Annotated in this window: 54 protein-coding genes and 3 pseudogenes (2 of these 57 only partly in view); 14 read left to right on the top strand and 43 right to left on the bottom strand. The window is 46.8% G+C overall.

Annotated features, from left to right (window positions below; genetic code table 11):
- Positions 1-194, bottom strand: the 5' portion of a protein-coding gene (locus B9T62_RS41635) for an ATP-binding protein (RefSeq protein ID WP_087913825.1). 49 nt of this gene lie to the left of the window's left edge; 194 of the gene's 243 nt are visible here — the first part of the coding sequence; it begins with the start codon at positions 192-194; the stop codon falls past the left edge of the window.
- On the bottom strand, positions 137-289 hold the full coding sequence (locus B9T62_RS41630) for an ATP-binding protein (RefSeq protein WP_087913824.1): 153 nt from the start codon (positions 287-289) through the stop codon (positions 137-139). Before B9T62_RS41630 ends, B9T62_RS41635 begins: the two co-directional genes overlap by 58 nt.
- Positions 290-420: 131 nt before the next feature.
- Here B9T62_RS41630 and B9T62_RS41625 point away from each other — a divergent pair, with 131 nt between their 5' ends.
- A complete protein-coding gene (locus B9T62_RS41625) occupies positions 421-540 on the top strand; it encodes a helix-turn-helix domain-containing protein (protein WP_087913823.1) in 120 nt (39 codons plus the stop codon).
- Between the two features lie 68 nt (positions 541-608).
- Here B9T62_RS41625 and B9T62_RS02515 read toward each other — a convergent pair whose 3' ends face one another.
- From B9T62_RS02515 to azlC, 13 genes and pseudogenes are all read right to left on the bottom strand, one after another.
- Positions 609-962, bottom strand: coding sequence for an MFS transporter (locus tag B9T62_RS02515; protein WP_087913822.1), 354 nt, complete (start codon positions 960-962; stop codon positions 609-611).
- Between the two features lie 186 nt (positions 963-1,148).
- Complete coding sequence (locus B9T62_RS02510) at positions 1,149-1,649, bottom strand: helix-turn-helix domain-containing protein (RefSeq protein ID WP_157685412.1); 501 nt, start codon at positions 1,647-1,649, stop codon at positions 1,149-1,151.
- A 348-nt stretch (positions 1,650-1,997) separates the two neighbouring features.
- A complete protein-coding gene (locus tag B9T62_RS02505; protein WP_087913821.1) occupies positions 1,998-2,498 on the bottom strand; it encodes a PTS sugar transporter subunit IIA in 501 nt (166 codons plus the stop codon).
- A gap of 43 nt (positions 2,499-2,541) precedes the next feature.
- Entirely contained in the window at positions 2,542-3,912 is a 1,371-nt protein-coding gene (locus B9T62_RS02500) for a PTS transporter subunit EIIC (protein WP_157685411.1), read from the bottom strand.
- A gap of 26 nt (positions 3,913-3,938) precedes the next feature.
- On the bottom strand, positions 3,939-5,348 hold the full coding sequence (locus B9T62_RS02495) for a glycoside hydrolase family 1 protein (protein WP_087913819.1): 1,410 nt from the start codon (positions 5,346-5,348) through the stop codon (positions 3,939-3,941).
- Complete coding sequence (locus B9T62_RS02490; protein ID WP_087913818.1) at positions 5,338-6,198, bottom strand: MBL fold metallo-hydrolase; 861 nt, start codon at positions 6,196-6,198, stop codon at positions 5,338-5,340. The genes B9T62_RS02495 and B9T62_RS02490 overlap by 11 nt, the downstream gene beginning before the upstream one ends.
- Positions 6,199-6,539: 341 nt before the next feature.
- The gene (locus B9T62_RS02485) at positions 6,540-8,519 is read right to left on the bottom strand and encodes a BglG family transcription antiterminator (RefSeq protein ID WP_087913817.1); all 1,980 of its coding nucleotides are present in this window, start codon (positions 8,517-8,519) and stop codon (positions 6,540-6,542) included.
- A gap of 794 nt (positions 8,520-9,313) precedes the next feature.
- Positions 9,314-9,553 (bottom strand): zinc ribbon domain-containing protein, encoded by a 240-nt coding sequence (locus B9T62_RS41620; protein ID WP_087913815.1) that lies wholly within the window; start codon positions 9,551-9,553, stop codon positions 9,314-9,316.
- A pseudogene (locus B9T62_RS41425) lies at positions 9,553-10,074 on the bottom strand (transposase); the annotation flags it as partial. The gene B9T62_RS41620 and the pseudogene B9T62_RS41425, both read right to left, overlap by 1 nt.
- A gap of 133 nt (positions 10,075-10,207) precedes the next feature.
- Entirely contained in the window at positions 10,208-11,299 is a 1,092-nt protein-coding gene (locus B9T62_RS02465; protein WP_087913814.1) for a pyrroline-5-carboxylate reductase dimerization domain-containing protein, read from the bottom strand.
- The gene (locus B9T62_RS02460) at positions 11,289-11,552 is read right to left on the bottom strand and encodes an NAD(P)-binding domain-containing protein (RefSeq protein WP_087913813.1); all 264 of its coding nucleotides are present in this window, start codon (positions 11,550-11,552) and stop codon (positions 11,289-11,291) included. Before B9T62_RS02460 ends, B9T62_RS02465 begins: the two co-directional genes overlap by 11 nt.
- An 18-nt stretch (positions 11,553-11,570) precedes the next feature.
- Complete coding sequence (locus B9T62_RS02455) at positions 11,571-11,903, bottom strand: branched-chain amino acid transporter permease (RefSeq protein WP_087913812.1); 333 nt, start codon at positions 11,901-11,903, stop codon at positions 11,571-11,573.
- A complete protein-coding gene (gene azlC / locus B9T62_RS02450; protein WP_087913811.1) occupies positions 11,894-12,613 on the bottom strand; it encodes an azaleucine resistance protein AzlC in 720 nt (239 codons plus the stop codon). Before azlC ends, B9T62_RS02455 begins: the two co-directional genes overlap by 10 nt.
- A gap of 109 nt (positions 12,614-12,722) precedes the next feature.
- On the opposite strand from azlC, the gene B9T62_RS02445 reads away from it, so the two are divergent.
- On the top strand, positions 12,723-14,123 hold the full coding sequence (locus B9T62_RS02445; RefSeq protein WP_087913810.1) for an aminotransferase-like domain-containing protein: 1,401 nt from the start codon (positions 12,723-12,725) through the stop codon (positions 14,121-14,123).
- A gap of 359 nt (positions 14,124-14,482) precedes the next feature.
- Here B9T62_RS02445 and B9T62_RS02440 read toward each other — a convergent pair whose 3' ends face one another.
- The 9 genes and pseudogenes from B9T62_RS02440 to B9T62_RS02400 form a co-directional block, all read right to left on the bottom strand.
- Positions 14,483-14,896 carry an ester cyclase gene (locus B9T62_RS02440; protein WP_087913809.1) on the bottom strand — a complete coding sequence of 138 codons (414 nt, stop codon included), beginning with the start codon at positions 14,894-14,896 and terminating at the stop codon, positions 14,483-14,485.
- A gap of 273 nt (positions 14,897-15,169) precedes the next feature.
- Positions 15,170-15,421 carry an ATP-binding cassette domain-containing protein gene (locus B9T62_RS41160; RefSeq protein ID WP_087913808.1) on the bottom strand — a complete coding sequence of 84 codons (252 nt, stop codon included), beginning with the start codon at positions 15,419-15,421 and terminating at the stop codon, positions 15,170-15,172.
- 571 nt (positions 15,422-15,992) lie between these two features.
- Positions 15,993-16,976 carry an aldo/keto reductase gene (locus B9T62_RS02425; protein WP_087913806.1) on the bottom strand — a complete coding sequence of 328 codons (984 nt, stop codon included), beginning with the start codon at positions 16,974-16,976 and terminating at the stop codon, positions 15,993-15,995.
- Positions 16,977-16,979: 3 nt separating this feature from the next.
- Positions 16,980-17,126, bottom strand: coding sequence for a hypothetical protein (locus B9T62_RS41615; RefSeq protein WP_425436675.1), 147 nt, complete (start codon positions 17,124-17,126; stop codon positions 16,980-16,982).
- 169 nt (positions 17,127-17,295) lie between these two features.
- Positions 17,296-17,481 (bottom strand): annotated as a pseudogene (locus B9T62_RS02415) (SDR family oxidoreductase); the annotation flags it as partial.
- A 95-nt stretch (positions 17,482-17,576) separates the two neighbouring features.
- Positions 17,577-17,867: a hypothetical protein gene (locus B9T62_RS40145; RefSeq protein WP_211296403.1), complete on the bottom strand. Its 291-nt coding sequence runs from the start codon at positions 17,865-17,867 to the stop codon at positions 17,577-17,579.
- Positions 17,868-17,899: 32 nt separating this feature from the next.
- Complete coding sequence (locus B9T62_RS40140) at positions 17,900-18,247, bottom strand: alpha/beta hydrolase family protein (RefSeq protein ID WP_211296402.1); 348 nt, start codon at positions 18,245-18,247, stop codon at positions 17,900-17,902.
- Between the two features lie 54 nt (positions 18,248-18,301).
- Positions 18,302-19,045, bottom strand: coding sequence for a dihydrofolate reductase family protein (locus tag B9T62_RS02405; RefSeq protein WP_211296401.1), 744 nt, complete (start codon positions 19,043-19,045; stop codon positions 18,302-18,304).
- 48 nt (positions 19,046-19,093) lie between these two features.
- Positions 19,094-19,840 (bottom strand): SDR family oxidoreductase, encoded by a 747-nt coding sequence (locus B9T62_RS02400; protein WP_087913802.1) that lies wholly within the window; start codon positions 19,838-19,840, stop codon positions 19,094-19,096.
- A 214-nt stretch (positions 19,841-20,054) separates the two neighbouring features.
- On the opposite strand from B9T62_RS02400, the gene B9T62_RS02395 reads away from it, so the two are divergent.
- Positions 20,055-20,600 (top strand): TetR/AcrR family transcriptional regulator, encoded by a 546-nt coding sequence (locus tag B9T62_RS02395; protein WP_087913801.1) that lies wholly within the window; start codon positions 20,055-20,057, stop codon positions 20,598-20,600.
- Positions 20,601-20,680: 80 nt separating this feature from the next.
- Here the strand turns inward: B9T62_RS02395 and B9T62_RS02390 are convergent, their stop codons facing one another.
- The 4 genes from B9T62_RS02390 to B9T62_RS02375 all read right to left on the bottom strand — a co-directional run bounded on the left by B9T62_RS02390 (position 20,681) and on the right by B9T62_RS02375 (position 27,378).
- Positions 20,681-21,571 carry a MurR/RpiR family transcriptional regulator gene (locus B9T62_RS02390; protein WP_087913800.1) on the bottom strand — a complete coding sequence of 297 codons (891 nt, stop codon included), beginning with the start codon at positions 21,569-21,571 and terminating at the stop codon, positions 20,681-20,683.
- 61 nt (positions 21,572-21,632) lie between these two features.
- Positions 21,633-23,060 carry a 6-phospho-beta-glucosidase gene (locus B9T62_RS02385; RefSeq protein WP_087913799.1) on the bottom strand — a complete coding sequence of 476 codons (1,428 nt, stop codon included), beginning with the start codon at positions 23,058-23,060 and terminating at the stop codon, positions 21,633-21,635.
- 27 nt (positions 23,061-23,087) lie between these two features.
- The gene (locus B9T62_RS02380) at positions 23,088-24,968 is read right to left on the bottom strand and encodes a beta-glucoside-specific PTS transporter subunit IIABC (RefSeq protein ID WP_087913798.1); all 1,881 of its coding nucleotides are present in this window, start codon (positions 24,966-24,968) and stop codon (positions 23,088-23,090) included.
- A gap of 1,429 nt (positions 24,969-26,397) precedes the next feature.
- The gene (locus B9T62_RS02375; protein WP_087913797.1) at positions 26,398-27,378 is read right to left on the bottom strand and encodes an aldo/keto reductase; all 981 of its coding nucleotides are present in this window, start codon (positions 27,376-27,378) and stop codon (positions 26,398-26,400) included.
- A gap of 933 nt (positions 27,379-28,311) precedes the next feature.
- Here B9T62_RS02375 and B9T62_RS40430 point away from each other — a divergent pair.
- A complete protein-coding gene (locus B9T62_RS40430; RefSeq protein ID WP_087913796.1) occupies positions 28,312-28,581 on the top strand; it encodes a helix-turn-helix domain-containing protein in 270 nt (89 codons plus the stop codon).
- Between the two features lie 213 nt (positions 28,582-28,794).
- Positions 28,795-29,868, top strand: coding sequence for a tyrosine-type recombinase/integrase (locus B9T62_RS02360; RefSeq protein ID WP_211296400.1), 1,074 nt, complete (start codon positions 28,795-28,797; stop codon positions 29,866-29,868).
- Between the two features lie 775 nt (positions 29,869-30,643).
- Here B9T62_RS02360 and B9T62_RS02355 read toward each other — a convergent pair.
- From B9T62_RS02355 to B9T62_RS02345, 3 genes and pseudogenes are all read right to left on the bottom strand, one after another.
- Complete coding sequence (locus B9T62_RS02355; RefSeq protein WP_157685410.1) at positions 30,644-30,943, bottom strand: hypothetical protein; 300 nt, start codon at positions 30,941-30,943, stop codon at positions 30,644-30,646.
- Positions 30,940-31,146 (bottom strand): helix-turn-helix transcriptional regulator, encoded by a 207-nt coding sequence (locus B9T62_RS02350; protein ID WP_245864315.1) that lies wholly within the window; start codon positions 31,144-31,146, stop codon positions 30,940-30,942. The genes B9T62_RS02355 and B9T62_RS02350 overlap by 4 nt, the downstream gene beginning before the upstream one ends.
- A gap of 254 nt (positions 31,147-31,400) precedes the next feature.
- Positions 31,401-31,898, bottom strand: a pseudogene (locus B9T62_RS02345) (apiosidase-like domain-containing protein); the annotation flags it as partial.
- A gap of 293 nt (positions 31,899-32,191) precedes the next feature.
- On the opposite strand from B9T62_RS02345, the gene B9T62_RS02340 reads away from it, so the two are divergent.
- Positions 32,192-33,241 carry a LacI family DNA-binding transcriptional regulator gene (locus B9T62_RS02340; RefSeq protein WP_087913794.1) on the top strand — a complete coding sequence of 350 codons (1,050 nt, stop codon included), beginning with the start codon at positions 32,192-32,194 and terminating at the stop codon, positions 33,239-33,241.
- Between the two features lie 12 nt (positions 33,242-33,253).
- On the opposite strand, the gene B9T62_RS02335 is transcribed toward B9T62_RS02340, so the two are convergent.
- From B9T62_RS02335 to B9T62_RS02295, 9 genes are all read right to left on the bottom strand, one after another.
- Positions 33,254-33,667 (bottom strand): substrate-binding domain-containing protein, encoded by a 414-nt coding sequence (locus tag B9T62_RS02335; protein ID WP_281257749.1) that lies wholly within the window; start codon positions 33,665-33,667, stop codon positions 33,254-33,256.
- 868 nt (positions 33,668-34,535) lie between these two features.
- Positions 34,536-36,242 carry a glycoside hydrolase family 3 protein gene (locus B9T62_RS02330; RefSeq protein ID WP_087913792.1) on the bottom strand — a complete coding sequence of 569 codons (1,707 nt, stop codon included), beginning with the start codon at positions 36,240-36,242 and terminating at the stop codon, positions 34,536-34,538.
- Positions 36,235-37,452: an MFS transporter gene (locus tag B9T62_RS02325; protein WP_087913791.1), complete on the bottom strand. Its 1,218-nt coding sequence runs from the start codon at positions 37,450-37,452 to the stop codon at positions 36,235-36,237. Before B9T62_RS02325 ends, B9T62_RS02330 begins: the two co-directional genes overlap by 8 nt.
- Complete coding sequence (locus B9T62_RS02320) at positions 37,449-39,191, bottom strand: DUF5605 domain-containing protein (protein WP_087913790.1); 1,743 nt, start codon at positions 39,189-39,191, stop codon at positions 37,449-37,451. Before B9T62_RS02320 ends, B9T62_RS02325 begins: the two co-directional genes overlap by 4 nt.
- A gap of 22 nt (positions 39,192-39,213) precedes the next feature.
- A complete protein-coding gene (pgmB, locus tag B9T62_RS02315) occupies positions 39,214-39,858 on the bottom strand; it encodes a beta-phosphoglucomutase (protein WP_087913789.1) in 645 nt (214 codons plus the stop codon).
- 5 nt (positions 39,859-39,863) lie between these two features.
- Entirely contained in the window at positions 39,864-40,727 is an 864-nt protein-coding gene (locus tag B9T62_RS02310; RefSeq protein ID WP_087913788.1) for an alpha/beta hydrolase, read from the bottom strand.
- Positions 40,728-40,788: 61 nt separating this feature from the next.
- Positions 40,789-41,682 (bottom strand): carbohydrate ABC transporter permease, encoded by an 894-nt coding sequence (locus B9T62_RS02305; RefSeq protein ID WP_087913787.1) that lies wholly within the window; start codon positions 41,680-41,682, stop codon positions 40,789-40,791.
- 14 nt (positions 41,683-41,696) lie between these two features.
- The gene (locus tag B9T62_RS02300; protein ID WP_245864314.1) at positions 41,697-42,632 is read right to left on the bottom strand and encodes an ABC transporter permease; all 936 of its coding nucleotides are present in this window, start codon (positions 42,630-42,632) and stop codon (positions 41,697-41,699) included.
- A gap of 74 nt (positions 42,633-42,706) precedes the next feature.
- Positions 42,707-44,200, bottom strand: a complete 1,494-nt coding sequence (locus B9T62_RS02295; RefSeq protein ID WP_087913786.1) for an ABC transporter substrate-binding protein — start codon at positions 44,198-44,200, stop codon at positions 42,707-42,709.
- 219 nt (positions 44,201-44,419) lie between these two features.
- Here B9T62_RS02295 and B9T62_RS02290 point away from each other — a divergent pair, with 219 nt between their 5' ends.
- The 6 genes from B9T62_RS02290 (at position 44,420) to glpK (ending at position 53,145) form a co-directional block, all read left to right on the top strand.
- Complete coding sequence (locus B9T62_RS02290) at positions 44,420-46,180, top strand: sensor histidine kinase (protein WP_169834314.1); 1,761 nt, start codon at positions 44,420-44,422, stop codon at positions 46,178-46,180.
- On the top strand, positions 46,177-47,769 hold the full coding sequence (locus B9T62_RS02285; protein WP_087913784.1) for a response regulator transcription factor: 1,593 nt from the start codon (positions 46,177-46,179) through the stop codon (positions 47,767-47,769). The genes B9T62_RS02290 and B9T62_RS02285 overlap by 4 nt, the downstream gene beginning before the upstream one ends.
- A gap of 530 nt (positions 47,770-48,299) precedes the next feature.
- Complete coding sequence (locus B9T62_RS02280; RefSeq protein WP_087913783.1) at positions 48,300-49,763, top strand: L-fucose/L-arabinose isomerase family protein; 1,464 nt, start codon at positions 48,300-48,302, stop codon at positions 49,761-49,763.
- A gap of 86 nt (positions 49,764-49,849) precedes the next feature.
- Positions 49,850-50,695, top strand: coding sequence for a transketolase (locus tag B9T62_RS02275; RefSeq protein ID WP_087913782.1), 846 nt, complete (start codon positions 49,850-49,852; stop codon positions 50,693-50,695).
- Positions 50,696-50,697: 2 nt separating this feature from the next.
- Positions 50,698-51,633, top strand: coding sequence for a transketolase family protein (locus B9T62_RS02270; protein ID WP_087913781.1), 936 nt, complete (start codon positions 50,698-50,700; stop codon positions 51,631-51,633).
- A gap of 12 nt (positions 51,634-51,645) precedes the next feature.
- The gene (gene glpK / locus B9T62_RS02265; RefSeq protein WP_087913780.1) at positions 51,646-53,145 is read left to right on the top strand and encodes a glycerol kinase GlpK; all 1,500 of its coding nucleotides are present in this window, start codon (positions 51,646-51,648) and stop codon (positions 53,143-53,145) included.
- A gap of 568 nt (positions 53,146-53,713) precedes the next feature.
- Here the strand turns inward: glpK and B9T62_RS02260 are convergent.
- Together B9T62_RS02260 and B9T62_RS02255 are read right to left on the bottom strand one after the other, a co-directional pair.
- The gene (locus B9T62_RS02260) at positions 53,714-54,817 is read right to left on the bottom strand and encodes a Gfo/Idh/MocA family protein (protein ID WP_211296398.1); all 1,104 of its coding nucleotides are present in this window, start codon (positions 54,815-54,817) and stop codon (positions 53,714-53,716) included.
- A gap of 24 nt (positions 54,818-54,841) precedes the next feature.
- A complete protein-coding gene (locus tag B9T62_RS02255; protein WP_087913778.1) occupies positions 54,842-55,501 on the bottom strand; it encodes a ThuA domain-containing protein in 660 nt (219 codons plus the stop codon).
- Positions 55,502-55,659: 158 nt separating this feature from the next.
- On the opposite strand from B9T62_RS02255, the gene B9T62_RS02250 reads away from it, so the two are divergent.
- Both B9T62_RS02250 and B9T62_RS02245 read left to right on the top strand, forming a co-directional pair.
- Positions 55,660-56,493, top strand: coding sequence for an AraC family transcriptional regulator (locus tag B9T62_RS02250; RefSeq protein ID WP_087913777.1), 834 nt, complete (start codon positions 55,660-55,662; stop codon positions 56,491-56,493).
- Positions 56,494-56,626: 133 nt separating this feature from the next.
- The gene (locus B9T62_RS02245; protein WP_087913776.1) at positions 56,627-57,193 is read left to right on the top strand and encodes a hypothetical protein; all 567 of its coding nucleotides are present in this window, start codon (positions 56,627-56,629) and stop codon (positions 57,191-57,193) included.
- Between the two features lie 56 nt (positions 57,194-57,249).
- Here the strand turns inward: B9T62_RS02245 and B9T62_RS02240 are convergent, their stop codons facing one another.
- Positions 57,250-57,671: the 3' portion of a LysR family transcriptional regulator gene (locus B9T62_RS02240; protein WP_087913775.1), read on the bottom strand. 466 nt of this gene lie beyond the right edge of the window; only the last 422 of its 888 coding nucleotides appear in the window; its start codon lies beyond the right edge, outside the window — the gene reads right to left on this strand; it ends in the stop codon at positions 57,250-57,252.

The following is a 57,671-nucleotide window of genomic DNA, read 5'->3' as shown; positions in this document are numbered from 1 at the left end:
AGTTGCTGAAGCAGCAAGCGACCGCCGTGCAACTCAGCTATCTGACTGGCAATCACAAGTCCCAGTCCTGCTCCCTCTTTCTGTCTGGCTTGAACATTACGAGCAAAGGGCTCGAATATTCTGCTGCTCGACTCCTCTAAATACCTATTCCATGATTGGTTACCGCCATCTGTAACCGGTCGCCATTTCTTGATAAACTGACTGTAACCGCCGTACCAGGCGGATTATGCTTGATGGCATTGGAGAGTAAATTGGAAACTGCTCTGTGGATCAATTGTAGATCACACATTGCAACAAAGTACGCTGAACGATGAATTTACTCAAACTCTTGAACTTCACCATCTATTGCTAAGTACGTTTTAAAGATGCTTAGCATCGGAGCCACAAGAATGCAACTTCTGTTTCATATTTATCAATGTCATGAAATCAGCCAAACGGCTGCATTTTAATAACCAGAGCTATTTCACCAAGTCATTCAAAAAATTCACCGGCCAAACACCTCGGAAATTCCGGCAGCTATGGGAAATTCGTTATAACTGAGTAAGGAGCAGCTTCCTTATGGACACTGCTCCTTACTTATTTTCCGTTCGCTCTAGTGCAGCTCTTTATTAGTTATTGTTTAATCTCCTTGCTTCCAGCTCCGCTACAATTTCTGCATGTGGCTTTTCCCATCTGTAAACGAAAGCCATTACAAGAATGGCTACCACACCCAGAATAACCGGCAGCCAGATATAGCTTAAAGCAATCATCTGCAGTGCCTTCGCAGATTGTTCCTGTTTGGCCACGTAACCCCCGGCAGCAAGCAGCCACACCGGAATTGCGCTTCCAAGTCCCGAACCTAATTTATTGGCAACGCCTGAAGCAGACATCAGAATTCCCGGAGCACGGACACCGGACTTCCATTCACCATAGTCAACCGTGTCCGCTTTTATAACAAACAGTAATCCTGTAGGCAGCCCCATACCGAGATGTGCACGTGACGTTTGGCTTCCAGCGGCGCAAACATCATGAACAGATTGACGACGCCATTACGTTTTTATTCATAGTCGATCCGTTCCGGCTGATTCGGCTTGGCGGCAATGGAGGGCCGCGTTTCCAACGTCAGTTGCCGATTCGTTTCGTCGAGACACACCAGCGGGCGCTTGGGATCATGAGGACGCTGGCAGACATCGAGCACGTCTTCCATGTGTGCAACAAACTCGCCAGAAGCTTCCGGAATACACCATTGTTTCTTCAGCCATGGTTTGAGTTTGTTTTTTCATCACCCGCTGCACGGTCATGTGCGAAACGGCATCGACGATTTCCAGTTCGACCAAGCGATCCGCGAGCAACCGAACCGACCATCTGCTGTAGCCTTCCGGCGGCTGACTGCATGCGATTGCAATCAGTTTTGCTTCGGCTTCGCCATCCAGCTTGGTCCTGTAGTTGGTTTGCTTTTCTCGCTCAAGCGCGGCCTCAAATCGTTTCCGCAAATTCCGAACGGTTCTTTCACTCACATTGTAGACTTCTGCAATCCGAGTATCTGGCCACGAGGGGCCGTGCTCGCCTTCTTCGGATTTCAGCAGCATTTCCGCATGTTTAATCTTGTAACCGGCCACTTTTCCTTTATTAATCAGTTGTTCTAAATGTTCGCGTTCTTCTTGGCTCAATTCGACTACCCTTGTTCAAGCACCCGTCCGAAGAATAAAAACTGATTCTTAATCTCCAGCCTCTCTTGTCTGGCTGCAGCATCATAACGCCTAAACCTTTCCCCCTTATTTACAGCACACAAAAATCCCCTCCCGGTCTACAGTGGTCCATTCATGATTTCATGAATGTATTTTCACTGTCTATTGGAAGGGGATGTACGACTACGTGACGTTCCACTCTCTGCTTTTGTTCACAGCCTTTAGGCGGAAAGGCTCAACCATTAAGCTGGATGGTTTGGTTGTTAGCCCGACGCATAATCAAATCCTTATATTTCACCAAACTCCATCTTTTCTGCACTTATAACGAAGTTACTGAAGCTTCACGGACAACACATTCTCCTGTCCGGCGGTCACTTCGCCCGGATATTCCGTCACCTCGCCTACTGCGTCGAGACCATGCGGGATGATGATTGAGGTGATGTCGGGCAGTCCCCGTCCGTGAATCAGCGCGGAATCGAATTCCAGTAGTAATTGGCCGATGGCTACAAGGTCTCCCTCCTGGACGTGGGCGGTGAAGCCTTCCCCTTTTAGGGACACCGTATCCACCCCGACATGAATCAGTACCTGCACGCCCGAAGCATGCTCGATAATTAAGGCATGCTTGCTCTTCATCAAATTGGCGACCCGTCCGTCGAATGGAGCTAGTACCTTGCCTGCTGAGGGGACGATGGCGATGCCTTCGCCCATCATTTTTTCCGCAAAAGCGGGGTCCGGGACCCGGTCCAATCCTACGGCCTGTCCCGTAATCGGCGCCTGCACCCAGACCGTACCGGAAGCAGAACGTTCCTTGTTGCGTTTGAAAAAAGCCATTTTCTTACCAACTCCCCTTGATTGTAAGTCCAGAAGGTTCGCTTTATTGCCGGTTATCCTCGGGAAAGCCGGCTAAGTAAGCAGTGACTGCACTGACAGCAAACGCCACGCCGATGCCGATCAGATAGTAGACAAAGGTATCTCCGAAAAAGACCGGCAAGCCGCCCAGCGGATTAAGGCCAAAACCCGTATTTCTGACACGGAACAAGCCCATGATAACCCCGCCCGCCGCTCCGCCTGCGAACACTGCGGCCAATGTCTTCTTGGATTTGATGACGATGCCGTACAGTCCCGGCTCGATGATGCCGATGATTCCGCTGACGGTTGAGGAGGCCGCAATCGCTTTCGTCGACCGGTTCCGAACCTTCAGGTAGACGCCGAAGACCACGCCGGCCACGGCCGTGTTGCCTGCCGCGCACAAGGCCAGAATAACATCATAACCGTTGGTCGACAAATTTTGCAGCATGATCGGCAGCAGTCCGTAGTGCATCCCGGTCATCACCAGCAGTGGATAAAGCGCACCGAGCAGCGCTCCGGCCACAAACGTAAATTTATCGTACAGGAAGCTGAAACCGGCCGACAGCGCGTTGCCGCACCAGATGCCCAGCGGGCCGATCACGATCAGGATGACGGGCACGATGACGATCAGTGTCAGCAGCGGCGTAAACACCAGGTCGAGCGATTTGGGCATCCAGGACTTTATGAATTTTTCGAGATAGGACATCAGCCAGATACCAAGTAAAATCGGCAGGACAGAAGCGGAATAGTTCATCAACGTAAACGGAATGCCCGCAAAGTCAATACGCACGTTCCCATCTGCCACCATCCCGGTGAAGTTGGGATGCAACAGCACGGCACCGATCGCAGCGGCAATCATGGGATTGCAGCCGAATTTACGCGCGGCGCTGAAGGCCAGCAGAACCGGCAGGAAGTAGAAGACCGTGTCCGAAATCGTATTGAGCACAATAAACGTATTGGCTTGATCCGAGGTCCACTTGAACAAAACCAGCAGGGCGAGCAACCCCTTAAGCATCCCTGCTCCGGCAATGGCCGGAATAATCGGGACGAAGATCGCGGATAGTGCGTCAAAGAAACGGTCCAGCCCTTTTTTCTTTCCTCCGGAAGCCGCTGCTTCTTCGGTCTTGTTGTCAGTCAGGCGGCTCACCTCGTTGTATACGTTTTCAACCCCGTTTCCGATCACCACCTGAAATTGTCCGCCGCTGTTGACCACGCCCATGACGCCGTCAGTCGCTTTCAGTTTGTCTGTCTCCGCCTTGCCGTCGTCCTTCAGGACAAAGCGCAGCCGGGTCATGCAATGCGTCAGCATATCGATATTGCCGTTTCCGCCGACCAATTCCACAATTTGCGCCGCAAGCCGTTTGTTGTCCTTCATGTCACTTCTCCCCCTTGTCAAAATAAATTATTGTTGCGGCGCAGCCGTCAAAGCTCCGCGCCGTTCGTAGCAATCACCCGGGCATACCAGTGAAAACTGTCCTTGCGGAAGCGGCCCAGGTCCAGAAGCTCCTTATCGTTCCGGTTGAGATACACTAACCCGTAACGCTTGTTCATACCGTCATGTCCGCTGACGACGTCCATGAACGACCACAGGCAATAGCCGATCACGGGATAGCCCGTCACCACGCAATCCCTCAACTCTTTCAAATGCGCGGACAAATACCCGATGCGATAGTCGTCGCGCACCGTGCCGTCCGGCAGCAGCTCGTCCCTGTCGCCCAGCCCGTTCTCCGTGATCAGCGCCGGCAGGCCGTAGCGGCTGAATAGCTCCATGATGGCCATCTTGAGTCCGGCCGGGCAAATTCCCCAGCCCCATTCCGATTCCGGAACATGCGGATTGCTGGTCAGCGCATAAATTCCCGCCTCCTCCCGCTTGATGACCCCCGTCCCGCGCGGAGCGATAGCATCAGCGGGACTTTGCTGCACGGTCTGGTTCATATAATAATTAACGCCGATGAAATCGGGCGGATTCCGCCGCATCTCCTCCAGATCCGCCACTTCAATCTCCGGAAAGCAGCCGCGGTCGGCAAGATACTTAGCGTAAAGCGGAGAGAACATCCCCTTGCAATGCAAATCGAGCAAGTAATAGCTAGCCAACTCGTTGTATTCGGCGGCCGCCAGCATATCCGCCGGCTTCCCGGATGCCGGAATGCCGATCATCGGATTCATCGCCGGCCCGATTTGGCCCCCGGGAACGAGCTCATGACAGAGCCGGATGACTCGGGCCGTCGCCACGCACATATGATAGGAGCATTGCTGGGAGATGCGGTCGAATTCCGCTTCGTCAAGCAGCGCCCGAATACCGAGTCGTTCCGGCAGATGAATCACGTGATCCTGCTCATTGATCGTCAGCCAATATTTCACACGGTCCCCGAAATGCTTGAACAGAATGGAAGCATACTCCGCATAATCGCCGATGCTTTGCCGGGAACGCCAACCGCCGTATTGCTCCACAAGACGCTGCGGATAATCGAAATGATAAATCGTTACTATCGGCTCAATTCCATATTTCAGCAGCATCTCGATGACTTTATCGTAGAACTTCAAGCCTTCGGGATTCACCTGCCCGTTGCCCTCCGGCAAAATCCGCGTCCAGGAAAAAGAAAAGCGGTACGCCTTTAATCCCAGCTCCCCCATCAGCCGAATATCTTCCTCAAAACGGTGATAGTGGTCGGCCGCCACCTTGTAATCAGCCATTCCGTCCTCCCTTTGCAGCAGATCCATCACCGACGGTCCGCGTCCGTCCTCGTCATAGGCGCCTTCGATCTGATAAGCCGACGATGAAGCGCCGAACAGGAATCCCGGCGGAAATTCCCCATTTCCCTTAATCTTCATGTGCACTGTCCTCCATAAATTCCTCCAGGCGGGCTTTGGAATAAATAATCAAGGTGTCCTTGTAATAATGCTGGTACCCACTGCCCGCAAACGATTCGAAATAAAGATCGGAAGCATGGTTTTGCTTCATGTCCTCCAGCGAATCCAGCAACTGGTCGATGATGCCCACACCGATCGGAAAAGAGCCATGCGCCGGATAAATTCGGGCGATCTCCGCTTTCCGGCGCTGCAGCTTGCGGTAGGAGCTGACAGCTTGGCGAAACGGCGCCTGCTCATCCGCAGGGAGAAAATACCAAATATTATGCTTTGTCACCATGTCGCCGCTGAACAGGTCCTTGTTTTTCGCATCCAACAGAGCAATGCATCCGTAGGAATGGCCCGGCAGGTGAATCGTCTCCAATACCTTGCCGCCGAGATCGAACACCTCCCCCTCGCGTACGAACCGATAGTTGACCCCTTTAACGCTCGTCTTCAGGTACATATCCCGGTCGATGTGCGGCTTCAGGGCCGGCAGCTTGTTCAGCCGGTAATCGAGCGCCTTTTGCTTCATCTCCGGCGTGTCGTTGCGAAACAGCTTGCCCAAATCCAGCTCATGAATGTATGCCTCAGCGAACCAACAACTGCCGAGCGCATGATCGGGATCGCCGTGGCTGTTAACCACGATCAAGGGGAGGTCCGTTAATTCCGCGATCAACGGTTTAATATCCTCATAACCATAGCCGACATCAAATATAAGCGCTTTCTTCTCGCCGATCAGCAAATAGCAGTTCGTAGATTCCGCTTCCCTGATGCAGTAGTTGCCATTGCCCAACTCAATCACCTGATTTACGGCGGTAGAACGTGTCTTCATCTCGCTTCCCTCCTGCTGTATAAGTATTTCCTCACTTTTTATGATAATTCAGGCCATGCCAAAAAACCATTCAGTTTTTTGCGGGAAAACGCTTCAAAAAACTGAATGATCGGATTAGGGGTTATATCATAAATTTTAAATTTGAACAAACGTCGCTCTTTACCCTACAGTCCGTACTTTATTCTAAGTAGAGTGGTAGATGATACTTTCAATCATAAATATGATTATTATCGATAAACCAAACAGAGGCATTAGTACGTCTAGTTAAAATTAAATAAATTATATGGCTCGAACGGGCTAGTTTTGTTTCAAATTCAAGAATTTTTTTGGAATTTTCGAGCTTATTCGAAGAATGCCCCTACAAAATCAGTATAGTTTTTGATTTTGCCCCATCTGTCCCCGTGACGGGGATCCAGTAGGTAACAGACACAGCGGTAAAAGGAGGCGGCCTCCGCACGGTCGGCGGAATCGAACACGGAGACGATGAGCGTATGAAGCGTTTTCGCTTTGTGAACGACAGGTTTCGACAGTTTGCCGATATGGATTGATGAGCCGCCTCCTTGCGTCAACACGGATATATAAGCGATGCGCACATCGGTTGGAATCATATGGGATTGCAGCAGCGTCTCCGGCTCCAAGCCGCAGCAGCCGTCACCTCCCAGCAACTCGGCTATCCCCCGCTCCAAGCCTCCCGCCTCCACCAGCAGCCGAAAGCGGGAAGGGCCGATTAACCTGCGTTCGATCGCTTTCAGCCGGTTCTTCTCGTGCCGACGCAAGTAATGATCCAGTTGAACGCGCAGCAGCCTGGTCTCCGTCTCTCCCAGCAAGGAATAGACAAATATCGTCTCCATGTCGGCGTCAGCGGCGATCGGCTCCGTAGTCAATGCCAGGTCGAAGCGCCCTGCCGCTTCTCTCTTGTTCTCCTCGTACAAATATCTCGGCATAGAGGTGACTTCCAACATAGTGTCGCCAAGTGTCCGGTGCAGCTCCGCCTCGATCCAGCCGACCAGCGCTGTATGCTCGTCCGAAATGAGCAGCACGCGCAATTCCGGATGCTCCACCTCGAACCGGTTCCCCAACACCAGGACGATATAAGCCAATTCGGCCTCCGAATAACGAAATCCCCGGTCATGCAAGAGCGCTCCACAATGCGCCACCACGCTCGCCGTTAGCGGAAACAGCCGGTTGGTCTGCCGCTTGAAGAAGTTGGTGTAATCATGCCCGTTGTCCACTCGCTGATTGAGCTGATTGAGATAAAAAAGGAAGCGGGAGTTAAACTCCCCGTAAGCCCCCAAATCAAGCCCCGCCCATGTCCGCAGCGCATCGTAAAAAACATCGGCCGCTTCCCGGTCGCGCGGCCCGGCCTCGCCCCCGGCGTAGAACAGATTTTGCTCCATGACAGTACGCTGAAGATAGGCGATATCCTCACTTGTGAACACGATGCCAAGCTCCCCGGCCAGACGCGCCGCAAGCTCCGCAACCAGTGGATGCGGTGGTTTACGGGCCGTCATGCTCTCTTCGGTGCGCACGGACTCTTTCCCGCTCGACGTTCCCGTTTCATTCACGTTCTCCGGCAATCCGGCTCCAGCCTGGGCTTCGTCTGCTGAAATCCGGAAGCCCAGGTAGTTGCGCACCGCGCTAACCAGAATATCGGCGCAGACCAGCCCGAACGCTTTGCCGGTAATCAGGTGTCCGCGCTTAACCAACAGCGATCGAACAAGCGCCTGGATCGTGTCATAATCGGCAATCTCGCCAAGCTGAACATCCGGAAAAACATGCCGCACGGCGACATCAAGCTCAAGACCCTGATGAATCATTTTGGACAGCAGATAGCGAATTTCGGTTTCTTTTCCCTGAATTTTCAGTCCACTCGTTTTGGAAATATGCAGGCTTACCCCAGCCGTGCGCCCGATAATTCGCTTAACCTCCGAGATATCCAGATTCATCGTAGACTTGGAGACGTATAGCCGCTCCGCCAGTTCCTCCATGCTGACGTAATCCCGCTCGAACACGAGCATTCCGATACTCGCGATAATCCGCTCCCAGACCGCGTGGTTTTCGATATTGCTCTTGTCCACCGTCGCCGTGCTTTGCAGCAGATGGAAGATCGGCTCTCGATCCTCCTCTGCGATCAGGCAGCCTCCCCGTGCGGTCATGACAATATGCGCTCCGATTTGCGGCAAAATGTCATTGATTTTCTCCAACTCAGAACGCGCCGTCTGCACGGAGACATGGATAATTTCGGCCAAAATATCTATCCTCAGTTCTTCCTTGGCGCAATAAATATACGAAAGCATAATCTTTTGCCGTTTGGTGAACATCGTTTACCGCTCCCTGTCGTAGGCTTGGAACTTATTATGCCATAATTAATCAGCTCACATCTATATTTACCTCACCAGCCCCATAGCCAACGCTAACCGCCTGCTTCATTTACAATCGGGGGAGTCACGGCGGAGAAGCCGGGCTTCTTCGGTACCCGGTTTTTATCTCCAAGCTCCTTGCGAACGAGTACACCCCATCTTATCGACGCATATCTCGAAATTGCATAAAAAACAAAACCCATCTATATTCAGATGGGAAGTAACGTTATTCATAAGCATCGCCACGGGAAGCAATTTCTAAAATATGGACAATTAACCGACTGCTTTGAACTGTATAAACAATTCAATAAGAGCCAACTCGTAGTCTGAATTCATCTAAAGTTCCCTTCATTCTTTTTATATCGAGTTCAGCGCTTCCTTATAGAACTTAATTGAGTAGATCATCTATTACATCCTTAAGTTTGATTCCCTCACCACGAGTAATTGACTTTTGGGCTCTGGCAATATCGTCAATATCCTCTTGTGTAGTTGGTTCGTCATCCCAAGGAATATTTCGGCAGTTCGAATTAACTGCCAATTTTTCCAGGAATTCAGCTGCGATAGGGAGAGCATCTTCAGGTAATTGTTGAATTTATTTAAATGATCTTTGGAGACAGCCATACAAGATCAACTCCTAAAAAGACTTTGTTAAACATTATAGCACGATTACAAACAATTATTTGGTCAAAATGAACCTCCCCTACTTACGCTTCGCTAAGAAGTAGGGGGTTCTTACAAAGCCCTACTGTAACTTTCTACAAGCAAACAGGATGGCTGCTTCCTTTCGCGGGATGCGGAATGTTACGGCAGGGTTCAGTAAGCAACACTTTTGCTCCATAAAGATATTTGGACAATATTCCTTTGCTGCCATGAACATCCTGATGTTTTTCATAGCCGCAGGTACAGGTGTAGATTCTTGCAGAAGTCTTCTTTCTTCTACCGCAACAAGGACATTGTTGGCTCGTATTAGACTGGACCAGGAAACGATTCGTCATCCTTCGAAGGCGAGCAAGGGATGATAGCTTTTACGCCCCGGCTTATGGGAATGGCCCCCTTTGGCGGCCTTGGCCTGGTTTCCATAGACGGTCTCCACGGTGGAATCCAAATCCAGAATAAGTGTGGACGGGAGGCACGGACGAATGAGGTCAAGGTTGATTTTCCGAAGTTCCATTCGCATCTGGGAATTCGTTCAGCCCAGGCGATTCATTTCTTTGTAGAGTAGGGAATGGTGCGGACAGCGCCCGCCGAGAAAACGGCGGAGGAGGGAGTCCTTTTGCCACCTGCGAAAATGGAAGAGACGCTCGCAGCCCAGCACCCAGCCGACGATGAGATAGAGTAAAATCCGATGCACGGGAAACAGCGAATTGCTGGCTTTGCCTCCGGACAGGGTTTGCAGCACACGGCCCAGTTTAATTTTTTCGAGATAATCGAGAAAGATTTTGCTTCCTCCAATGCTAGTGGCTTGCGGCAATGAAAATTCGGTCTTGATTTTATGGATGGGTGTGGTAGACTTCACCTAAAAGGTGCTCCTCTCTTTGGGTGATTTTGTTCTCGCAAACACCATTCTACCAAATATTTGAGCCCTTTTTTTGTTTTTTGAGGAGATTACTTTCGAAATTCAGGTTAATCTTTAATCCTAACAAAAGCGGCTAAAAGTCTTCCAGTCTCCACGAATTTCGGTAAGTTAGCTTCGCAGTGTCCTGGGTTGGAAATTCAACCGGAAGCCATATATATGAGCAGTGTTCGAAGTTCTGGGTATTATGTCGTTCAGCCATAAAAATAAATAAGCCCGGCTTCTCTTCTACAGGTAGTATATAGGTACTTTGTGATTGAAAAGTGGTATTAGTTATATCATTCTCACAAGGATCTCCCATGTCTATCCACGGACCTAAGAGGCTTTCAGCTCTGAAGTACTTTGCTGGATTCGGGTTCCATCCTGTAAGCCCTGATGTGAACATAAAATAATACCTATTGTGATAAAGAATAGCAGCTGCCTCCCGCCAGTAAGCAACACCGAGCCGGCGGTAGACATTAGTAAAAGATAGATAATCTTCACTCAATTTAACGATATGCAAGCAGCGATCTTGATCTACAACCCTGTCATAAATGAAATATCCAGTACCATCCTTGTCTTTATACACAGTACAATCCTTGAGAGAACGTTCTGATGATTTCGTTATAGCTCCTATAATCGCTTTTTTCACACTGAATTGCTCGAGATATTCAATTCCCGCTTGGGTTGTTCCATTTGGTGAGGTAACCTTTCTTCGAAGTTCTTTTGGTGAATGTAATGCGTCTCTTGCCATCTTCGCAGCACCATAAACGGTTTCTACAACAAGTTTGTTTGTGATTTCAGAAGGAAAGCCTTGTTCCGTAGCTGCAGTCACCATTGCTTCCATTAGAAAATAAACATAAGCGGGTCCACTACCGAAAACACCTGTTGCAGCATGCTGTAACTCTTCAGATACAACTGTAGTTATCCCTACAGCATCGAAAAGAGTTTCTGTAATAATACGATGCTCATCACTGATATTGTCAGGATAACTAATGAATGTGGTGGCTAAACCGATAGTAACTGAAGTATTCGGCATTGCACGAATTATAGATTGTTTACTTACAATGGTTCGCTGTATACGTTCAAGAGATAGCCCAGCTACAATTGAAATGATGAGCTGATGTGAGCTTAGAAAAGGTCTAATATTCTCTAATGCCTCGATTGAGGTGTTAGGTTTAACAGACAATGATGATGTCTGCTTTTTGAATCAAGTCATCAACTGTACAATCCTGAAGAATAGTTTGTACGCCGTATTCACGATGTAAAAATTGCAATCTTTCAATATTGGAACGATTTATTATTGAGAGTTGATCCCCATTTACTAAATGATTATCCGTGATTCCTTGATTGATCGCTTGCGCTATAGAACCTGCTCCTATAAAGCACAAATTCATCTTAGATATAAGTGATGGTCCGGTAAATTCTGAACTGTTTTTCATTGTGTGGCTCCAATCGATTTAAAATACAAACTGGACAAGCAACATATAAAGTACTGTACCGCTAGCGATGGATAATAACATATTTCTTTTCCAATAATGGAGTAAGATAATCATTAGAATGGAGATGATCTCCGGTATACCGTAGTTTCCGGACAGAAAAGAAACACCTTTGATGCTGTAGATTACAAGTAGTCCTAGCGCCGCTGAAGGGAGCATGTTACCGAGATATTGGATATATTTTGGTGTGGGTCGACCAGGTGGAAACAAGATAAACGGGATGAAGCGGGTCATCATTGTACCCAAAATCACCATTCCGATTGTGATGACGGTCTCCCAAGATGTCATTGACATACACTTTCACCTGCTTTCTTCTCTAATTTTCTTCGCAGAAGTGAAAGAGTAACAAGAAGTCCGATCATAGAGGGAATGATAAAATTTGTGCGGTTAAAGATCATGAGGCATACGATAGAAATACCTAGACCTAGTAATGCACTATGATGCTTATCTTCCTTCATCCATTGCTCAATGAAGATGACAACAAAAAGAGCTATCATAACGAACTCAAGCCCCTCCATGTTAATTGTGACCAGTGAACCAAATATTCCTCCGATGGCTGCACCCACCACCCAATAGCAATGGTTAAGAGCGGTTACGAAGAACATGTACCATCCCCTATCCACATTTGGTGGGATGTCGGCTGTATAATTTATGGAAAATGATTCATCGCATAATCCAAATATTAAATATATCTTTTTAAATCCAGTTCCTTTATATCTTTCCAGCATAGATATTCCATAAAATAAATGCCTTGCATTTACCATTAAGGTCATTAGCAAAGCTCCGAGTGGATTAAATGGACTAAGAAGCAAGTTCACTGCTACAAATTCCATGGAACCGGCAAAAATAAGTAATGCCATAAGTACAGCATAAATTGCATTGAATCCGGAAAGGTTCATTAATATACCGTAAGCGATCCCTAGAAACATAAATCCGGCCATAATTGGAATCGTAGGTGGAAAAGCTGCTTTTAAAGCTTCCCGAAGTTTATTTCTTGGCGTCATTATTTGCTGCATCTCCTTGTAAAGTTAAATTCTTTGTTAGTTTAGCAACGAAAATGCATACAAACAATGTTATAATTGTATGTATTACAATATTGTGAGGTGTGAGTAAATGCCGTTTAATTCATTTGAACATTATCCAATGTCATGGAAACCTGATAAAACTCAATTACAACGTCCCCTTTATCGCTCTCTCGCACAATTGCTGGAACATGATATCACGCATGGATTCTTAGCTCCTGGTACTAAACTTCCGCCCCAACGAGAGCTAGCTGATTATTTGGATGTGAATTTCACCACCATTACACGTGCATATAAACAATGCGAACTTAAAGGACTAATTTATGGTGTTACAGGCAATGGTACCTTTGTAGCAGCCAATGCAGCTCGATCCGTTACCATTTCGAAAGAGCGAGATTCGAACAGATACATTGATCTCGGTTTTGTCGCCTCATTCGAGCAGACAAATGATCTCGTTACGGAGGTAATCAAAGACGTTGTAGAGAAGAGCTATCTCGAGGAGTTATTGAATTATAACGATCCTTCAGGCATTCCTCATCACAAATTAGCTGCACTTAATTGGATGCAGACGTTAGGAATTAATGCCTCTCCTGAGCATGTAGCTATCGTTTCAGGCGCGCAAAACGCCCTCACAATTGCCCTGCTTGCCTTATTTGAACCGGGGAATCGTATTGCGGTTGACCTATATACCTACGCCAACTTTATTGAAGTTTCTAAGATGCTTCGTATTAGGTTAGTTCCTGTTTTAGGCGATGAATGCGGTATGCTGCCTGAGTCACTAGAAGAACAATGTTCCCTATTGAATCTGCACGGCGTATTTTTAATGCCCTCCTGTGCGAATCCAACGACAATCATGATGCCAGAAAAACGAAAAGTTGAGTTGGCACAAATCATTCAAAAGCACCGATTAATTTTAATTGAAGATGACACGCATGCCTTCTTGTCTGCAGGAATAATTGATCACTATGGTCAGCCTATGTATCAGCTTCTGCCTGAGCAAACCATCTATATCTGCAGTACTGCTAAATCCATTTGTTCTGGACTTCGGGTCGCCTATATAGTTTTCCATGAAGCATTCAAAAATAAAATGTTGAAGGCAATGTATAACGTTAATGTCAAGACATCCTCATTAGATGTTGAAATTGTTACCCAACTAATTTTGTCTGGAAAAGCAAATGCCATTGTTGCAATGAAAAAGGAATTGGCCCAAACGGCTAATAAGACGTTCAATGAATTCTTCCCAGATGTATCAAAAACAGGACATCCCCTGAGTTTTTTTAGATGGCTTCCTATGGCAAGAGATGTGGATGAAACATCTTCAGAGAAATTCTTTTTGAAACAAGGGGTACGTGTATTCCATTCCAATCGGTTTTTAAGTGGAAACCATACGGGGGACAATTTCCTTCGAGTAGCCCTTTCCTCTACTCCCTCTTTGCAAGAATTGAGAGCCGGTTTGGAAATGTTAAAGAAAATCTTGGATGAGTGTAACTAACAGAGTGTAAATTAACAGGTGTTTATGCGCTGATCAAATACATCTATTCAGTTAGCTTTCTTTTACATAACAAAAAAAGCCACCAAAGGGATCTATGTCCCCTTAATAACTCTTAATATGATGGTTTTTATTTTTTGAAAAGGCAATCACGCTTAACTTTAACCTGATGATTGTGATGTCTCTAATCTTTCTGAACATTGAAGCTGTTAATGGTTTTTAATAAACTTTTCCAAGTACAGATTCATGGGATTAAATGCAATGCTCTCTTCTACTAGCACTGTCTTAACAAAAATGCCGCTTTTTCAGCGGCATTTTGTTAAGAAGCACTTCATTCACTTCTCATGTGATGAAAAAAACAATTAAGCTTTCGGAATTGCCCCTAACTGTTGCAGCAATCCAAGCATATCAGGTTGGCCATACTCTTCAATAATTTGACCATTGGAGAAACGATAAAAATTCATTGCATTCACCTCAATTTTTTTACTCGTTGGCGGAAAACCGAAAAACACACCGTCTTGTGTGCCTTTCATAACAAAACGTGTTGCTACAAGGTCGCCTTCTGCCACCAATTCCTTAACAGTCCATTGAATATCCGAAAAACCAGATCTCATCATATGAATTATTGAGAGGTAGCCATCTGGCCCCCTCATTGGCTCTTCTTGCATCGGTACATAAAAAACCGCTTCTGGAGCAATCAATTCTTCAGCAAGTTCTTTGCTTGCCGTATTAATGAAGTCCGTAAAACGGTACATCAGTTGTTTGTTGTTCGTCATTATAAAACTCCTTTCTAATTTCCCTTCAGCCAGTAATCTCTACTAATTTTATATCTACTTTAGGTAGTTGGTAAGTAGGCACCTTAATGTTACATAGGAACCTTTTTGTAACTATTATCTATCTTTTCCTTTGCTCAAAAGTTTGATTCAAAAAATCCACAAATAGTGTTAATCGAGTAGGAGGCTACCCAGTGGTTGGGTAGCCTACCTCTCACACCACCGTACGTCAGTCTGTTTAACAATTGATAGTTGGGCACGCTTTAAAACATGGATTTATGCAATTTTACTCAAATCTACCGTAACGGGGTCCAGGGTAGCAATATCTTCTCCAAAAAGCGTAATGCTCCCCTCGTCCGGTTCATACAGACGGTTAATCATTTTCAGCAATGTAGTTTTGCCGGAGCCCGAGGAGCCCAGAATAGTAATGAACTCCCCCTCCTCAATGGACAGACTTACATGATCCACCGCATAAGCTGTTTCCAGCATAATGGCAGGCACTTCTTTCAGTCCGGCAACAGTATTCATTAGACAATCCACTTTCCGTATATCCTGTGTTCCGCACACAAATACCCCAGGATGATTCCAATCAAGGCTGAGACTGCCAGAGCCAAGACGCTGATGGAGATGTGCTCTTGTACGGAGAGCAAGTAAGCACTCATGTCAGTTGTAAAATAATTCGTTATCTGCTCCCATAAGCTGCTGTCCAAGCTGAATCCCGCCTTTACCGATTGAATTTTCTAGCACTGAATTAAGCATAAGTTATATAGTTACTTACTGGAAGTAGGCGCTTTTTTATTATAGAGTTACCTTTATGTAACTATTGGAGAGTTTGTTATGGTTTTGTTGACAGCATTTTCAAGCAGTCAACCAGAGACTCAGATTTCCTCTGCGACAGAAATGCTCTGGTCATGATACTCAACAATACCTCAAATTAGCATAGGTAATTTCGTATCTATATTGCCGCTGTTATCACAGATTTATCGTTTACGTCTTCTTCAATAACCGGCCTGCTCATATTGCAAATCCACATTGTTCACACATTTTGATTGGCGCAAATATAGAGTCTTATCATGGATTTGCTGGATTTATAGTCACCTTATGACCATTTTCCTGTTAGTACCTCTCCACGATCGGTTGCCGGTGCAGGTGTTCTGGACAAACGGGAAATTTCAGCATACATTTCTGGTGTCATTTTAAAATCTGCAGCTGCTAACGAATCTTCCAATTGGTTTAGATTGCGTGCTCCAATAATTGGGGCAGTAACAGCAGGGTTAGCCATTACCCAGGCAACTGCCAAAGTTGCGGGCTTCACATCATGTGCTTGCGCATACTTGGTGAACTCTTCAGCCACAACAAAGTCTTCGTTAGCACCGTAACGGTCACCGTAGCGGGCATCCTCGACAAGACGTCCCTGATCAGGGCGTTTGTCCACTCCATACTTGCCAGTTAATAAACCAGCCCCCAGTGGACTGTAAGTAATAACCCCGATTTGTTCGGATTTCGCCATCGGCAAAATTTCCACTTCCGCTTGACGCTTAACCAGGCTGTACATCGGTTGAATTAATTCGAAACGCGCCAATTGCTCTTTTGCAGAAATGCCTAAAGCTTTGCCAATTTGCCAAGCTGCCCAATTGCTTACCGAAGGATAGAGAATCTTGCCTTGCCGTTGCAGGTCGTCCAGGGCACGCAGCGTTTCTTCTACTGGCGTACTTTCATCAAAATCATGCACAAAATAAAAATCAATATAGTCCGTTTTCAAGCGCCGTAAGCTGTCTTCAACACCTTGCACAATGTGACGTCTGGACAAGCCTTTGGCATTGACATCATCGCTTGTCGGCCAAAACACTTTTGTTGTTAGGACAATGTTGTCCCGCTCATGCGCAATACACTCTCCCAGAATTTCTTCAGAACGCCCCCGGCTATAAACATCGGCTGTATCGAAGAAGTTGATACCTGCTTCCCGGCAACGGTTATACATAGCTTTGGATGTTTCTTCATCCGCAGTGGCACCAAAAGACATTGTACCGAAACATAGACTTGAGACGTTAATGCCTGTTTTCCCCACTGTACCGTGTTCCATTATTTACCTCCAACAAATTAATTTTTTTGTTATCTCAAATAGGGTGACGGAGTTCGATGCACCATCTGCAATCGGGACTAAAACCCGGCTCAACTCATCAATGATCCCCTCGCTCAAAAGGGAGCCGTTTATAAAGCCTCCACCTTCCAGCAGTACCTCATCATCGGTAAGTACCTCTACGAGATGATCGCCCGTTTGAACCTGCTCCCCTTTTGAAATGCTGTTTGTTGTCCATCCTTATTTTCCATAGGGATCTACTGCTACCGCATAGGTCTAGCCACTTTTTGGGCTACGTAATCCGTCCTCGAGATAGCCGGAGTGTTACTTTGTAGACGGCTTTGCCTCCACTTTTTTCGATTTTTGCTTGCAGCTTCTGCAAGCGATCCTCACGGCGGGCAGCCAGCACAAGCTTCGCACCTTTAGACGCAAGCTCCTTCGCAGTGGCTTCCCCAATCCCGCTGGAGGCACCTGTAATAATGACAACTTTATCTTGAATATTCGACATGTGAAATACATTCTTTCGTTTTTAAATAGTTTTGCCAATGATCTTTATAGTGGATAGAAGAATACTCAAATCTCAAGAAGCAATTAAAAAAGCGTTTATTGAACTGATGTCCGAATCAAACGCGGTGAAATTGATTTAATATACGTAAGCAGAAGAAAGTTCATAAATGCCATGCTGCTTGTAATGGTAAATTGAGTAATTGAGTTCGGGTGATATCCACGAGGGGTGGAATAAAATTCACCAAACTCACGACCGATAGGGTCAGTATTCTCGTCAAATCCGATAGTTGCTCCTCGGGGACTCAGCGCTGGCTGATTCACTTCAAAGTCTGCGTAGCGCTGCTCGGCAATTGCGTCGAGCATACTATTGCGATCTTCTTCGGTCATTGATTCCTGAAAGCCGGCTGCACTGAAATCTTCTACAAATAGTTCAGGGGAAGCAAGGTGACGCGGCTCTCCACTGCTGTACCCGTTATACGATGGATCAAATGTAAGTGCTCTGCCAGGTTATTTGCATAAACACCCGGTCCCTGCTCTTTAACACCGCAATAAGGAGCGCCTATAATAACAGCTGCGTGTTTCTTTGACTCATCAAAGTCTTTTGGCATGTAGAGATCTGCCGCAATTTTGATTCCAAATCTGTTATTGAATGAAATTAGTTTTCTTGTTACCTTATCGCTTAAGTTAAAAATATAGTTGCCTGTCTGTGTTATTATTTTAAACCTCTCTTTTTGTTTTTTAGTTTTAACTACGGGCTTGTTGTTCATTCATGATATTTAAAACTGTTAGAATACTTTTCTAATGGACGCTTGTCTAGCCGACTAATTCTTTACAATATATCTGAGCCAGACGCCATCTCCCTCAGTGGCCTCGACACTTTTGAGTGAAAATGCTACAGGCGCTTTTGACGGCAAATAATCCGCCTTCTCAAACAAAGTCACTGTATCCGTTTCCCCATCAGTAACTGGTATCATGACGATGCTTAATTCATCTACTATATCTTCCTGTAAAAATGACCAGTTAATAAAACCGCCACCCGACAACATCAGTACCTCAATATCAAATAATGATTTTAGTTTTTCAGCAGCTAACGTACAATTCAAGCTATCTTCACCAGCAAAAATGTATGAAATTTCGTATTTACGCAAATATGTGATATAAGCATCAGTCACCTTATTCGTGAGCACCTCAATAATGTGCGCTCTTGGTCTTGACATGTAATCTACATAATTTTGTGTCCATCCTAATTTGCCAGAAGGATCAACGGAGACAATATACATCTCTGCATTTGGCTTTGCAACATAATCTGTCCTTGAATAAATAGGGACATTCTCATCGAGTTCGGGTTTATGACCCCGAGTAAAATTTTCTTCCATCGTGACACGGCCACACAACCATGCATGCGGATGATACGTTTCATTGGTGCGTTCATATTCCTCGTCGACAATTCTTGTTTCAGGTAATTGCATAAATGGACCTGTAATTTTACCATTTAAGGACGTCATCATATGACACACGATATAAGGCCGATTGACAGTTTTTGAATTAGTTTGATTGCTCATCATATAACCTCCATAAAAGTTGTCTTTACTGAGGCAAAAAAATATATAGAATTAACCAACTTGAACGGTTGGACGAATAATCATTTCATTGATTCCTACATCGGATGGCTGCTCAACTGCAAAGGCAATGGCACGAGCAATGCTGTCAGCTTCAATGGCTACTTTGTAAAATTCATTGAGACCCGCTTTGGTTTCCGCATCTGAGGTTGTTTCTACCAGCTCGCTGCTTACAGCCCCTGGAGAAACATTCGTAACACGGATATTGGTACCGCTGATGGCTTCTTCTTGACGCAACCCTTCAGAGATTGCCTTCACTGCAAATTTAGTGCCACAATATACCGTTCCGCCTGGGTAAATGTTATGACCGGCTACCGAAGAAAGATTAATAATATGACCTGATTTACGTTCTCTCATCGACGGGAGTACCGCAGCAATAGCATACAAAACCCCTTTGATGTTGACGTCAATCATCTGATCCCATTCATCAACCATTTTCTTAAACATAAAAGCTTGTGGCATGATTCCCGCGTTGTTAACTAATACATCAATTTTCTCAAACTTTTCAAGCGCATAGGCGGCTAGCTCTTCCATTTGCTCACGCGAGGTCACATCCGTCACTTTGTAGACGGCTTTGCCTCCACTTTTTTCGCTTTCTGCTTGCAGCTTCTGCAAGCGATCCTCACGGCGGGCAGCCAGCACAAGCTTTGCACCTTTAGACGCAAGCTCCTTCGCAGTGGCTTCCCCAATCCCGCTGGAGGCACCTGTAATAATGACAACTTTATCTTGAATATTCGACATGTGAAATACATCCTTTCGTTTTTAAAAGTAGTTTTACCAATGATATTTATTTAACACGCTTGGATATAACATCTTGATGCAATATCGCACACCTGTGTATAATATAAGATGTAAACAGGATATCTGCAATAACCAAAAGACTACGGTTCGTGCCGTATTGTACAATTCAAATACATCCGTCTATTTATTCTCAAGAAAGCCTGGTGATTTCATAATGTCTGTAGTCGATAGAAGAATACTCAAAACCCAAGAGGCAATTAAAAAAGCGTTTATTGAACTGATGTCGGAAACAAACTTCGACCATATTACGATACAAGACATCGCTGACAGAGCAAATGTTGGACGCAGAACCGTTTATCATCACTATCTGGATAAGTTCGATCTGCTGGATAAGCTCATTGAAGAGCATATAAGTGAGTTAGGAAGACTCTGCGAAACGGCAGCAGAATTAAGCTTTATAGATGCGAATCTAATTTGGTTTGAATACTTTGAACAAAATTATTCATTTTTTTCAATGATGTTAGCTAGCAAAGGCGCCCTTTCTTTTCGTAGTCGCTTCCTATCCTTTGTCATTGAAGAATTAAAGGGCGAAGTAGACATCAGCAGAGGTACAAACCAAGGATTAAGTGGAGATATTATTGTTAAATTTTTTGGCGCAGCTATTGTGGGGATAGTTGAATCTTATTTCACTGATGAAATACATCGATCGCCTGAGTTCGTGGCAGAACAGCTGGGGATTTTGTTAGAGCGGAATTTTTAGATGGGTTAAATTTGATTAAAGCAAAATAAATAACCAGTTGCCGTTGGATTATGACAACTGGTTATTTTACCTTTTGAGAACTAAGGATTCTCATTGATGTTATTGAGAGTTGAAAATCTTTGACGTTCTATTTCCTTCGAATTAAAGATTTTATGCTCAATATTCACCTTATAATTTTGCTTAAAGTAACAGGAAAACAAAACATTCAGGAGAAAGTGAACTGACTCTTCTGTTGCGAAATTAGATATCTTACTGTATAGCCTTTCTCTGGAGGACATCGTCAACGCACAATCAACATTTTTTCTGATATAGTTATCCCCTCCACTGGTAATACCAATGATCTGAACACCACGTTTTTTTAGCGCACTTATGTGGACAATGGGCTCCAGAATTTCATTATTTCCAGAATAAGAGATTACGATTGCGCAATCATTTTCTGTTAACACTTGTGTTGAGATGCTTGCCTCAAGTGGATTAGCAATTTCAACAATCTCCCCGATGGTTAACATTTTACGCCGGAAAACTTCCGCCAAATAAATATAGGGACTTATACAAAATAACGTGATTGCCTTGGATTTGGTCATAATCCCCACTGCTTGATTCAGCATATTTACATCGAGAAGATTGATTGTATCTTTTATACTTTCGGCTTGCAGAACTCCGATATTATTTGCAATCATTTCGTAGGAATCTTGTTCATTAAATGGGAAATTCGGATCTATTTCTGCATGAGACCGCTCCTCATACAACACTTCCTCCATAAATGCCGAAATAAATTCACGCCAGCCAGAATACCCAATTGTCTGAGCAAACCGCACTAAAGTTGCTTTCGATGTATACGTCCTTTTTGCTACTTCATTCATACTCAATTGACGTAAATTCGATTTTTCCTTGAGTACAAATTCGCCTATGGCTCTTCTGGTATCATTATATTGTAAGACAACTTCTTCTATTTGTTGAAAAAGATACATCAACTTATCACACCCTTTAGTGAAATATAACATAGTTTGATGTATATTTTACAATGAAAAGTTATCCTAAATCCTCACCATTGCTTTCAATGACTTTCTGATACCAGTAGAATGATTTCTTCTTACTGCGCTTCAGTGTCCCTTTCCCTTCATCATCACGATCAACGTATATGAAGCCATAACGCTTACTCATTTCGCCACTGCCGGCACTTACTAAATCAATACATCCCCAAGTAGTATAACCCATCAGTTCAACGCCATCTTCTTCAGCGGCCGCTTTGAATGCCTTAATATGCTCACGCAGATAATCTATTCGATAATCGTCTTCTACGTAGCCGTTTTCATCCGGTGTATCCACTGCGCCAAGTCCATTTTCTACAATAAATAAAGGTTTTTGATAGCGGTCATATAATACATTCAGCGCTGATCTCAATCCTAATGGGTCAATCTGCCACCCCCATTCAGAAGATTCCAAATAAGGATTTTTAATGGATTTGTATATATTCCCCGCCGTTTCATTGGTAACAGAAGAATCTGTGGCCACTACCCGTGAAGAATAATAGGAGAACGAAATAAAATCAACGGTATACTGTTTTAAGATTTCTTGATCTCCTTGTTTCATTTCAATTTGGATATTTTCTCGTGCAAATTTTTTGAACGCATAATTCGGGTAGGCGCCTCTGGATTGAATATCAATGAACAGATAATTTTCCCGGTCTTTTTCGATTGCTTTGGCATAATCCTCTGGACGACAGGAGTACGGATAATTATTTCCTCCGGCCAGCATACAGCCAATTTTGTTCTCCGGATCAACTTCATGCGCTATTTTAGTTGCGATGGCACTGGCTACTAGTTGGTGGTGCATAGCTTGATATTTTACCTGCTCTTCATTCTCATCTGGTTCAAAGCACAGACCAGCGCCTATAAACGGTGCATGCAGAATCATGTTCACTTCATTAAAGGTCAGCCAATATTTCACCAGCCCTTTGTAACGGTTGAATGCGGTACGACAGTATTGTTCATAGAAATCAATCATTTTACGATTACGCCATGAACCATATTTTTTGATAAGATTAACGGGTACATCAAAGTGTGTCAAAGTTACCAGAGGCTCGATATTGTACTTACGCAGTTCCAAAAAAACATTTTCATAAAATCTCAGTCCTTCTTCATTGGGCTGCTCATCATCCCCATTCGGAAAAATTCTGGACCATGATATCGACATGCGATAGGTTTTAAAGCCCATCTCTGCAAATAACTTAATATCTTCAAAATAATGATGATACATGTCAATTGCTTCTTTAGCGGGATAAAAGTGTTGATCGTCAAACTCCAGCATTTTAATTTTCCCCGCGCTTACTCCTGCCCGATCTTTACCTGTTGGCAACAAATCAACATTTGCTAAACCACGGTTGCCTAAATCGTATCCGCCTTCGGTTTGATTCGCCGCGGTTGCTCCGCCCCACAGAAAGTTAGGATTTAATCCCATTCTATCTCACTCCATTTTATCTTTATATTATTTTATTACTGTTATTAGTGAATCATTAAAATCTACAGATGTGTTTGTTGTTACTGTCACACTGGAATAATCCGTCGTGTTAGTCACAATTACGGGTACTTGAGTGATAAAGCCTGCTTCTTTGATTTTAGCAACATCGAATAAAAGCAATTGCTGACCGAGTGTTACTTTTTGGCCTTCTTCAACAAAAGTCTCAAAATGCGCACCTTTTAACTTCACTGTGTTTATGCCTACATGAATTAAGACTTCAACTCCATCATCTGATTGAATTCCAATAGCATGTTTTGTCCGAGCAACGGCTGTAATGGTTCCGTTAAACGGTGCCACAACTTTGCCCTCACTTGGTTCAATAGCAATTCCTTTACCTAAAGCTTCTGAAGAAAAAGCTTCATCCACAATATCGGTAAGCGGCACCAGCGCTCCTTTTAACGGACTTGTTATTAAACTGTCTTGGAGTGCAGGCTGCATTTGATCCGTCTTTTTGGCAACAACAGATGCCGTCGCCTGTGCTTCAGCATTCTTTTCATATTTAATGGAGAGGATGTAAGTTAATATCGCTGTTACTGCAATCGTGATGACTAAAGCAATTAAAATATTGTATAAATTCCAGATATTCTCGCCTATATAAAGAGGAATCGCTGGAATTCCTGAGGCTCCTGTTGCATAGCGGAAAACATTTGTAAAACCTGCATACACACCGCCACATGCACTACCAATCATCGCTGCGACCAGAGGATAACGTTTGGGTAAATTGATACCATAGAGAGCGGGTTCAGTTACTCCCATTAATGCAGTTATCCCTGTTGAGGTAGCAATTTGTTTTTGAGCAGAATTTTTCACTTTGAAACTAACTATAAGTGCAGCTACACCTTGAGAGATATTGGAAAGGAGTGCTCCTGGGCCAATAATATTTTCTAGTCCGGTTGTAGCCAATTGCATTTGACTCAGTGGTGAAATACTATAATGGATACCGAACATTACTAAGATCGGCCATAGTGTTGCAACTATGATGATTACCATCCAATTGCCATAGCTCGCTAACCAATCAAATCCAATCGCAATATAATCTCCAATATACGAACCTAGCGGACCAATAATTGTTAAAGCTAACGTTCCAGTAATTAAAATTGTAAACATAGGAATAAAAATAATTTTTATCGCATTCGGAATGATCTTTTTTAAAAAACGTTCTATATAAGACTGGAAAAACACAATTAATAATATTGGAATAACCGAGGAACTATAGGTTACGAGCCGGACTGGCAGACCGAATAAATGTACATCATCCCCGTCTGTCTTTAATTGGATAAAGCTCGGATGCAAGAGAATTCCTGCTAAAAACATTGCTAAAAATGGACTGGCTTTCAGTTTCTGAGCTCCACTGTAAGCAAGGAAAAATGGTAGAAAGTAGAACACTGCATCAGCCATGAAATTTATAATGTAATATGTTTGTGATTCCTTGGAAATTAAATCAAATAAAAGCAGCAAGGCCAGAAATGCCTTAATCATTCCCGCGCCAGTAATGGCCGGAATAACCGGACTGAACGTAGCTGATATAAAATCGATAACCCGATTTAAAGCATTGGGTTTCTTCGTTTCTGCTGCTGGTGCTTCTTCATTATTCGAGATACTTGAATGTTTGATGATCTCTTCATGGACCTCCTCCACGTGCGTACCGACAATTACTTGAAATTGTCCACCACTTTCAATAACATTTGCAACACCTTCTAGCTTTTTCATGCCATCTTTATCCGCTTTTTTATCATCGTTTAGAATAAAACGCAGTCTTGTTTGACAATGACTTAATGATGAGACATTCTTCTCGCCACCTACCTTTTCAATAATTTGCTGGGCAAGTGTTTCATACTTTTTACTCATACATTTCCCCTTCTTTGCTTTAAGATTTACAGAGATACCGTCTAGTTGCTTAGGACTCTTAAGATTACAGGTATACCTTAGCAATAAAAGTAAGCGCGTTCAAGGTACATCGATATATTGAAATAGCGTTTCTCGAAAACGATTTCAAACCCTAAAAAACTCGAAATAGAATGAAACGAAAAGTTTTTCTTCAACTATATACTGGTATTAATCCCTTATTATTCTATATTTAGTTTTAGCTTAAGGACGTTCCTCAGTCCGACGCTTTTACCGGAAGAGATTTCGTTCATCCAAGAGTTCCAATACCTGCTGCTTACTTTTCTACACGGATATAGAGCTAATCTACCCATTCTCTAAACTCAAAGGACCGCTACCACTGGCAAATTGGCTCTATTATCTAAAAAGTATCGTCTACAATTAGTTAATTTAGCCCTTATGTAACTGAGCAATTAATTATTATCGAACGGATAAGAAGTGATTTCTAGAGTTAGCACAGCCGAGAATGCGATCGAGATCGTTCGCGGAGAATGTGGAATGGCTTCGTCTTTTAGTCTTATAGAGCGCCTTTTTACAGATTCCTAAAAAAATCCCGTGTGGTGGAGGGTCTCCCCAGTTCAATGCATTATCTTTCATTCCATGCCGTTCCCTATACGCCGGATGGTTCTTCCCTGCTGCTCCAAGTTTTGCACAGTTTCCTGCCTTCGTCTATATCCGCGAGACTCGGCGCCCTCTTTTCCCCTTCACAGGGCCTTTTTGACGACGCAGCAGGATTCACTTGATGTTGCGGCCTGGATTGTTGCTCGCCCAGTCTCGGACCAGTACTTTCGTCGATGCGCTTCTACACACGAATTTCGCCATGTGCAGGCATCTTAGCTACAAAGGTGGCTTGGCCCCTCATTTGGTTGGTCTTTCACCAACTAGATAATGCGTGCCTATGGGCACGCCGGATCAAAAAATTGGTTTAACACCTACTACCCATGAAGATTTGGTCGTCAGCTTTGTTGCCTCTGCATATGTTGGATCGGTCGAATAGTGGTTCAAGATTAACAAGCTCGTTTCACATAACGTATTAGGAGAAGAACTGGGAATCTGTTAGTAAAAACCTATTTGATTCGTTTATAGCTGAATTAGGTTTGCGGTAAATCTTGAAAACAAAAATAGAGTCGAGAAATTACCTCCTCAACCCTATTTTTTGAAATATCATTCTAGAATTGTCCATAACGGTTTTTCAAAATGATGTGCCGCTTGCCCTTAAAAAACAAGCCATTTGTACAGTCCTCTTGTGTTTAACATTAAATTCTGTGTTTTATTCCGACTTACAGGGGGAATAAAACCAATACGTTCATAATAACGGAGTATGTCCTGTAAAGATTTTTTTTCACTACCTTAGGTAATTGTCATCGACATATTACTTATCATTTTTATCCTTTTACTGAAAACCGATATAGGGATGAGCAACATAGGGCTCTTCCAGATATGCCATATCTTCATGTGATAATTTAATCGACAAAGCAGATATCGCATCCTCGAGATGAGAAATCTTCGTGGCGCCAATAATCGGAGACGTAACCGGCTCCTTCTGTAGAATCCAAGCAAGGGCGACTTGAGCACGAGGTATTCCACGCTGTTCCGCTAAGGACGCAACTCTCTCCACCACTAAACGATCGGCCTCCTCATAGGGACCATACTGGGTCTTCTGAACCTTGTCCGTTTCGGCACGCGGTGTCGTTGTACTCCAATCCCGCGTCAAGCGACCCTTTGCAAGCGGACTGTAGGGCAATACAGCGATTCCATCGGCTTGGCAAAGAGGAAGCATCTCTCGTTCCTCCTCACGATACATGAGGTTGTAATGATTCTGCATCGATACAAATCGTGTCCAGCCGTTTTTCTCCGCAACATGCTGTGCCTTCAAAAACTGCCAGGCATACATAGCTGAGGCACCAATGTATCTCACTTTACCCGCCTTCACCACATCATGAAGCGCCTCCATCGTCTCCTCAATCGGTGTTCCATAATCCCAACGATGAATCTGGTATAAATCAACATAATCTGTTCCCAAACGCCGTAGACTGTTGTCGATCTCCGTCATGATTGCCTTACGGGAAAGACCAGCGGCATTGGGGCCTTTTCGCATGGGAAAACGAACCTTTGTCGCGATAACCAACTCATCCCGGTTTGCATAATCCTTGAGTGCCCGTCCAACAATTTCTTCGCTTGATCCAACGGAATACATATTTGCCGTATCAAAAAAATTGATTCCGGCATCAAGTGCTTTCTTGATTATAGGACGACTGCTTTTCTCATCAAGAACCCATGGATGGTCCCAATTCTCAGCAACACCAAAACTCATACAGCCGATGCATAGTCTTGATACGTCCAGTCCGGTATTCCCCAACTTAACATACTCCATCTTCTATTCGCTCCTTTGACTTTATCATCTAATGCTTCTTCAAACGTGTACTGTTCCTACGCTTCGCAGACAGTACAGTAACCACACCTTTAAGGCGATATAGCTTTATTGTACTAACGCTTGAAGTCCCTACATATTTCATAGTCTATCCTCTGGAGTTAACTCCAAGTCAAGGCCATAATCTACAAAAGTTTCTTAGTATTTTTCCTACTGTGATTGAGAGAGACACTATATATTAAGCTGTCACAAAAAGGTGACAAACAGGCAGAAGCCGAGTTGATTAAAAGAAGGATTAATTTACAAGTTATCCTGGCATAACGGTATATACAGTGAAGATTGCAAACAACAATTAATATTGGAATTTATTCTAGTGGTAAGACGCTTTGATCTCACTCGTTATTTGAAAGAGAAAGAGTAAATCTATTTTTTTTGGCAATTCAGTTGCTTTATTTATATACTTTGTCATTTATTAATTGAAGGATACAAAAGTAAATTTTAATCTGTCCTTCATAATTTGCGATCTTTGACAAATTCATATTAACTTATCTCAAATACTTTTCTCTTGTATCCGTGAAAATGGAAAGCGACCAAGCAGAGATGCCAAGATGACCCATCTAGATCTGAAAGATCAAAAATGAGTTTGAGCGATCCAACTCCGGCTTGTATCCATCTTGGTAAATGGAATCGCAAAGATCTGCAAGAGGGATAATGATACTTCTGCCTGGCCAACGTAATGGTATTGGGGGCAGCTCGCTCGGATGAGGGGGAGTCTCTGTAGAAGATCAGAGCTATGATGTCGACTCACCAACGACAGTTTGAGATATTCTTCTATTAACAAAGCAGCACCATTTATTTCAATGCAATTAAGTTTCAGTATAACCATTCATTCAAGTGATTGTACTTTTGTACAACTTAAGAAGTGGAGGTTAGAATATGTATCAATCTCCACTTGTAGCAATCAATCAACAAGACGCGTATGATCTTTTGTTTCAAAACTATCCTGACGTAGTCAATATTACTGAAATGTGTGAAATGCTTGGAGGCATAAGCAACAAGACTGCTTATAAATTACTGCAAGAGGATAAAATTAGTCATTGTAAAATTGGTCGGATTTATAAAATCCCAAAAATAAATATCCTTTTGTATCTTAATTTGTTCACTCTCAATTTCGACCGCTCTCACTTCGACGCTTTACCGCATTGAACCATTTCTTCCATTCGTGTTATAATTAATACGTCAATGGTAGGAGCAATGCGGGCTATGAAGGAGGAGTATTCATGGTAGCAGGCCACCTACAAGAAAAAAAAAGATCTTTTTTATATCGTCCTGAATTGCAAGGATGAAGAAGGTAAGAGAAAACCAAAATGGATTCCTACTGGCCTTACGGTAAAAGGAAACAAAAAAAGAGCAGAAGCATTGCTATTAGAGACAAGGAGGGAATTTACTCTTCTTTTAAATGCTACTGAGGAAGAACCAATAGTTGAAGAAGTTATCGAAGAAATGTCATCTGAAGAGCCAGTCGATCAAGGACCCCTATTTTCTGTCTTCATGCTTCAGTGGCTAGCAATGATGAAACACCAGGTTGAATTTATCACTTACGCTTCGTATCACAACGTCATTACTAATCATGTTGTACCTTACTTTGAAGAAAAAGGGCTGTTCCTCAAAGAGCTATTACCATGTCACATTCAAGATTACTATCAGTATGAGCTTGAAGAAAATGGAGTGACAACCAACACGGTTCTCCATTATCACGCTAATATTCGCAAAGCGTTAACACATGCTCTCAAAAATGATTTAATTAACACTAATCCGGCAGATAAGATTGAAAGACCAAAGAAAAATGATTTTGTAGGCAGTTTTTACAACAAGCAGGAGACTAATATTCTGTTTGAAAAAGTTAAGGGCGAACTGATAGAGCTAGCAGTCATTCTTGCCGCTTTTTATGGATTGCGGCGAAGTGAAGTGGTTGGATTGAAATGGACAGCTATAAATTTTGAAAACAAAACAATTAGTATTAGGCACACTGTAACTCCGGTTTATTTTGAAGGTCAAGAATACATCATTGAAAAGGACCGCGCTAAAAACAAACCGAGCCGCCGCACCTTACCTCTTGTGCCAGCTTTTGAGGATTTACTGCTGCGTATTCGTGAGCTTCAAGCTCTCAATAAAGCCATATGTGGTAAATCCTACTGCACAGATTACGAGGAGTATATCTATCTGGATAAGTTGGGACAACGAATTAAACCGGGCTATATCACACAAAACTTCACTAGAACTCTTAAAAAAAATGGTCTTCGTCATATTCGTTATCACGACCTGCGTCATAGTTGTGCAAGCCTCCTACTCGCCAATGGAGTCAGTATGAAAGAAATTCAGGAATGGCTGGGACACAGCAACTATTCTACAACAGCCAACATTTATTCTCATCTAGAGTACAGCTCCAAAGTATCTTCGGCATCAACAATGAGCGGTGTTTTGGTCTTTTAATAAAAAAAGATCGCACTACCCTCAATATTTCATGAGAGTCATGCGATCTCCTCCTCGTTCTTTCCTTCGGAAAAAGGAGAGAACTGCAGGAGAGAACTCGATAAAAAGTTCTCTCCCAAGTTGTTTCAAAAACCAAGGTTTTTCGGAAAAAACCCTTATAAATCAAGGATGCCGAGGACGGGGGTCGAACCCGTACGGTACTCACGTACCGCAGGATTTTAAGTCCTGAAATGGTCTTCGTAGACCCTTTTCTACGCTATGGGAAGTTCGAGCATAAAGCCTTTAACCATGCGGGTTAAAGGCACCTTTTGTGTTCTATAGTCTCTGCGTTCAGAAATTTGTATATGCAGCCATGTTAGCAAAAATGTTAGCACAAAGATTTGAGCAGAAGTTTTACGCCCCTGCTCTTTTTTACGTCCAATCAAATCACTGTTTGATTAGGGATTAACGCGTCAAATATCAAGGATTTAAAAACAATTTAAAATTACAGCTGAAGGTAAGGCAATCGATTTGACTACAAATAAAGAAATCAATGTGAAGGATATCTAATTGGGACAGTTGACCGGAGTCCAAGACAAGGCATCTGGTGATGTCTCTATTCAGGCTAGCTGTCGTGAATACGTGGGAACGATGTGTGGACTGATGGGTGGTTATGGTATGGCTGAACTTTGTGCCTTAGCCGCTCTAGCGGGAGGGCTTCCAGGACTTGGCTGGGCAGTGATTTATGCAGTTATCGCTACTTTGGGGTGCTCATCGGCTATGGATTTATTCTGTTCTATCTTTTTGATATAAATGCTCCGATGCTCAAGGAAAGCATAAGCGCTAATAAGAAAAGCCAGATGTAATTAAGGTTGATGAAATCATTCCCCATAGCGGTGAATACCCCCAACGAAATCACACCGATTATTCCAAATACACTTATAATTCCTATTGTATTTTTTTGAAACCGCTGTTGGACTCGCTCGTCGGCTTCAGGAAGCCCCGATTTTATACGTTTTCTTCGTTTCAAAAGCAATGGGGTGAGGGCGGCAACCACAAATGCTATAGCTATCAGAAGAAATTCAGTTTTCATCATAGTTCCTCCTTAGTATAGGTGAAGATCTCTTCAATTGGTCGGTCAAAAAAGTTAGATATTCTAAACGAAAGCTCAAGGCTGGGATTAAATTTATTGTTTTCAATCGCAATAATGGTTTGGCGTGTGACATTTAAAATTTTAGCCAACTCATACTGCCTGAGGCCCTTTTCCTTTCGGTATTCCTGTACTTTGTTAGTAATCACATCTACATTCATCCTTCCTGGAAAAGTAAAGTTTTATATACCTTAATTATATTTCGGGAAATATAAAAAGTAAATTTTTATATACTTTTTTTCTTAAATGAATCATTTATTACATTAGAGTAGGCTAAGAGGAATCAGTGGTTCTTCGTCTAGAAAAACCTATTTTTTGTGATGAAGAAAATTTCTTTATATTTACGTTTCAAACTGCTCTGAAATGACTGTAAGAATGTTTCATTATTCGAGTCAATTTCATAAGAGTACCTGCCATACACATTGCGGCTGTAGCTGATTTGTTCATAGCAGGGTTCCCCGTTAATTACGGGACGCGTACGCGGTCTCATATAAAAATGCGTCAAGCGCTTTCTTGTAGTACGCAACGGCTTGTACGCTTGGGAAATCGGTATCGCCGCTAATCATGTAGATAGGATTATATTTGGAGAAATACTTCACGGCATATCTTACATAGGGCTCCACAGCCTCGAGCGGCATTTCATTACCTTTTTGATACATCCCGGCCCAGGTATCTGGTACATAATTGCACCACAGAAGCACCAATGCAGGAATGAAACCGCGCCCGGATATCCAAACCCGCTGGCGTCCCACTGGCGCAGAATGTTAATTTGCAGCACATTGAAGCCTTGCATTTTCCGATAATCTAAATATTCTGACCATTCTTCGATGGAAGCATTGGTGAACGCGCTCCATACTGTATCCCCTAAATAAAAAAATGGCTTTTCGTTTAGTGCAAACATTCGTTGATTTTCAGTGACGGATAATCTCAATGATGACCACCTTGCTTTTCTAGTGTTAAGCAAATTTTCTAGTTTATATAATTTAATATAAATAAGTCCCCTTAAAAACTTAAATTCAACTAAATAATCCGCTTCCACTTCGAATTCTAGCATTTTGATCGTTTTTCGCCAAATATTTTTTTGATTATTTAATTTAATTTAGTTTAGTTTAGTTTGTAACATGAACTTTTGTTAATAATAATGTTATACTTTTCACAGTAGTTTACACCTTATTCTGATCAGGAGTGGTAATCGTGAAAATAGATGATATTGCTAGACTTGCCGGGGTTTCCAAATCCGCCGTTTCCCTGGCTCTAAACAACAAGACAGGTGTAAGCGAAGCTACACGCCAGCATGTTTTGGAAATTTCGCGGGCACACGGGTATACCCCACGAACATTTAAATCAAATAAAGTTTTATCCAAAAAAAGCTCGATTATAAGGTTTATCGCTTGTAAAAATACGGATATCGTCACCGAGCATTATGAATCCTTGCCGTTCTTCAATGAACTCATCCATCACTTGACAGCCTTCGCCGGAGTACTTGACCATACACTGATTATCTCGTCCATCCCGATCCAAAACTTGAAAGGAGACATAGAAGCTCTTGAAAATGAGCAGCCCTCTGATGGTATATTGATGCTTGGCACGAATTTGCCTGCGCAGATGATCGAGAGCTTGCAATCGATTCATCCTCATATGGTGTTCCTAGACACTTACTTCGAACACATTGACGCAAGTTTTGTGGCCATTAATAACTATCTGGGAGGATATCAGGCGGGAAAGCATCTCTTATCTTTGGGGTATCGGAACATAGGATATGTGCAATCCGAAGTGCGAATCTTTAATTTCATTAAACGCAAGGAAGGATTCTTGGCGGCCTTGAAAGAGGAGAAGTTGGGACTCGAAGAGACTCTTACCTTTGCTATGAACCCCATGTCGGTGATGTCACAAGAGGCTTTTAAAAAGGCTGTAGGGGAGGTTGAGCAATTTCCTTCGGCCATTTTCTGTGAAAATGATTACATGGCCATTAGCGCCATCAAAACCTTTCAAGAACTTGACATTAAGGTGCCTGGCCAAGTGGCAGTAATGGGATTTGACAATATTTTGGAAGCCAAAGTGATTAGTCCCGAGTTAACGACGATTCATGTGAAGAAAGACGTTATTGCTAAAACGGCGATGGATGTTTTAATGAGAAAAATAAGTGGCCAAGATGAAAGCCATATGCAAATAAGCGTTAATACGGAAGTATTTGAACGCAAGTCATGTCGTGTTCCGAATATGGACACTGAAGATCACAGATAAGGCCTGATCCTCTCAGGTCGTTTCCCGCTCCACGAGACGGAAGGTCATTGGCTGAAGCTCCAGATTTCGACCTATCAGTTTGGGAGTCATTAAACGAAAAGAGTTCCTCGCCTGACTGGAGATTGGATTGTAGATGGTCGTTATGCCAAGTGTACGTGACAGCTCCGAATTATCGAAGCCGACGATCGCCAGCTCCCCCGGCACACTCAAACTCTGCCGGCGCGCCTCGCTTAAAACGCCAGCAGCGACCCAATCGTTAGCGCACAGTACCGCTTGCGGCCGATTCTTTGCAGCCACCAATCTCTGTACCACCTGTTCGCCATAGCGAAGGCTATAAACGGAGGAGTAGTACCATTTTTCCGCGATGGGAAGCAGGTATTGGGCCATAATTTGCTCGTAAGCCTGAGGCCTGCTTCGGGTGTTGATGCTGCTGGGACGTCCGAAAGCATTAGCGATCTATTTGCAACAACCCACATAACCGTTAAGACTTTAGATTAACAAACAAACTGGTTAGAGACTGACCTGTGATTGACTCGGTCAAATACTCGCTAACCTTGAACCCTTCTACCTGACGGATCTCAGAGTAATGACGTAAACTTGTCTTCGAAATTTAAAAAAGTAACTGGAATGACACCACTACAATATCGAAAAGAAAGTAATTTATAGGCTCAAAACCAAAATCAGCGGTTGACCCCTTGTGAATGATGCCCGCTACGGGTTAGGAGGGTTCTTCCGATCGCTGTTAAAGCCCGATTTCCTTATTGTAACCTGCAGATTCAGTTCCATGATAGTCTCATATGTCCAGTCCAAAGAATTAGTTGCGAAACTGCATCTATTTAGCCGTTTTTTTCTGTGTTGGAGGAAATAAGTGCGAAAACGCACCTAATTTAGGATTTTGAGTGTAATAAGCTTGTTTTACTCGAATTCAGTTGCAGATATGTACTTATTATCCTGATAATGGGTGTTTCGGCTGAAATTAGTTGCAGCTTCGTATCTAATTCGACCGAAGATTCCAGGGCAACACTCTAAATCCTGGCTGAATTCTAAGCAGTAACGAAATGTGAGAATAAGCCACTCTTCCTATAGCGGAAGAGTGGCTTATTTGATGAGGTATAGGTTACTACGTAAGGCCCTCCGCTCTGTTCACTCGTATAGTCAACCGCTGATTTTTAGATTGAGCCAATTTATATTCGAATAAATTACTTCTTTTAGACGACTCTATCTCATCTGATTGATGAACATAAAGAACAGGGTATAACGATTTAGGCAGTCTGCAAGTCAATTCATAAAAAGTCTACAGCCGCGTATCCCACATCCCGCAGAACGGATCAACAGGGTTTGTGCCTTTGAAGGACGAGCGTCCGGCCAGCTTGTCAATTATAGCATGCAGGACATTGTCGTTCGAGTTGTAGGCATTGATAAAGGTACGGACTCTCGGCACATCCAAAAGATGATAGGGATTCTCCACCGAGATAAAGATCGTAGGAATCGACGACATATACACGGGTACATTGGCTCCCATCGGCTGGGCCCATTCAATCCGGACAGTCGTCTGGTTGCTTTTGGTGGACATGTTAGCCAAATAGAGGATCAGGTCGTATTTGCCGACAAATTCGCTCTGAGCCTTCATCCCGCCTTCCATACCCTGAGCAGGCGAGTATTGCTCCACTTCAAATCCTTCCTGAATCAGCAAGTCCCTGAACATATCAGCGACCCCCGCACGGACAGAATAGGCGACCCCTTGGCTTGATTCAATATCGTAGTACAGCACCCGCTTGTAACGTTCCGGGGTCACAGGCAGAATGCCGGCCTCCTCCTTGACCAGTGTGATAGCCTGATCCGCACACTCTTGCGCCCAACGCTGGTGTTCCGGCGCACCCAGCACCTGCATCGCTTGTTCCAGCTTGGGCACAAGCGATCCTTCCGCCTGCTTCGTATGCAGCTTCAGAGCCGCCTTCAGCGCCAGAATCTTCGTAAGCGCCTCATCCAGCCTTTCCGGAGTCACAATGCCTTCCTCTATTCCCTTCTTCATATAAGCGTAATCTTCATCCAGAGCCCGTGTGAACAGAAACATGTCGCAGCCTGCGGCAATCGCCCGGGGAACCGCCTGTTCCCGGGGCATGGCAATCATCATGCCGGCCATAGTCGAGGCGTCCGTAACCACAAGCCCGTTGAAGCCAAGTTGTTCCTTCAACAGCTTCGTGGTCAATTCATAGGATAGAGAGGCAGGCAGAATTTCTTCATCTTGCAGCTGCGGATTCAGGCGTTTGCTGTAAGCCGGCTGCATAATATGGCCGATCATTACGGTCATGGCCCCGGCATCAATGCAGGCTCTGTATACCTTGCCGTAAGAGGCATCCCATTCCTCGCAGGACAAGGAATTGATGCTGGTGACCAGGTGCTGGTCCCGTTCGTCGATACCATCACCCGGGAAATGCTTAATGGAAGCTGCGACGCCTTGCTCCTGCACTCCTTGGACGTACTGAACACCCATCCGCTGCACCCGCTCCGGGTCAGAACCGAACGTCCGCGTGTTGGTAATCGGATTGCGGAAATTGTAATCAATATCGATAATGGGCGCAAACGACCAGTTGCAGCCGACAGCTGCGCCCTCCTTGCCGCATACAAGTCCCAGCCGGTACGCCATCTCTTCGTTGTCCGTAGCGCCCACCTGCATAACCGAGCCGAGTGTCGTCCCTTCGTTCGCGATGCCAACGCCGCCTTTTTCCAGATTGGCGGCAATCAACATTGGAATCCGGGCATTCTCCTGCAAAATCCGAACCGACTCCACCGTTTCAGCGGCAGGCATCGGACGGCACATCAGCCCTCCGGCTTTGTAATCCTTCGCCAGGCTTTTCAGTAGCGTCTCTTCGCTACTGTAACCGATCAGACAAAACAGTTGTCCGATTTTTTCCTCCTCGGTCATACTGGCCAACGTCTCCCGAACCCAGCCGATATCTCCGTCAGACAAATAAAAAGGTTTTTCTTTTAAATTAATCATTAGCTTGCAGCTCCTTATTTGGATTCCTTTGCGGTTTGCGGATCATTAGCAGGTAGCACAACGCAGCCAAAAGCATGAAGCCGGCGGAACTCATGTACACGGTGGAATATCCGGTGGCCTGCAGCAAGAGGCCGATTACGATTGAACCGGCGGCATAACCCGCATCCATGGCCACCATGAAGGTAGCATTCCCCGCCCCTCTGCGCTCCGGCGGGCAACGCTTGATTGTCATTGCGTTCAGCAGCGGCTGGACCGTGCCAAAGCCAAGACCGTAAAGGGCGCCAACCAACATGATGAATGGAAGCGAAGCAGCAAAGGGCAGCAGCGTCAAAGCCACCGCGCCCAGCAGGAAGCCGGGCAGAATGACAACCGTCGGCCCGTACCGGTCAGAAATCCTCCCGCAAACCATCCGCGACACCAGCATAGCCCCGGCGCTGACAGTAAAGAAGAGGCCGATGGATTCGATTCCTCTGCTCAGTCCGAAAGCTGGCAGGAAGGTAATAATGCAGCCCTGCGGCATGGCGACAAAAAACGCGATCAGTGAGGTTGGCAGCGCCGTTTTTTCGAGAACCCACCGTTTGGGCCGCTTGACCGGCTGCACCGGAGTTGAGTGGAGAGCCGGAGTCGTCTCTCTTAAGAAACAGGCGATGACAAGCCCGCAAGCGGAGAACAAAAACGTCAATATATACAACAGTGTATAATTCTCCAGCCTGTTCACAACATATAGCCCGATGGCCGGTCCGAACGCTACGGCCAGCGTACCGGACAGCCCCGATAAGCCAATCCCCTCCATTAAACGTCGCGGCGGTAAAATGTCAGCGATCATGGTTCCCGCTGAGGTAGAACTGGCGCTAAAGCTCACACCGTGTATAAAACGGATCAGCAGCAGCAGCCATACAGCGCCGATAAAAGGATACGTTAATGCCGCTGCTGCCGATCCGGTAATTCCCACGATCAGGATGGCCCGCCTCCCCTTCCGGTCAATCCAATCCCCGAACAAGGGCCGGGTAAGGAAAGCAGCGATGGTGAACGCACCAGTCATGAGACCAGCGCTGGACTCATTTCCTCCGATATGCCGCATATAAAGAGGCAGGGTGGCCAGTTGAACGTTCATCGCTGTGCTTGCCAACAGGCTAATCAGCATCATGCCGATAAACGGCTTCGTCCATAATGGCTCCAATTCCGCTGTTTTCTTTGCACGGCGCCTCATTCCTTCACTGCGGATAACCGAACAGCCATATACGGCTTGCCCGGAAGCTCCAGACGGAAGCTCCCTTCATATCTGCCTTCCAGTTCCTGAATCGTCATATTCCACGTATCGATAAGATTCGCTTTGTAGGTAATTCCCGGCTTCATGTTGTACGTCCGGTAGCTGGGCTGATTGAAGCCATAATAGAATAAATAATACTCGTCCGCGAGGCCAGCGCAGGGAACATCCCATTCCGACTTTAGCGGATTCAGGCCCCCTCCGGGCGCCTCTTCGATGATTTCACGTAAAAAACCGATTCGCTCCGGGCTGCTTCCATGCAGCCGCCCCCCCTTGGACCACCACAAAATATCATCCGGATCAAGGTAGGTCTCTCCGTGCCCTACATAGCCCCCCCGGACCGCGCCTTCCCAGAAACGACGGGTCATTTCTTCACCGGTAATATTGCCCCAGCCCAGGTCGATATTGCCTTCGTAGGCACATTCGTCAATGACAATCGGCTTATTCCAGCGGGTACGCCATTCGTCAGTATTCTCCGCAGTCTTGTAAACGTCAATCCTCTGAACGCTGCAATGGGTAATCCAGGGCCGCGAATAATCATAGAACGTGAAACAGTTATGAATAGAGGCCAGGTGGTGATAAGGGTCGCTTGACGTAACAATCTCCGCATAACGTTCCCAATCTTCAGGCTCCTTCGCCCACATCAGATCATATTCATTGGCTATGGACCACCAGACATTGCGGAACGCGGATAGTCTGGCTGTGATATATCGCAAATACCGTTCATCCGCACTGGCGGACATTTCCGCGAACCCCCAGCGGTCATAGGCATGGAACAGGATCAGGTCGGCTTCGATGCCTAGCGCACCCAGTTTGCCGATTTGCTCTTCCAGGTGCCTAAAGAAGACCGGGTTGAACCGCGTTACATCCCACCCCGCTTCAAGCGAACCTTCATACGGATAATAGACCGGCTCGCCCGTATTAAACTGATAAAACTTCGGAAACACGCACATCCGCAGCTTGTTAAATGGGGCGGTGCGAAGTGTAGTCAGCGTCTCCCGTTCCAGTTCCTCCGGCTGGTGATTCCAGGCGTAGCAAGTCGTGCCTATCGGATAATACGGCTTCCCGTCTTCATAAGCGAAGTGGAACGTAGCCCGCACACGGACAGGGCCGTGGTTATCCGCCGCAGGCGGTGTACATTCGAATTGTCCCTGGATACCATCCAGCGAACGGGCATTGCTGAAGGTCCGGTAGGTCCACACGCCTTCCGTATCCGGCATAAAACGCAGCTTGTGGCTGCCGTCCCCGTCGTAAAATCCATGGATGCGCAGCGACCGTTCATTCTGGTGGAATTCCGCCTCAAGCCGTACATCCATGAACGGATTCCCGTGTTGCGGGCCGTGCAGTTCAAGCTCGAAGACGCTCCAGCGTTCAGCACTACCCGGCGCGGTTACACCGGCCGACCCAGCAAGGATATGTTCATCTTCATAGTCCTCCGCCGGTATGGGAAACACCTCTTCCGGATGGGCGGGAATCTGCTCTAGCTCGGACAGGATCGTCTCCAGCAGGCCTTCAGGCCAGGTCCAGGTATCGTTTGCTACCGCAAGCATGGGCAAGGTTTTCATTTTGATAAACGACAGATAAGGTGAATCCTCCAGATGCGGCAAATAATTCAGCAGCACTTTCCGGCCTGCGGGGTTTGCCCAGATATAGCCAATCTTCGTCTCACGATGTGATGCCATGATTAACATTCCTCCTTGACTTCTATTCCAAAAGCGCCGGCAGCTCGTGAAGGCTTTGGATTTGGAATTGTGCCAGCGGACTTCCGCAGGCCGGGCCTATGGCTACGGGCGTCATATGTGCGGCAACTGCAGCGGCGATGCCCGCCTCGGCGTCTTCAACCACTAGGCAAGCAGCAGGCGCAGCCCCCAGACGGGCAGCCGCCGTGACAAACACCTCCGGATCCGGTTTGCTGCGCATGATGTCGTTCCCGTCAACGATAATGTCAAAATCGCCGGTAATCCCCAGACGGGACAGAATGAGGCGGGCATTCTTGCTGGAGGAGCCAATCGCTGCCCGTATTCCGCGTCTCTTCAACTCCGCAAGGGTGTCCCGGACACCGGGCAGAAGATCCGCCTCCGTAATGCCTGCAAGCAGCTCTTGATAGCAACTGTTCTTGCGGTCAGCGAGTGCCTCCCTTTCCTGTTCCGTATACGGGCGTTCCGCCTGCTCCAGAATAATCCCCAGGCTCTCCATCCGGCTGACACCCCGCAACCGGTCGTTGATTGTTCTGTCGAACGGGATGCCTTCTTCCCGGCTGATGCTCAGCCAAGCTTCATAATGCTTGTCGTCTGTCGATACGATCACTCCGTCCAGATCAAAAATAACTGCCACAATTGCAGGCTTCATTCCACTCACTCCTCCGGGGATAGCTCTTCCACAAAGGATTCAAAATTGAATTCAAAAGGTTTGTCCACGACTTCCAGTTCACCGAAGTTGGAGCGCAGCCACTCCACACTCAAATCGAACCATTTAGCGGCGTGGGCATCGACCATACTTTTTCTGCCGTTGGCAAACACAGGCTGAGCTAGGGACAAACCGTGCTCTCCTTTTTGGAACACATGATATTCGAATGGACGTTTTTGAGCGGCATACCCGGATACAAGCTTCAGGGTGTGCTCTACAATGACCAGTTCGTCCTCCCCGGTTGTCCAGATAAAGGCGGGCGGAGCCTCCTTGGTAACATGCTTGTGCAAATTAAGCACATCCATCTCTTCCTGGGTATAGTCTGCTTTTCCCAGCAGGGTTTCCACGATTTGGTTTTTGGCCGCCTTCGCTTCCTCCGCCCCGCCCAAATCAATGGCCGGATAGGAGAGGATCAGCGCATTCGGGCGATGCTCCCCTTGCAGGCCGACGGCGCAAGCCAGGTGTCCGCCGGCGGAGAAGCCGCAAACCGCGATCTGATCGGGGATAACATGCCACTCATCGGCATGTTCCCGGATCAGAGCCACCGCCTGGGAGGCCTCTTTCAGAGGTTGGAAGCCAGCCGCATGTTTGCCGATAGAATAGCGCAGTACAAATGTCTGAAAGCCTTGTGCGGCATAGGCCAGGGCAAGCGGTTCCGCTTCGCGGTCAGACAGGAAGGCGTAACCGCCGCCGGGAAAGATCAGAACGGCCGGTTTTTTCGCCACCGTGCCCATTTCTTTGGATGGCTCTTGAATATAGCCCGTCAGCTTCACACGCCCGTTTCCAGTGAAATTCATCTCTACCATTTTCATAATATCAACCTCCATATCGTAGTGAGCTGCTTGATTTGCAGCTAAACCTGAAGCCGGAAATTTATCCTTTCACGCCTCCAAGTGTGATTCCTTTAACAAAGTTGCCCTGGATGAACGGGTACACGACGACGATTGGCAGGATACCGGTAACGGCAATTGCCATCCGCACCGTGGCCGACGGAATTTGGGCCAGCCCTTCCTGGACGTTGCTCACCGAGGAAGAATTGGAGGACAGGAACTGGATGTTCTGGATCATCCGGTTCAGCAAATTCTGGATACTGAATAAATCCGTCCGTGTCGTCAGATAAATGTAACCGTTGTTCCAGTCGTTCCAGTACATGATGCCCACAAACAGCGCCACGGTGGCGATAATCGGTTTAGCCATGGGTACCGCGACACGTCTGAAGGTAGTAAACTCGCTCGCTCCGTCAATTCGTGCCGCCTCCAGAATTTCCGTAGGCACGCCTGTAACAAAGTAGCTGCGCACAAGCAGCACATTAAAGGCATTCATCAGCAGACCCGGGACAATCAGGGCCCAGATAGAATTTTTAATGCCGAAGACTCCGGTGTACATCAGATAGGTCGGGACCAGCCCGCCGTTAAACAACAGCGTAAAGAATACGAAGAAAGAAAGTACATTTTTTCCGGGCAAATCATTGCGGGCGAGCGGATAGGAAATCAGGGTCGTGATGATTACACTTAGCGTGGTGCCCACAATCGTTACAAAAAATGAAATACCGTAGGCGCGAAAGATGACATCGCCCTGGTCAAATAAATAGGTATATGCCGAATTACTGAGTTTACTGGGGAAAAACGAATATCCGTTTCTTAGCAGCGTGTCGTTATCAGTAAACGACGAAATCACCAGCAGTAAAATCGGCACCAAAGCAAGCACAGTTAACAGGGTCATGATGATATGCGCCGTCAGTTGAAATAGCTTGGTTTCTTTGTCCATCCTGATCACACCCTTTAGAAGATTGCGCTGTTCTTATCCAGTCTGCGGACCCACAGGTTGGAGCCGAGCACAAGGATAAACCCGACAACAGACTGATATAGTCCAGCTGCGGAGGACATGCTGATATTCCCCAATTGCAGCAGACCGCGATATACGTAGGTATCGATAGTATTGGTAGTGGAATAAAGCGCCCCCTGATTTTGCGGCACCTGATAAAAGAGACCGAAATCCGAATAAAAAATCCGGCCGAGCGCAAGCATGGTGAGCAGAATAATGACCGGCTTCAGCAGCGGAAGCGTGATATGCCAGATCTGCTGCAGCTTGCCAGCCCCTTCCAGCGATGCCGCCTCATAATATCCCCGGTCGATTCCGACAATGGTGGCCAGATAAATAATACAGTTGTACCCAACTGTCTTCCACGCACTGACCACAATCAGTATGATTGGCCAATATTTTGGCTCGTTGTACCAGGCGATGGGTTCCAGCCCCAGTGCAGGCAGCACCGTATTGTTCAGAAAGCCGCTCTCGGCGCTCATGAAAGCAAAAACCAGATAACTGACGATTACGGACGATATCAGGAAGGGTAGCAGGATGACACTTTGATAGATTTTGGTCCGAAACTTTGCCGTCAGCTCGCTTAACAAAATCGCCACCAGCACAGCCAGAACCGTATTAATTACAATAAAAGCAAAGTTATACAGAATCGTATTTCTCGTAATTACCCAGCCGTCCGTCGTCTTGAATAAATATTTAAAGTTCTCGAATCCCACCCAGTCGCTGCCAAAGATGCCCTTCCGCGCATTGTAATTTTTAAAGGCCACGACCAGGCCAGCCATGGGCAAATAATTGTTGATGAACAGGTAGAGCAGTCCCGGAAGCATCATCAAATACAAGGGCATATAGCTGGTGATTTTTTTCAGACCCGTTTTTTTAGTGGCAACCTTCTCCATAAGCCTTTCCTCCTGTCGGTGAATCCTGCGGATCCCGACCTTGATTAGGTGCGGGCCGCAGGGCTCTGCTGCTCTTATTTTTTGGCTGCCCACTCATCCAGTTGGCGCTGTTTCTCCTGAATAATTACGTCAATTCCGGCAGCATCCAGCTTGGCATTCATCTCCGGCAAATATTTATCCGGGTCCACGACCCCGTTCTCCAGCACTTTTTTGTATTCATCGTATACGTTCTGCACAGCGGTAATCTCTGTCGCTACCTTGGCATTGTCGAAGGTAAAGCCGAGCGCCGCCGATTTTTTGGCATCATCATTGAATTTGCGGGTGTCTTCCCAGACGGAGAGCTCGTTGCCTTCCCAAACTTTTGTAATGAACTCGTTAGGCAGCAGCCAGGTCATGTTAAGGTTGTATCCAGAGTTCTTCGAATCCACGCCTTCGGCGAAACCAATTGTACCGTCCTCTTTTCCCACATAATGATCCCCCTCGATGCCATAGGCGAGCAGGTTCATCATGTCCGGGTTGGTGTACAGCAAATTCAGGTATTCCATCGTTTTTTCAGGGTGTTTAGAGTTGATTGGAATCGTCCACGGCATCGCAGCCACGCTGGAGCCGGGCATAAATGAATCCAGTGTCTGGACGAGGACCATTGGCGTGCCGGTCATATTGGATTCCTGCTGCTCGCTTCCAGGCTTCCAGGTCGTATTGTAAGAAAACAGCGAACCTGCTTTCACTCTTGGTGTAACCGCTTCCGAAGTAGTGGTTACATCTTTGCTGATATATCCGTTTTGGTACCAGCGTCTGACCATTTGTAAGTAATTCTTATAATCATCCGATTTAAACAAATTGACGACTTCCAGCTTCTCGCCATAATTCAGCAGCACGCCAAAATCGTTGCCCAAACCGTCGAAGGTCCGGAATTGCAACAGGAAGGAGTCGCTGGACGGCGCCACCACAGTCAGCTCCGGTTCCTTTTCATGCACAACCTTGAAGACGTTCTCGACATCCTCGGCTGTTTTGATCGTTGCTGGGTCGATTTTGTATTTGTCCAGAATATCCTTGCGCATGGAGAACGATCCGTATCCGCTTGCAAAATCGCGCAGGTTCGGTAATCCGTACAGCACGCCGTTAATGCGGATAGCGTTGATGTATTCCTCACCAAGTGTATCGATAATGCCCTTCCCGTGTTGCTGCAGCAGGTCATCCAGCTCGGTTAGCTGGCCCTTCTGGTAAGCCGAGCTGTATGTGAACAGGCCGGACATAATGTCCAGGTTCTCTCCACTCGCCAGCATCAGAATCATCTGCTGATTGTACGCCGCTGAATCAATGATCTGGAGCTGTACTTCTACTCCAATTTCCTTGCGCGAGATTTCGTTCATCGCCTCCTGCACCTTCGCAATATCCTTGGGCACTGTGCTGAACGTCGGCAGAGTCAGCACCAGAGACACGGGTTTATCCTTGGATGCCGTTGCCTTATTGCCACTGTCATCGCCCGATTGGCAGGCAGTCAACACACTTGTCATGGACAACACGAGCGATAACAGCAGGATCAGGCTTGCTTTTCTTTTTTTCACTAGGAATTCCCCCTTGTTTTGATAATTTGAGTATACTTGTAGCGGAGCGCTAAAAAAATAACGATTATTTGCATTATTATCACTAATATTTGGTCGTCGGCAATTGGTTTGCCAAAGTGACGTTCAGCTTGACAAACCGGGAATTCTTGAGTATTTTTTGGATATGTAAGCGGTTTAATTATTTCGAAGCTAATTTTACTTCTATGGATGGTGGAGCCTATGTATCGAAATTTTAAATCGCGTTTCTCCAGCAAGTCGCTGCGGTTCCGCATTATTGGCAGCGTCTCGATTGTCATATTCATTTTAATTCTGCTTATGATCATTAATAACGTGTATGCTATTCGCACAGTACGCAGCCAGGTCTTCGAATCGAACAAAAATACGCTGGATATTTATATGAAGCAAATGGACGACGACTTTTCCGATGTGGAGAATTTTTTGGCCGGAATGAGCAGCACCGATGTGAATATCAAGAGCATTGAGATGCCTGCTCGGGAGATTGACCGGTACCTGGCCCAATATCGGGCCGAACGGCTGCTCAAGAACACCATCTGGAGCTATCGGATGATCGACGGCTTTTTTGTTTATTCGGATTCCGCACAGATTTATATTGATGCCGTACAGAACGATATTAATGCCCGGGACAAGCAAAGAATCAAGAATTATGTAACTCAGCAGTTCAGCGATGTACACACGGCGGGATTCAGCCGTTCAAGCTGGTCTCCTGTCGAGATCGATGGCGACTTTTATTTACTCCGGGTCATTAAAGTCTGGAACTCCAGCGTGGGTGCGTGGGTGAAAGTAAACGATCTGATTGAGCCACTGCGGGGTAAACATTTCAGCGGGGTAAACAATCTCTTTTTAACTCAGGAAGACGGCAGGCCAATGATTACGGACCCTTTCCTTGACGGCCGAATCATCGACCTGCATATAAACCCGGACGAATATCATCTGACCAATGACGGCAGGAACAAATATTTGGTCATCGCGCAGCATTCGGAGCGCGGCGAATTCAGTATGGTTGCCTTGATTCGGGACAATAACATTCTGGATGGTCTGGACTCCCTGCAAACGTTGATCGCGGTCATTGCCTTATGCGTAATCGTGATTTTGCTCTTTTTAACCTTTATGCTCAGGAAGCTGGTGATGGCGCCGCTGAACAACCTTCGGCTCGCGATGAAATCGCTCAAATCAGGCAATTTCGATGTAAAAATCCAGAGTGAAAACCTGTGCGACGAGTTTGTGATGGTCAATCATACGTTCGAGGACATGACCGGCCAGATCAAACGGCTGAAAATTGACGTGTATGAAGAAAAGATTCTCAAGCAGCGGGCGGAGCTCCAGTATTTGCAATTGCAGCTCAACCCCCATTTTTTCATGAACTGTCTTAGCGTTATTCACAGCCTGGCTGGTCTTTCCAAAACGGGTCTGATTCAGGACATGACCGTCAATCTGCGGAACTATTTGCGCTACGCGCTGGAGGGCGACCATCTGGTACCGCTGGACAAAGAGATTGAGCATGTCAAGACTTACCTGGACATACAGCGGCTGCGGTTTCCGGACAGCCTGATCTGCGAATTCGATATTGACGCCGAGACGGTGGATGCCATTGTGCCTCCGTTAATAATCCAGACCTTTACGGAAAATGCTATCAAACACGAGGCTGTTGTCGGGGAGACGTTCTGCATTTCGATATCCGCCAGCGTATTGAGGAATGGGCTGGCTCCGAAGCTGCGGCTTGTCATCATTGATTCAGGGGACGGCTTTCAGGACTCTATTCTTCAAATTCTGAGGGAAGGCCGAAGAGTTTGCGATGTCAACGGGCGGCATATCGGCATTCACAACATCCAGCAGCGGTTGATGCTTATCTACGGGGACCAAACCAGAATCGAATTTTCCAACGAACCCGGCTTAGGAGCCAGAGTTGATATTGAAATTCCCTTACAACAGGATGAGGCAAAGGCGGTGCACACATCATGAATATTCTGATTGTCGATGACGATATTTTTTTCGTGGAGGACGTTAAACGTTCCATGGATTGGGCCGCGCTGGGCATTCAACAAGTATTTACCGCCCATAGCATGCGGCAGGCACAACAAATATTGCTGAATCAGAGCATCCAGATTCTGCTCAGCGATATTGAGATGCCAAAAGGCAGCGGACTGGATCTGTTGATCTGGGTAAGGGAACAGAACCTGCAGACGGTCAATATTTTTTTAACGGGCCATGCCAGTTTCATGTATGCGAATCAGGCGATCAAACTTGGCGGATTCGATTATATTTTGAAACCGGCTCCCTATCAGGAACTGGAGGACGTGTTGAAAAAAGCGGTGCAAAAAGTCAATATCCAGCGCGTGTATACAGAATATACCCAGCAAGCCCAATATTGGACCGAAAACCGGACGCATATTGCCGGACAGTTCTGGAGGGAAATTCTTCGCGGCGATCTCCCTCCTGTTGATCTGAAAATCGCGGCTGAAGCCGCTTACAGACATGTTGCTTATTCTGCGGAGAATCTCTGCTTCCCTATTCTTGTCAGCATCAACGAAATGAATCAAAGAGCCGATGAATGGGGACGCTCTCTCTTTGACTATGCTTTTAAAAATATTGCCAGTGAAATTCTGCTGCCCGAGCAGGAGGCGCCGGTCATTGTCGCACTGGACAAAAACCTGTTTGTCGTGCTGGACCTGTGCTCCCCGGCCAATCTGCGTCCGGTACAGGTCATCGCCGAACGCTGCCGCACTTTAGTCACCTATGGCGGGACTTATCTTCCCTGTACACTGTCCTGCTATATCGACCGCTATGTCGCTCCCGAAAAGCTTTGCAAGGTGACAGAGCAACTACTGAAGCTGAAGAACAACAATGTGGTCAATGACAGCCGTGTGCTGGTTATGGGCCAAAGTTCGGTAAGCGGAATTCCTTACTCCCCGCCCGCTATGGAGGAATGGTTCACATGGATTCTGGAGAACCGGAAGGATCAGGTTCTTGAAGCTGTCGGACACTACCTGAACCATCTGGTGAGCAGCAACCAGGTCGATGCGTATGTATTAAGACAGTTCCATCACGATTTCATGCAGGGGATGTATGTTGTTCTCAACCAAAAAGGGATTCTGGCACATTCCATCTTTACCGACAGCGAATGGGCGGAGTTGCAGGATGAGTCGTTTAGCTCTGTGACGGCGATGGAAAAGTGGATCGGTCTTATAGTCGGCAAGGCTGCCGATTACGCCTACAGCGTGGAAAAAACCTCTTCCGTCGTCGATCGCGTCAAACAATATATCCGGCAAAATTTGAACGAGGAGATCAACCGGAGTGCGCTTGCGGCGCATGTGTACTTGAATCCGGAGTATTTGTCGCATATTTTCAAGAAAAAAACAGGAATATCGCTCTCCGATTATATTAACGGAGAACGTATCCGTGAAGCGCAGCGGCTGCTGGTCACATCAGATGCTCCGATCCGGGACATCGCCTTACAGGCCGGTTATGGCAATTTGGCCTACTTCTCCAAAATCTTCAAGAAGATCACAGGCAAAACGCCGGTGGAATACCGCGGTAGTGTGCAGTGTTAGAAACGAGTCTCTACTTTCCTTCCGGCCTCACTTCGCATTATGAAAAAGCCGAAGCTGTAACGGTAAATACACGGCCCCAAGCTGGTCCATCCTCATCCACCAACCAGTTGCCTGGGAGCCGTGCTATTACCCCTGCCTCCATTGAATCTTCCCGGTCATTACGCCTGCTCGATCTTTGCCCGTAGGCAATAAATCAACATTTGCTAAACCTCGGTTTCCTAAATTATATCCGCTTCTCCATTTCTTAGTGAGATACAAACACAGCGATGTGAATACGTGAAGTTTATATCGAATTAGGATCTGATGCAATAATCATATAAACAAAATTAATTTAGTTTAGTTAAAAAATCAGAATTTACAACTAAAATAAACTAAATAACTCATTGACACCGGTTATATCCAATGTTACTATGACCTCATAATAGAAAATCATGTTATGTTTTAGTTTTTTAACTAAATAAAAAATCATTAGTTTAGTTCCGCGTTCATTTCAGCAAGACTGAAATATTCCATACCGAGGAGAAGTGATGATGAAGAAGCTAAAGTTGGGTTATGCACCGACACGCCGGTTTACGTTCAGCGCCGAGGATGCCTTTAAGTACAAAGTAGAAATCCGCAAGCAAATTGAGAGCTTTGGAATGGATATTGACATTGTGGACCTGGAAGGCCTAAACGAGGAAGGTCTGCTGTACGACGACCATATTAATGCCGATCTGATTGCCAAACGGTTCAAAGAGGAAGAAGTCGATGCCGTATTTTTTCCGCACTGTAACTTCGGTACCGAAGACACTGTAGCCCGTGTTGGCAAAGCGCTTGGCAAGCCCGTTCTGCTCTGGGGGCCGCGGGATGAAGCGCCGCTTGCGGACGGTATGCGCCTGCGCGACACCCAATGTGGTATTTTCGCCACAGGCAAAGTTTTACGCAGATTCGACGTTCCCTTCACCTATGTAACCAACAGTTGGGTGAATGATCCGGTATTCGAGCGGGGCTTCACCAACTTTGTCGCTGCAGCCAACGTCGTACGCCAGTTCAAGAGCCTGCGTATTCTCCAGATCGGTCCGCGTCCCGCTTCGTTCTGGACCATGATGTGCAATGAAGGGGAGCTGCTTGAACGCTTCGGCATTGAGATTCATCCAATTACCCTTGTCGATATTCAGCTCCGCACCCGAAAAATCGCGGCCGGCAGCAGCGCCGAGCTGCTGGATACGATAGATTACATTAAAGAAAAGCTCGATTACAGTGAAGTGACCGAAGATGATGTAAGGCGAATCGCTGCTTTGAAAGTTGCCATGAAGTCCTTTGCCCGCGAGACGGGAAGCAGTGCTATCGCTATCCAGTGCTGGTCTTCGCTGCAGGAGGCCATGTCGATCATGCCGTGTCTGGCCAATGCGATCCTGACGGATGAACAAATTCCGGTCACCTGTGAAACGGACATCCATGGAGCCATTACCTCCATTATGGTGCAGGCGGCCGCCATGAATGAATTGCCAACCTTTTTTGCGGACATTACCATCCGCCATCCCGAAAACGACAACGGGGAGCTGCTTTTCCACTGCGGAAATTTCCCTGTCTCGCTTTCTGTGGAGCAGAAACCGAAGCTGCGTAAGCATTTCCTCTTTGACGACCATGCTCCAGGAACCCATGAAAGCGAAATCCGTGGCGGCGGCATGACCATTGCCCGGTTCGACGGCGACCACGGTGAATACTCGATGTTCCTGGGCAAGGCCCGTGGCATTGAAGGCCCTTATACCCGCGGCTCCTATGTATGGGTGGAAGTGAACGACTGGCCGCTGTGGGAAGAAAAGCTGGTCAAAGGTCCTTATGTTCATCACTCCGTCGGCATCCATGCCAATGTTATTCCGGCCATCTACGAGGCCTGCAATTATATCCCCGGGCTGACGCCGGACCCCGTAGACCCTACGGAACAGGAAATCCAAAGCTGGCTTAGGGGTTCTGATCTTGCCCGCACTAAACAGTCAGGTCTTCACGTGTAAAGAATAGAGAAAGTCCAATCCTTGCGCAGTTGCCTCTACGAAGCATCAGTTCATTTTATATATTACATCTATCAGAGGGGGATATTATGGAAATTCAGGAACTGAAAGTCAAGGCCTCACAAATCCGGATGGATCTGCTGACCATTATTCACCGCGCCAAAACGGGCCATACAGGGGGATCTTTGAGTAACACGGACATTTTAACGGCCTTATATTATGAAATTATGAATATTGATCCCGCTAATTCGAAATGGGAAGACCGTGACCGCTTCATTGCCAGCAAAGGTCATTCCGTAGAATCACTATGGTGTGTTCTAGCTGACCGCGGTTTCTTCCCCAGAGAAGAACTGGAAACCTACAGCCAGTTCGGCACCCGGCTCATCGGCCACCCGAACAACAAGGTGCCCGGCATCGAGATGAATACCGGCGCCCTCGGCCATGGTCTGCCCATTTCCGTCGGCATGGCACTGGCGGCCAAGCGGGACGGGCGGTCTTACCGTGTGTTCTGTCTGATGGGAGACGGCGAGCAGGCCGAAGGCTCCAACTGGGAAGCCGCCATGGCAGGCGCCCATTATAAACTGGATAATCTGGTCGGCATTATCGACCGCAACCGGCTTCAAATCAGCGGGTCTACCGAAGAGGTCATGGGCCTGGAACCGCTGGACGAGAAATGGGCCGCCTTCGGCTGGAATGTTGTTTCGATCAACGGCAACGATATGGAAGAACTGCTGCAGGCATTCCGCGCCGTACCGGAAGTACCCGGCAAACCAACGCTGATTATGGCCAATACGACCAAGGGCAAGGGCGTATCCTTCGCCGAGAATGTTCCCGCCTGGCACCACCATGTGCCGAACGATGAGGAACTCGCGCTGGCGCTGTCTGAGCTGAGCGCGTCCATTGAGGAATTGACACAGAAAGGGCAGGTGCAATAACAATGAACAAGATTCCTAACCGCCAAGTTATCTGTGACACACTGCTGGAATTGGCCAAGGACGACCGGGATATTATGGTACTGGCCAGTGATTCACGCGGTTCCGCCGCGATGGCTCCTTTCGCCAATACATTTCCGGAGCAATTCGTCGAGGTTGGTATTGCAGAGCAGAACCTTGTAGGCATGGCCGCCGGATTGGCCCACAGCGGCAAGAAACCTTTTGTCACTTCACCTGCCTGCTTCCTGAGCATGCGCAGCATTGAGCAAATCAAGGTTGACGTCGCTTATTCGCGGACCAATGTGAAGCTGATCGGGATCAGCGGCGGCGTAAGCTACGGTGCGCTCGGCATGTCCCATCACTCCGTACAGGACATTGCGGTGGCCCGTGCCATTCCGGGACTGGCTATTGTGCTTCCCGCCGACCGCCACGAAACGAAGAAGCTGACCGAAGCGCTGGTTAAATATGACGGCGGCGTATATGTGCGGATTGGACGCAACCCGGTCGAGGACGTATACGAATCCGACGATTATCCGTTTGAAATAGGTAAGGCTGTAATTGTACAGGAAGGTTCCGATATTACGATCATTGCCGCCGGTGAAACCGTGCGGGTTGCCCTCGATGCCGCCCAGGCGCTTGCCGAAAGTGGCGTATCTGCCCGGGTCATCAACATGCATACGATTAAACCCTTGGATGAAGAGGCCATCATTGCTGCGGCACGGGAGACCGGACGCATTATTACGGTTGAAGAGCACAGCATTTACGGCGGTCTTGGCGCTGCCGTGGCGGAGGTTGTCGTACAGCATCATCCCGTTCCGATGAAGGTGCTCGGCATCCCGGATGAACCGGCCATTGCTGGCAAATCAGCGGAGGTATTCCGCCACTATGGCCTTACGGGCGACAATATCAAGCAGGTTGCGTTCGAATTGATCAACAAGTAAAGGGCGAAGCATATGGACCACAATCAGAAATATATATTGGCCATTGACCAGAGCACTTCAGGCACCAAAGCACTCCTGGTAAACTCTGAAGGAGCAGTCATCGCCCGCAGCGGAATGGCGCATAAACAGCACTTCCCCCAGCCTGGCTGGGTAGAGCATGATCCGCTCGAAATTTATGATAATGTCATAAAGGCGGCCCGCAGCGTGCTGGAGCAAACCGGCATCCACCCGGCGGAGCTGGCTGCCCTGACCCTTACCAACCAGCGGGAAACTGCGTTAATATGGGATAAGACCACCGGCTTGCCGGTATATAATGCCATCGTCTGGCAATGCCAGCGTACTGCGGACCTATGCGCCGGGCTGAAGCAAGCGGGTCACGAAAGCACCATCCGCGCCAAAACGGGACTTATGCTCGACCCTTATTTCTCCGCCGCCAAATGGGGCTGGATCATTAGGCATGCCAAAGGAGCTGCAGAGCTGCTGGCCGAAGGGAAGCTGCTCGCAGGAACCATGGACAGCTGGCTGATCTGGAAGCTGACCGGCGGCAGCACACATGCTACCGACTATACGAACGCCAGCCGCACCTCGCTGTTCAATATCCACACCTTGGAATGGGACGAAGAGCTTGCCCAGATTTTCTCCGTACCTTCATCCTTACTTCCCGAGGTTAAGCCGTCCGATGCCATATTCGGATATACGGCGGACAGCAGCCTTTTTGAGGAAAGGGTGCCAATCTCAGGCGTGATCGGAGATTCCCAGGGTGCGTTGTACGGCCATCTCTGCTTTAAGCCCGGAAGCGCCAAGGCCACCTTTGGTACCGGCACCTCTGTGTTGATGAATGTAGGCGACCACCCGATCGATGGCGGTGACGGTCTTGTAACTGCAATCGCCTGGGGGGCGGGGGGAAAGGTGACGTATGCGCTTGAAGCCATCATCCGGACAACAGGTGATAGCATCAAATGGATGCAGGATAATTTAGGGCTTTTCTCTACCTTTGAGGAAATGCAGGAATTGGTCGAAAGTGTTCCCGCGAACGACGGCGTTTATCTTGTACCCGCTTTTGTCGGAATGGGTGCACCCTATTGGGACCCTTACGCCCGGGCGGCCATTACCGGCATGAACCGCGGAACTACTAAAGCCCATATTGTCCGCGCTGCCCTGGAGAGCATTGCCTACCAAGTCAGGGACGCGGTAGAATTCATTGAACAGCAGTCCGGCATTCAGCTGCTCGGTCTGCGTACCGACGGCGGAGCCTCCTCCAATGTCTGGCTCATGCAGTTTCAAGCCGATATCCTGGGCAAGGTGGTAGCCCGGTCCACCTGCGCTGAACTGTCGGCCATGGGCTCGGTATATCTCGGCGGACTCGGCGCAGGTCTATGGTCCGACCCGGAGCAGATCGCAGCCCAACTGACACTGTATGAGACGTACGAACCTAAGCTAGATGACGCCACCCGGCACAATTATTACTCTGGCTGGCAGCGAGCTGTCCAGTCCGTGGTGCAGCGGATTTAAAAAAGTTCATTTGAGCTTCAGAGGGACGCATCTTTATGGCGCAGCATCAGTTAAATTCCGGTTTGATCGACTTTGTGACCCCAATGCGGAGATTCAAGCCGCTTCCGGAGAATGTCTACCAACCCACGTTGTCTATCAAAGTGCACAGGCACACCATTGATAGAATAGACGGCCGAATCTGGTAAACATTACGTAGCGATGCTGAAAGCTGTTGCGAAGAAGTGAAGTGATTGGACTTAAGTGGACTGCAATCAATTTCGTTAACAAAACGATTAGTATTCAGCATACTGTAACTCCGGTTTATTTTGAACGTAAAGAACACATCATTGAAAATGACCGGACTAAAAACAAATCGAGTCGCCGTACCTTACCTCTCGTACCAGCCTACCCGAACTATAAAGAAACTATAGGCACATTTATTACATTGTATAAATTCCTATACAACACAAAAAAGCAGCGATCCGTTCCCGGAAGTACCGGAAACGGATCGCTGCTTTTTGAGAAGATAAGAATTTTTATGCTTCGCGCAATACATGATTCTTATCTTTCTTCTCGCTTTGTATATTTGCTACTCCAGATACCCTTTGACCAGGCCCAGCGGCAGCAGCTTCGGCTGCTCGCAGCTGGTAGTTAGCTCCGCATACCGCTTGGTGTCGGAGCTTGTATGGAAAGCATGCATGATCTCGAGCACATGATTGGCCAGCTCGCCGTTTGCGCGCGGAGTGTCTCCTGTCTCGATGCAGCGGGCCATATCCGCTACGCCAATGCCCCGGCTGTTCCCGGCATAATTGTAGATCAGCGGAATCTCCTGGAATTCCGTGCTGTGCGCCGGACGCAGCAGGATCGGACCGCCGAAGGTGTTAGGGTCCGGTACGATCAGTGTGCCTTGTGATCCGTAGATTTCGATCCGCGGCAGCGTGCTATGCCATACATCGAAGCTGGTAATCATCGTTGCCACGGCGCCGCTAGCGAACTCGATGGTTCCGGCAACATGTGTAGGTACTTCTACATCAACCACTTTGCCGAACTTCTTCTCACTGGTGATCGTCCGTGTGGCAAAAGAAGTTTTGGTGATGCCGCATACAGTTTTGGCCGGGCCAAGCAAAGATACCAGAGCCGTAAGATAATACGGTCCCATATCAAACATTGGGCCGCCTCCGGCCTGATAGTAGAATTCAGGGTCCGGATGCCAGCTCTCATGACCATGGCAGAGCATGAAGGCCGTTGCTGCTACCGGCTCTCCGATATAGCCATCCGCAATCAGCTTGGCGCAGGTTTGCAGACCGCCTCCGAGGAAGGTGTCCGGCGCACAGCCGATGAACAGATTCTTTTCCTGCGCCAGACGGACAAGCTCAGTTCCATTCTCAAGCGTTAGCGACAGCGGCTTCTCGACATACACATGCTTACCGGCTAATAGAGCTTGCTTACACACATCGAAATGAAAATTAGGCGTGGTCAGATTAACGACAATCTCAATCTCTTCCGAAGCAAGCAATTCCTCTGTCGTCCATACATGAGGAACTCCGTATTTCTCCGCTGCCTGCTGTGCCCGCCCCAGATCCAGATCAGAACAGGCATAGACCTCCGTGTTCACAAAAGTTCCGGTCAAATTCTCAAAATAAATGCCGCTGATATTCCCGCAGCCGACGATGCCCACCTTCACTTTACGCACAATGATTCTCCCCTTATCACGGTTTTAGTTGGCAGCCCACAAAAAGCCTTTACGCATCAGTTCCTTGGCTTCCGGAATATCAAAAACATCCGCATGATGTCCAAGAGAATTATAGAATACCTTGCCCTTGCCCCATCTCTTCGTGTAGACCACTGGCATGGTGATGACACCGTTCGCCGAATGCTCACCTTCGCTCAGCACAAAAGTAGTTGTAGCCAATACGTCTACCGCTGGATCTACATGCAGATAATACTGTTCTGACTTCACCATGAAATCCTGGATGCCTTCCACAATCGGGCTGGAGCCGGATCTCACGATATTCACCTCATAATCCACCCCATCATTGAAGGGATGTGCCACCCACTGTGATCCGGTCAAAAATTGCCATTCTGTATTATTACGGAAGGAGTCGCACATCCCGCCATGACAACCGGCAATGCCTACCCCGGAAGCCACAGCCGCAAGAACCGACGCCACCTGTTCACCCGCGATTTCACCCATTGTCCACACCGGCACAATCAGACTTAATTCCTTAAGCGCTTCGGCGTTATTGAAGCTGTCCAGCGTATCCGATACCTCAACCTCGAACCCTTCAGCCTCCAGAATGCCGGCAAAAATCGCTGCAACCTCATTCGGTTCATGACCATCCCATCCGCCTTTTACAATCAATGCTTTCTTCGCCATATCAAGTTCTCCTTTTTGTCCTGGAATCAGTAAGCACGTGTCTATCTGAAGAAATTGTAATCCAAAAGGGTACCGGCTGCTCGCCATTTTGCTTGTATGACTGGTCATTTTTTGCTAAGTTTATGTGTAAATAGCGGAAGATCAGAACAGGAGAAATCATGAGAGCTTTTCACGAGAACAGAACGTATGGATCAGCTTTTCCCTTCACTGCATTTGTGAGTCCAAATATAGATTTTCTGGCCCACTGGCATAACGATCTGGAGATTATCTATGTACTGGAGGGTTCGATCCGGATGGGGATCAACTCGGAAACACGGGTATTGCAGGCAGGCGATCTGGCCGTATGCAGCAGCGGAGATATTCACTACTATGACAGCAAGGACAACAAATCCAAGCTTATCTTTGTTATCTTTAACCCTTCGCTGATCGGGTTTCCTGCAGGCTGGCCCTTGAATATGCGGCTCACTTCCCCTTTTAGGGAGAACCGTCCATCCACACCGGAAGATGAGGTCATTGACAGCCGCCTGTCCGCGATCATGCAGGAACTGCTGCAGGAACATGTTCAGAAGCTTCCGCATCATGAACAGCTTATGATCGGCTTGCTGCACGAGCTGTGCGCATTGATTCTACGGAATATGCCTCTGGACATAGTCAATCCTCATAAGGATAAGCGGCGCATTACGAATATGAAGATCATGCAGGAGGTCCTTGAATACCTCGACGTCAATTACATGCATCCCATCACACTTGCCGATGCAGCACGTCACGCCAACATGAGCCTGTTCTATTTCTCCCGTTTCTTCAAAAGCATCTCGGGCATGAGTTACATCGCGTACCTCAATAGTATCCGGGTCAATCAAGCAGAACGTCTGCTGCTGAATACCGACAAAAGCATTCTGGATATCGCGCTGGAATGCGGTTTCTCCAATATCCGTACCTTCAACCGTGTATTTAAACAGGTCAAGCTGCGGACACCGAGCGAACTGCGTTAGCGCTGCGTTTCATCGATCAGATTACCCTGGGCACCATCGAAGACTGGCTGGATCAGATCATAGAGGCTCATCCGAATGTGCAGGCTATCGGCATTGGCATCCCCGGCATCGTCCAGCATGACCGGATTGGTATATGCGATGTGGCGGCATTCTCCAGACTCTCCAGACCCTGAAGGAGCTGCTGGAGGAGGAGCCTGCCCTTTATTTGACCATCGCGGTAAGTCCTGTCTACTCCGGAGAGACTCCGATTACCGGTGCTTACGGGAGTCTGTCCTCGCTGCTCAAAGAACGCAGGCTGAATGAAGAAACCCAAATTATAGTGGAGCCGCGGGCTTTATCGGCGCGTTCCTTTCATGTCAAAGTTACCCACGGGGAAGAGCTGTCTAATCTTCTGCTGTCGGGCAATGAGGAGGCGGTGCTGGGATGGCTGGACAGACAGCTGGAGCAGCTGAATCAGAAGGACGCGGCGGCCGAGGACTTCCGGTCCTTGCCTATGTGCTGGACTATCTGGACAAGCATTACGGGGAGAATATCAATACTGGCTGTGGAAATGGTTCCATTCCATACCGGGGTGTGGTTTGAATTGAAAACATCATATCAAGGTGCTTTAACTTCGTATGAAGTTGCTTGCCTCATCCAATCACCTCCATCAGGGCAGAAAAGCAGCCCAAGCATTTGTTATTTTGCCAGAGCCGCTTAAACTGGTGCGCCTTCGGCGCGGATGTCGGCTTCCCCTTCCCAATATCAAATTATATTTCAGTCTCTCCTCGTAAGCTCGATAAACTTGCTGGCTGCGGTCGTCAACGGCATGTTACGCATGGTCATCAGGCCAACCTGAGCCGGGGGGAGCTGAACGTCCAGCTTTATCTCAAAGAGAGAGCCTTCCTCCAGCTCCTTGGAGACGAATTCGCGGGTTACGTAAGAAATGCCGAGTCCTTTTCGGGCAAATTCGATTAGCAGACCAACGCTGCCCACCTCAAATTTTGGCTTTAGCTCATATCCGTAGTCTTGGAACAAGTCCGTAATCGCCATACGAGCACGGCTGCTACGGGAGAAGAGGATGATGGGGTACTGAAGCAACTCTTCGATAGAGAGCACCTTCTGCTTCAGCTCGGCATAGTGGCTGCCCGCAATAAAGCAGTCCTGTAACTGAAGCCCCTGCCACACCTCAAGCTGGG

The organism is Paenibacillus donghaensis (genome assembly GCF_002192415.1).
GTDB classification, from domain to species: Bacteria; Bacillota; Bacilli; order Paenibacillales; family Paenibacillaceae; genus Paenibacillus_AQ; species Paenibacillus_AQ donghaensis.
The sequence above is the reverse complement of the archived record's forward strand: the minus strand, read 5'-3'. Positions and strand labels throughout refer to the sequence as shown.

Excerpts from the sequence above, each read along its gene's own strand:
- B9T62_RS02385 (WP_087913799.1), bottom strand. The coding sequence starts at position 23,060 with ATGGGATTAAATCCTAACTTTCTGTGGGGCGGAGCAACCGCGGCGAAT.
- B9T62_RS02440 (WP_087913809.1), bottom strand. The coding sequence starts at position 14,896 with ATGACGAACAACAAACAACTGATGTACCGTTTTACGGACTTCATTAAT.
- B9T62_RS41620 (WP_087913815.1), bottom strand. The coding sequence starts at position 9,553 with ATGACGAATCGTTTCCTGGTCCAGTCTAATACGAGCCAACAATGTCCT.
- B9T62_RS02455 (WP_087913812.1), bottom strand. The coding sequence starts at position 11,903 with ATGTCAATGACATCTTGGGAGACCGTCATCACAATCGGAATGGTGATT.
- B9T62_RS02285 (WP_087913784.1), top strand. The coding sequence starts at position 46,177 with ATGAATATTCTGATTGTCGATGACGATATTTTTTTCGTGGAGGACGTT.
- B9T62_RS02310 (WP_087913788.1), bottom strand. The coding sequence starts at position 40,727 with ATGAAAATGGTAGAGATGAATTTCACTGGAAACGGGCGTGTGAAGCTG.
- B9T62_RS02405 (WP_211296401.1), bottom strand. The coding sequence starts at position 19,045 with ATGATGAGCAATCAAACTAATTCAAAAACTGTCAATCGGCCTTATATC.
- B9T62_RS02275 (WP_087913782.1), top strand. The coding sequence starts at position 49,850 with ATGGAAATTCAGGAACTGAAAGTCAAGGCCTCACAAATCCGGATGGAT.
- azlC (WP_087913811.1), bottom strand. The coding sequence starts at position 12,613 with ATGACGCCAAGAAATAAACTTCGGGAAGCTTTAAAAGCAGCTTTTCCA.
- B9T62_RS02245 (WP_087913776.1), top strand. The coding sequence starts at position 56,627 with ATGCGATGTGGCGGCATTCTCCAGACTCTCCAGACCCTGAAGGAGCTG.
- B9T62_RS02490 (WP_087913818.1), bottom strand. The coding sequence starts at position 6,198 with ATGAAGACACGTTCTACCGCCGTAAATCAGGTGATTGAGTTGGGCAAT.
- B9T62_RS02300 (WP_245864314.1), bottom strand. The coding sequence starts at position 42,632 with ATGGAGAAGGTTGCCACTAAAAAAACGGGTCTGAAAAAAATCACCAGC.
- B9T62_RS02355 (WP_157685410.1), bottom strand. The coding sequence starts at position 30,943 with ATGATGAAAACTGAATTTCTTCTGATAGCTATAGCATTTGTGGTTGCC.
- B9T62_RS02255 (WP_087913778.1), bottom strand. The coding sequence starts at position 55,501 with ATGGCGAAGAAAGCATTGATTGTAAAAGGCGGATGGGATGGTCATGAA.
- B9T62_RS40430 (WP_087913796.1), top strand. The coding sequence starts at position 28,312 with ATGTATCAATCTCCACTTGTAGCAATCAATCAACAAGACGCGTATGAT.
- B9T62_RS02290 (WP_169834314.1), top strand. The coding sequence starts at position 44,420 with ATGTATCGAAATTTTAAATCGCGTTTCTCCAGCAAGTCGCTGCGGTTC.
- B9T62_RS40140 (WP_211296402.1), bottom strand. The coding sequence starts at position 18,247 with ATGAACAACAAGCCCGTAGTTAAAACTAAAAAACAAAAAGAGAGGTTT.
- B9T62_RS02505 (WP_087913821.1), bottom strand. The coding sequence starts at position 2,498 with ATGGCTTTTTTCAAACGCAACAAGGAACGTTCTGCTTCCGGTACGGTC.
- B9T62_RS02515 (WP_087913822.1), bottom strand. The coding sequence starts at position 962 with ATGGGGCTGCCTACAGGATTACTGTTTGTTATAAAAGCGGACACGGTT.
- B9T62_RS40145 (WP_211296403.1), bottom strand. The coding sequence starts at position 17,867 with ATGACCGAAGAAGATCGCAATAGTATGCTCGACGCAATTGCCGAGCAG.
- B9T62_RS02250 (WP_087913777.1), top strand. The coding sequence starts at position 55,660 with ATGAGAGCTTTTCACGAGAACAGAACGTATGGATCAGCTTTTCCCTTC.
- B9T62_RS02445 (WP_087913810.1), top strand. The coding sequence starts at position 12,723 with ATGCCGTTTAATTCATTTGAACATTATCCAATGTCATGGAAACCTGAT.
- B9T62_RS02460 (WP_087913813.1), bottom strand. The coding sequence starts at position 11,552 with ATGAAAAACAGTTCAGAATTTACCGGACCATCACTTATATCTAAGATG.
- B9T62_RS41630 (WP_087913824.1), bottom strand. The coding sequence starts at position 289 with ATGTGTGATCTACAATTGATCCACAGAGCAGTTTCCAATTTACTCTCC.
- B9T62_RS41625 (WP_087913823.1), top strand. The coding sequence starts at position 421 with ATGAAATCAGCCAAACGGCTGCATTTTAATAACCAGAGCTATTTCACC.
- B9T62_RS02390 (WP_087913800.1), bottom strand. The coding sequence starts at position 21,571 with ATGTATCTTTTTCAACAAATAGAAGAAGTTGTCTTACAATATAATGAT.
- B9T62_RS02375 (WP_087913797.1), bottom strand. The coding sequence starts at position 27,378 with ATGGAGTATGTTAAGTTGGGGAATACCGGACTGGACGTATCAAGACTA.
- B9T62_RS02280 (WP_087913783.1), top strand. The coding sequence starts at position 48,300 with ATGAAGAAGCTAAAGTTGGGTTATGCACCGACACGCCGGTTTACGTTC.
- pgmB (WP_087913789.1), bottom strand. The coding sequence starts at position 39,858 with ATGAAGCCTGCAATTGTGGCAGTTATTTTTGATCTGGACGGAGTGATC.
- B9T62_RS02305 (WP_087913787.1), bottom strand. The coding sequence starts at position 41,682 with ATGGACAAAGAAACCAAGCTATTTCAACTGACGGCGCATATCATCATG.
- B9T62_RS02395 (WP_087913801.1), top strand. The coding sequence starts at position 20,055 with ATGTCTGTAGTCGATAGAAGAATACTCAAAACCCAAGAGGCAATTAAA.
- B9T62_RS02495 (WP_087913819.1), bottom strand. The coding sequence starts at position 5,348 with ATGAAGATTAAGGGAAATGGGGAATTTCCGCCGGGATTCCTGTTCGGC.
- B9T62_RS02320 (WP_087913790.1), bottom strand. The coding sequence starts at position 39,191 with ATGGCATCACATCGTGAGACGAAGATTGGCTATATCTGGGCAAACCCC.
- B9T62_RS02400 (WP_087913802.1), bottom strand. The coding sequence starts at position 19,840 with ATGTCGAATATTCAAGATAAAGTTGTCATTATTACAGGTGCCTCCAGC.
- B9T62_RS02325 (WP_087913791.1), bottom strand. The coding sequence starts at position 37,452 with ATGAGGCGCCGTGCAAAGAAAACAGCGGAATTGGAGCCATTATGGACG.
- B9T62_RS02270 (WP_087913781.1), top strand. The coding sequence starts at position 50,698 with ATGAACAAGATTCCTAACCGCCAAGTTATCTGTGACACACTGCTGGAA.
- glpK (WP_087913780.1), top strand. The coding sequence starts at position 51,646 with ATGGACCACAATCAGAAATATATATTGGCCATTGACCAGAGCACTTCA.
- B9T62_RS02380 (WP_087913798.1), bottom strand. The coding sequence starts at position 24,968 with ATGAGTAAAAAGTATGAAACACTTGCCCAGCAAATTATTGAAAAGGTA.
- B9T62_RS02330 (WP_087913792.1), bottom strand. The coding sequence starts at position 36,242 with ATGATTAATTTAAAAGAAAAACCTTTTTATTTGTCTGACGGAGATATC.
- B9T62_RS41160 (WP_087913808.1), bottom strand. The coding sequence starts at position 15,421 with ATGAATACTGTTGCCGGACTGAAAGAAGTGCCTGCCATTATGCTGGAA.
- B9T62_RS02425 (WP_087913806.1), bottom strand. The coding sequence starts at position 16,976 with ATGGAACACGGTACAGTGGGGAAAACAGGCATTAACGTCTCAAGTCTA.
- B9T62_RS02485 (WP_087913817.1), bottom strand. The coding sequence starts at position 8,519 with ATGTTCACCAAACGGCAAAAGATTATGCTTTCGTATATTTATTGCGCC.